Below are 53,065 nucleotides of genomic sequence, written 5' to 3' on the forward strand. Positions count from 1 at the left end.
GCCAGATCCAGTACCGGCCCACCATCATCACCGGCTGCCTCATCGGCACCGGCCTCGCCACAAGCCCCGGCGACATCACGCATTAATCCTCAGTATTGCGGCGGCCCGCGGAGCGGCAGGCGCACCGCGCGGTCAAAGCAGACAGTCCTCGCCGCCTCGCGGATGGGTCCACTGCCAGGCGGGGGCGCGCGAGGAGCTCAAGCCGTGAGGTCTGACGGGGGCTCCGACGCCCCAGCTTCCGTCGAGGGCCGGGTGTGCGCTCGGCCCCCCGGGGCCGGTCACGGCCGGTTGTCTGACGTCCGGATGCCATCGGGCGGCACCAGGTCCGGTCGGGCGGCCACCGTGTCGCGCAGGAAGCTGCGCTTGGAGTAGAAAGTGTGATACGTCGCCCAGCCGCGGGAGGCGAGGTAGTCGCGGAGCCACACGTTGATGCGTGCCATCTCGCTGAGGACCCCGTCCTGTCCGTGGTCGAGGACACTGCGCGAGCGGAGGTACTCCAGTTCGCACTGGGAGAGCGCCACTTCGGGTGCTGCCAGGAGTGAGCAGCGGTCAAGGAAAATGCCGTAGACGTGACCGGTGCGCATCGACTCGCACTGGATGTCGTAGCGGACGCGTTGGAAGGGCGGCATGGCCTGGACCTGCAGGCCCAGTTCATCGGTCAGGTAGGCCTCGAAGCGGTCGGGGGCGATGTCGAGACCCGGCGTGATTGCCTCACGGCGGGCGAAGGCATCCTCGGTGAACCACTTCCGCTTGAGTACGTGCCCGGCGGTGACGGTGGGGATGAAGGAGACGTAGCCGATCTCGGGCTCGGGACCGATGACGTCGAACAGGTGGTTCTCGGTGTGGTGGATCTGGAACTCTTCCCGGTACTCAGGCTGGCAGTATTCCAGTCCGCCGTCGCGCAGCACCTTGAGGAGTTCCATGGACGCTGACCAGACGTCCGGTGCCGGGTCGAGGGTGTACTTGTACTCGAGTTCGGTGCCTGAGAAGTGCTTGCGGAAGTACCGGAGGTGGTTGTTGAGCGCGGTGCTGGACTCGGCATGAGCCGTCAGCACCGGGTCGAGCCAGCGCAGTTCCCCGATCGGGCCGTGGCCGACAGGTTCACGAGTGGTCCGTACGAAGCAGGCGTCTTCGGGGTGGAAGCGGATCTGCGCGTACGCGTGGTACCCACCGCCTGTGTGTTCGGCGAGGTAACACAGTGGCACCAGACCGGGGGCGGCCTCGGCGCCTGCCAGTTCGCGAAGTGCGGGACCGGCGATGGAATGGTGGAACATCTGGCGGCCGTCGATCCGGGCGGCCCCGAGTATGCCTCCGTCTGCGCGCAGGGCATCGGCTGGACAAAGGCCGAGCGTGTCCCAACGAACGACGACGGTGGTGGCCGGCCCGCACACCTCCTGCGGGGGCACACGGACAAGCACGATCGGTTCGTCGGGGCGCCGCGGTGCAGTGCGGTTGAGAAGGTGGACGCCGCCGAGGACGACCCACGTACCTCGGTCCGAGGTTGCGTCATCGGGCACATTGAGCTCCTTCATGGGATGCAGGCACCAGAGGGTTCCCGCCGTGGCATCCCGTGCGTGGGAGAGACGCGGCCGGCACGTCGGCAGGTCTTAGCGACGCCCGGACGGTCCGTCGGCCTAGGGTGGTGCGGGTGAGTCATGGTGATGTCGGTCAGATGACCCTGGATGAGGCGGTTGCGGATGCCCGCCTCGCCGTGTGCGAGTTCGACGGTGCCCGGGCTTGGCTGGAGGAGGCCCGTCGGCGTCCTATGGAGCCGCTGGCGGCTGAGGTGTGGGTCATCGACTCCTCCTTCGAGTACGTCTTGTTGGTCAGGCACCGCTTGCGCGGATGGGTGCCGCCGGGCGGCAAGGTGGAGCCGGGCGAGGGACCGCGAGCGGCGGCGAAGCGTGAGTTGCTGGAGGAGACCGGTCTGCACGCGGAGTTGCTGCCCCGGCCCGCGGCCGTGGCGGTGCGCTCCTATCGGGCTGACTGGTCCCCGACGCTGGGCCTGTCCTACGCCGCGGTCGTCGACCGCGACGTGCCGCTCGGCGGAGAGGAGAACCAGCCGGCCGTATGGTTCCGACTGGATGCCGGCTGGGACAGTGTCTTTCCTGAGGACCGTGACAGGATCCGTGCGCACGCCGACCGCCTGGCGGCTGACCGCTCGGTCGGCCGCCGCTGAGCGACACCCCGGATCGCCGTTCACATGACTGCGTCGACGCGGTCAAGGTCGGCTGAGGACAAAGTGTTCAGCTCAAGAGCATGGAGGAAGCGGCGCCGCACCGCCTCCGGGTAGGGCTTGGGCTTGAACCCCGCCCAGCTTACGTGCCTGTGCACGTTCGCGGTTCTTCGCACCGCGGGAAGGGGCACGGCGTTCCAGACACCTCGGCCTGGAAGGTCCACCAGTAGTGGGCGGCGTGGCCCGCAGTAGCTGTTCTGCCTGCCGAGCGCGGGGACTGGCGCGGTCATTCGGTGGCCTCAGGCCGCTGGGCGACGACAACGAGCCAGCTCGTGACTGTCGGGGAGTCTGGGGTGGTCCGAGCGTAGGCGGCATCCAAGATGCGCATCCGCTGGGCGTGAGTGAGGTCGCCTTCCGGCAGCGCGAAGACGGGTATGGACAGCCACGCCTTCTTCTCTGCCATGGTGCTGTGCTGAGCGATGACCTCTGTGTCGACAACCGCCAGCCCGGTTGCGGCAAGCTGCTCGGTGACCGTTTCCAGCGGCAGCTTGAACGGTGACTCCCCCGCCGTGGATAGCGAGATGCGGCCATAGATCCGAGCTGCGGCATGGCGGATGAGGGCGTTCAGTGACGGCCCGGTGCGGACAGCCTCTTCATCAGGATGCCGTACACCGGCGAAGCCGCCGCCGATGTTGAAGGCGAACCGGCCGCCCGGGCGCAGGACGCGAGAGACGGCTGCGAACACCGCAGCGGTGTCGGTCTTCCAGATCGCCGAGTTGCACACCACGGCGTCGACGCCGCTGGCAGGAACATGTTCGGCCAGGTGCTCAGCTGGCGCGGTGACCCAGGTCAGGCGGGCGTCCGTCAAGGTGCGTCGGCCCGCGCGCTGCATCGCCGCTGCGTTGTCCACGGACACGACACGGGCTCGGTCCGGGACCAGGTCGAGGATCGCTCGGGCAGTCGCGCCGGCACCGCCGCACAGGTCGACCACCAGGTCGGCGTAGGAAAGTTGGGCTCGGCCGGCGAGGTCGCGGCTGGTGGCTTCGTACATGGGATGGGCTCGGGTGAAGGCTTCGTACGCCTCAGCGTTGGCGTCCTCGTCCCAACCTTGGACGGCGTCCTGGGGTGCCATGGTGTGCGGGATCCCTTCGCGGCAGAGAGCCCGGCTGCTCGGGCCGGGCGTTCAACGAGGGTCAGAAGAGAGCGGGTTGCACGGCGGCGGGCGGTGAGGAGAACTGTGCGCCGAAGGTGATCAGGCGGCCGCTGAGGGCGCCGAGGTCGAGCAGGTAGGGCAGATCGTTGTCGCCGACGACGGCGCCGAGGATCTGGGAGCCGATGCAGGAGAGCACCGTCAACCCGTGTTCGCCTTCGCGCGGGTCGTGCGGGTACCGGGCGCGACGGAGCTCCGGGGTGCGGAGAAGGCTCCCTTCACCGGGCGGTGTCCACGGCTCCAGCACGATCTGGACGTTCAGGTCGGAGAGGACTTGGGCGGCCTGGCTGAGGTGCTGCTGATGGGCGTCCTGGGCCGGGACGATGTCGCGCAGTTCTGCAAGGGCCGCCAGCTTGGCCGCGGCTCGCGCGGTCTGCGTCAGGCCGAGGCGGCGGGTGAGGGCGTCCTCCAGGAACCGTACGGCGCGCCCGTCGGGGCTCTGGGCGAGGTAGGTCCCGAACAGTGCTCCCTGCTCGTCGAGGCGGGAGCGCTTGCGGGGGGCGGCCGCGGTGCCGACCTTCGTCGTACCGTCAGCGAAAGTCGCCAGGTACAGCCAGTGCGGCTGGGCCATGTACGCGGCAAGGGTGTCGGGGATGTGGCCGCCGGCGTGGAACTGGTGGGCGAAGCGGAACTCGTCACGGCTGGTGCAGGAGGCGCACTGGCCGCCGGCCTCGGCCCGGGCCCGGTCGGGGCAGGCGACGGCTTCGACGCGGACGCGTTCGGCGAACCGGTACCGGCCGGTGCACCACCGGCCGATACTGCTCGCCTTGTAGCCCAGGCGCTGGCCCATGATTGCGGCGTAGACGAGCGGGCCGCCGGGCAACGGGGCGAGCAGCAGGCTGGGGTCTCCGCCTGCCCAGGTGATGCCGTGGCAGACGTACGCCCCGGTGGCTGGCAGGACCTGGTCCATGGTGCGTTCCTTGTCGGTCGGGGAGGCGGTCAAACGGTCAGGTGCAGCCGGTCGGCGAGCGCGGCGGATGCGGCCTTGAAAACCTGCTCTCGGTCCATTTCGGCAGCGTTCACCGGCAGCCAGGCTCCGTGCTCCGCCTGCTGGCGCAGCTGGTCGAGGACGGTGTCCTGGTAGCGGATGAAGTCCTCGTCGCCGCCACCGGAGTGGCCGGTCTCCAGGGAGGTGAACGAGCCCTTGCGGGCGAGGGCTTCGCGGGCACCGAGGTTCAGGAAGAGCACCAGGTCCGGCTCGGTCAGATGCGCGAAAACCTGTACAGCGAGGCGGGTCGCGACGTCGGGATTGACGGCGTAGCGGGCGAGGATCTTGTGGTGCGCGTTGTCGAGGACCACGTGGGTGCCCGCGGCGAGCGCGGGCCGGACCATGAGCCGGTCCTGCAAGCTGTACCAGGACGCCAGAGCCAGCAGCCAGTAGTGGTCGCCGCACGCCTTCGCGACGCGTGGGTCCCGTCGGTAGACCAGCTGGTTGAGGTGGTCGAGGTAGGAGGCCAGCTCGGGGTCCCAAGGCACCTCGGTACTGTGTTTGCCAACGAGGACCGCCGTGTGGCCGGCGTCGTTGAGGGCCTGGTGCAGGCGGGCAGCCAAGGTGGACTTGCCGGCCCCGTCGCCGCCGGCGAACGTGATCAGTCGTCCGATCGCGCGGGTGCTGGTCGCGTTCGCCGTCATCTGGTTCCTCCCGTGGCGTGGACCGGGCTGGTCGTCAGTCGGCCGCTGATGATGGTGCGGATTTGGTCGACCAGGACGGCGCGCTGGCGCAGGACGTCGCTGCGACGCTCATTGGACAGGTCGGCTGCGTAGTGGGCGGCGAGGTTGTTGGAGATGACGTGGAGATAGCCGAACCTGATCCCCGCGTGGCGCGCAGCCGCCCCCATGGGCCCGATCTCCGGGTCTACGAAGGCGTACGAGGCGGTGTGCTGGGCCAACCAGTCGCGGTTCTCCAGCAGGACCGACGGGGAGGAGACGTGCAGTCCCGACCGCACCCCGCTCCGGTTGGCGGCGTAGTCGCTGAAGAAGTCGTCCCAGCTCACCAGTGTCCCGCGGACCAGGCTGGTGTTGCCGGTCGCCAGCCAGGCGTTCGGTTCGATGCCGGGGGTCAGCGAGCCCACTTTGCCGACGTAGACGACGTCGCCGGCTCCGAGTTCGGCCAGACGTGAGACGACCCGTCCGGCGACGTCCCCCCAGACGCTGTGGAGGAATCCGAGGTAGACCAGGCGCCGGCCGGCGATCTCAGCACGTTGCCAGGCGTAGCCGGGCCCGTGGTTCCACACGCCGTTCCCGGGGGCGAGGTGCTGAAGGCCCCAGCCCACAATGACGAGGTCGCCTTCCATCTTCACATCGAGCGCGTCGAGCGCCGTGCGGCACTCTTCCTGCGCAGGCGGCTGGTACGCGACCGAGTCGGCCGGGCGGCCGGTCATGGCCAGGTATGTGGCGATGATCAGCGCGTAGTGCTGGACGTAGTCGGCGCCGGGGAACGCCTTGACGACCAGGTCGCGGCCGTGGACCTCGGCGGTGGGCCGCTCGGTGTTGAACGGTTTCCCGCTCTTCTCTAGGCGGGAGACCACCGCGGTGCGGTCGTAACTGCCGATGACGCGGATGCTGTCCCACTCCCGGTCCTGGATGAGGTGGTGGACCTTGATCTCCAGGTAGCGCAGCAGCCTCTCACGGCTCATGGTGTGCCCTGAAGGGTCGATCGGGGCGGCGCGCAGCAGCCCGGGGGGCGGGGCAGCCAGCATGGCGGTCATCTGCGGTCCTCGGCGATCGCCACGGTGCTGCCGGCCGCTGCGCGGACGACGGCGATGTTCTTGCGGATCAGGTCGAACCGTTCCTCGGCGATCGGGCCGAGCCGCTCGATCCGAGGCGTCGAGGGCTTCTCGTACGGCCCATCGGGCAGCAGAGCGATGCCCATCGCGCCGAGGATGACGGGAGCGGCTCCGTCCACGGAGGAGATCCATTCGTGCTCGCGCTGCTCGATCAGTTCCAGGTGCCCCGTGCGGCCCAGGCCGAGCAACCGGTAGACGATCAGGTCGTCGACCAGGCCACGGCCCTCCAGGTAAGCGGTCGCCGCCCAGCGGGTGCGGCACAGTTGCCCCTCGGGACCTGGGCGACGCGAGGCCGGCAGGGCGATGGCGCCCGCCCAGCCGCTGGTCATGAAGGAGTCGTAGGTGCGCAGCCACTCCTCGTCGTCCGCAGCATGCAGGACCGCGCAGAGCCGGAACGCGTCTCCGGACAACTCCCGGATCTCCCGCGCGGCCTGCTCGCTCGCCGCCAGGGTCGCGGGCCCGTCCCACATGACGTCCGGCAGAATGATCTCCCTCGCGGACACAGCCATTGCGGCCTCGACGAGTCTCGCCGCGGGCAGGGCGCGGCCCAGGTCGAAGAGCCCGTTGTCGACGATGATCTCGGCGCCGCGCTCAGCCTCGCGCGCGAAGAACGCCCGGTAGACCTCATCGGACAGCACCCTCTGGGCGGCCACATGGTGGACGCGGGCCGGCTCCTGGGCAACGAAGTCCTCGAGGTAGGCGGGCGGAGCGATGACGGAGAAGTCGATGGCTTCGGCCATTACGGCGCCCCCCACTGCGCGACGGTGACGGTGAGGAACTGCTGGGAGAGGACCGCGTTCGTACGGAAGCATCCGCCCGCGTGGACCGTGGTGGTGCGGGCCTCCTCCATCCGCACCCCGCGCATGCTCATGCACAGGTGCACACCGCGTACGGCGACAGCGACGTCCTCGCGTCCGATCACGTCGGTGAGGTACTCGGCGATCTGGCGGGTGAAGCGCTCCCGGACCTGGAGCCGGCTGGCGAAGTGCTGGGCGATCCGCGCGAACTTCGACAGGCCCACCACCTCTCCGTCCGGCATGTATGCGGCCGTGACCCGCAGGTGCATGGGCAGCAGGTGGTGCTCGCACAGCGACCACACACTCATGCCGCCCACGACGACCAGCTGGCCGCTCAGCCGGGCCTCGGTGAAGGGCGTGGCCGTCGCGGTGCCGTCCGGGGACAGGAAGGCGCTCCACCAGGCCGCGACGCGGTCCGGGGTGCCGATGAGCCCTTCGCGGGTGGGGTCCTCGCCGAGCTCGATCAGGAGCTGGGTGATGAGGCTGCCGACCCGGCCGGTGTCAATGCCCTTGGCAGATCGGCCGGACATGGGGGCGGTGGTGCACAGAGCCGCCGCAGGGTCGGCGACAGAGGTCGTCATGGGTTTCTCTCGCTTCTGGGGAATGGAGAACGGATGAGGATGGTGGGTGCCTTCAGCGACCTCGGATGTCTGCGAAGGCGAGCACGTGCAACCGCGTGGTGAAACACCAGTGGCGGGCCGCAACCTCACCTGCGAGTCTGCGAGTTGTCGCCGTGATCGCCTCGCTGGAGGTGCCCTCCGGCATCACCCACACCGGCGCCAATCGGTGGGCGTCAGCAAGCTCCGCGATCCGGTCTAGGTCAGCTGCCGAGGACGCGACGAACTTGAACACCGCCCGCCCGGATCCCGCGAAGGCTTCCAGCGCCGGGGGCACGATGCTCTTGGCCTCCTCCGTGCCGAAACCTGCGAGCTTGGGCGAGACGTTGAACCGGACCCCGTCGACCATCAGCTCGGCGGCGGGCACGATGGTGCCGTTCGTCTCGAACTCGACCCGCTTGCCGGCGGCAAGCAGCCCCTGGACGAGGGGCGGCAGGCGTGCCTACTGGATCAACGGCTCGCCACCGGTGATCACGACCAGCTCGACCGGCGAGGACGCGGCCCAGGCCACCAGGTCCGCCACCGCCCACTTCGTCGATTCCTCGTGCGGGTCGAACCGGGACCAGTCCCAGCTGTAGGGCGTGTCGCATTTCGTGCATGTGAGGTTGCACCGCGACAGGCGGATGAACAGGGCAGGGTGCCCGCAGCTCGGGCCCTCGCCCTGGAAGGTCGGTAGGTCGACACCGAAGCACTCCGCGACGATCAACCGGAATCTAGCGTCACCGCTGCCGGGTTCAACCATGGACGGCTGGGGAGCGGTCACTGCCCCTCCCCCACGTCGAACCGGGCCCAGCTGCTCTCTGTCTCGCGGACGAGAACGGCGACCAGGCGGCCGGAGATCGTCGGCTGCAGGTTCTCGGTGAACCAGCCGGCCAGGAACTGGGCCAGGTGTTCCGAGGTCGGTTCGACGGGGAGGATCTCGTGCAGGTTGCGGTGGTCCAGCTCCGTGTCCAGGAACTCCTTGAAGGGTGCGAGCGCGCCGAAGTCCGTGACGAAGCCGGGCCCCTCCAGCAAGGGGCCGGTCAGGACTACTTCGACCTGGTAGCTGTGGCCGTGCTGTCTGGAGCACTTGTGGTCAGGCGGCAGTGCGGCCAGCCGGTGGCCGGCCTCGAAGCCGAAGGTCTTGCCGATGGTGAACACGCCGGACGGCAGCGGAACGGTCGCGGTGTCCATGAACGTACCTCTCGAAGTTGACGGCGCCTACGGAAGGGGTGCTGTGCGACGACAGCCCCCGGTGATCACACCGCTGCATCCGCGGTGTGCGGGGCTCTGTCGGAGCGTGCCTCCCCGACCGCGTCGGCCAGTTCCTCGGACCACTGGGCTTTGCCAAGACCCAGAGCGGCTTCGCCGAGCCTGAGCAGTTGGATGTCCGAGGTGCCGGCCGGAGCGAGGAGGTGCAGCGCGTCGCGCAGAAAGCGCTCCAAAGGCCGGTTGATGAGCAGGCCGGCGGCGGCTTCGATCTCCATGGCTGCGCGGGCGGAGTCTATGGCGAGTTCGGTGTTGACGAGCTTGGCGTTCATCAGGTCGGCGTCGCAGGGCCGACCGGTGTCGAGCAGGTGGGCCGCGTGGTACGCGGTGAGGCGGGCGGTAATCAGCCGCGAGGCGATCTGCCCGACCTTCAGCTTGATGTTGGCCAGGTCGTGCAGGTGTCTGCCGTAGCGGTGGCGCTCGGAGGTGAAGGCCGTGACCTCCTCCATGACCGCCTGGTGGATGCCGAGGGCGACGGCTGTGAGGTTCGGCCGGCCGTACAGGACGCTTGAGGAGTAGGCCACGGCGAGTCCGTCGCCTTCCTGGCCGATCATGTTGGTGGCGGGGACCGGGCAGTTGTCGAGGATGACCTCGCCGAAAGAGAAGCCGTGCAGGCCCAGCGCGGGGACCTCCGGGGCGAGGGTCAGGCCCGGGCGGTCGGCTTCGACGAGGAACGCGGTCAGGCCGCGGCTGCCGGGGCGGGTGCGGACCACGATGCCGTGAAGATGGCCGATGTGGCTGTTGCCGACGTAGACCTTCCGGCCGGTCAGCACGTAGTTCCTTCCGCGGCGCCGGCCGGTGGCCTCCATGCCGAGGACGTGGCCGCCGGAGCCGGGCTCTGTGACCGCGATGGTGGGTAGGCAGTCACCGCTGGCGATCTGCGGAAGCCAGGTGCGCTTCTGCTCGTCGGTGCCGTAGTGGAGGATCTTCGCGGTGCCGAGCTGGGATGCCTGCACCATGGCGCCCATGGCGCCGCTGACGCGGGAGATCTCCTCGATGATGATCGTCTTGGCAAGGTGTCCGGCGCCCATGCCGCCGTAGGCGGGGTCGATGGTGGCGCCGATCCAGCCCTGCCGAGCAATCAGCGTTGCCAGTTCCCGATCGGCCGACCCTCGGGTGCCTTCCAAACCCGGGACGGCCGGGGCGATCTCCGCCTCAGCGAACTTCCGCACGTGTTCGCGCAGTCGTATGTGGGCGTCGGTCAGATGTGGATCGGACACCGTCGTACTCCCGTCTCCCGCTGGAACCGGGGCCTGTAGGCGCCGGTGTCCGGCGGCACCGGTCTGCGGCCTGCTGGATGTCGTGCAGCTCTTGCGTGCGAACAGGGACAGGGACACGGTCGTCTCCCTAGTTCCGCGGCGTGCGGCCGGCGCGTTCGTAGACGCGGGCCATGACGGCGTCGCGGTGTTCTTTGATCACGTCGAGGGTGCGGTTGCCGGTGGACAGGGGCTGAGGGGTGGGGCCGACAACGCAGACGGTGCCGAGGACCGTGCCGGTGGGCTGGTGGATCAGCGGGGCGCCGGCATAGGTGCGGATGCCGATCTGGTCGACGACCGCGTTGCCCGCGAAGCGCGGGTAGGCGAGGACGTCGGGCAGGACAAGGGGAGCGCGTCGGTCCAGGACGTCGGGGCAGTACCCGTGGTCGCGGGACATGGTCCGGCCCACTGGCGGCGCGTCCCCGCCGCTGTCCTCGGCCGGGCAGTGGAGGCCGACGAAGACCTGCTCGTCGGTGATGAGGTTGACCATCGCGTACGGGGTGCCCGCGGCGCGGGCGAGGTCGGCGGCGTACTGGTCGAACTCCGGGTCCGCTTCGCCCAGGCCGAGTTCGGCGAGCAGGCGCCGGCGCTGTTCGAGTTCGTCGTCGGGAGCCGGGGTGTAGAGGCCGGCGTCGGTGTCGAACTTCACGGGGAGACTCCAGAAGCGGAACGGGCCCGGGTGAGGGCGTAGCGGACGAGGGTGATGAGGACGCCGGCGGCCGAGGGGGTGCTGCGGGCGTCGCACAGGACGCCTGGGGCGGGGTCGGGCAGGTCGAGGGCTCGGCGGACTTCTTCGGCTGTGTAGCGGTGCTCGGCGGTGGCGAACTCGTTGACCGCGACGACGAACGGCAGACCGCGTGCCTCGAAGTAGCCCAGAGCGGGGAAGGAGTCCTGGAGTCGGCGGGTGTCGGCCAGTACGACGGCACCGACGGCACCGGCGACCAGGTCGTCCCAGGTGAACCAGAAGCGTTCCTGGCCGGGGGTGCCGAATAGCAGCAGCCGGATCGGTTCGGGAGCGGTGAGGGTGCGGCGGCCGAAGTCCACCGCCACAGTGGTGGTGGTCTTGGCCTCCACCCCGGTCAGGTGGTCGGTGTGGACGCTGGCGGTGGTCAGGTACTCCTCCGTGTTCAGCGGTTCGATCTCGCTGACCGCACCTACCAGCGTGGTCTTCCCTGAGCCGAAGCCTCCGGCCACGACGATCTTCAGGACGATCGGGGCGGCTGCGGACACCGCTGCGGGGTCAGGCGGCATCGGGGAAGGACTTGCGTAGACCGACAAGGAGTCTCTCCAGAATGTGCACATCGGGCTCGCAGGCCGCGGACGCGGCGAGCGTGAGCGCACCGGAGTCCAGGAGGTCGGACAGCAGCACTTTGGCGACCTGGACCGGCTGCCGAAGGTGGGCGGCGATCTCGGCGACCGACTGCGGCTCCCGCGCGCACAGGTTGAGAGCCCGCTCGGCCTCCGGTCCCAGCCGTCCTGGCGGGGAGACCGAACCCAAGGCGACGAGGGAGACCAGGCGCAGGGCGTGGCGGGGACGTGTACGGCCGCCGGTGATCGCGTAGGGACGTACGTCCTGGGCGTCGTGTTCGGCCCAGACCGGGCCGCGTCGGCGGTTCACCGGCCCTGGTCGGAGCCGCGGCGGGTGTCGGTGACCAGATGCTCGGCCACGCTCCGGATCATGGTGGCCATCTCGTGTCCGATCAGGCCGACGTTCGCCTCCGGGCCGGCCATCACGCCCAGCACGCTGCTGGCCTTGCGCGGGTCGGCGCCGTACTGCACCGACACCCCCTGCGGCAGTCCGTCGCCCGCCACCGTCAGGAACAGGGTGGCTGAGTCGAGTTCGATGACCACCTGCCGTACCTTCACGTCCGTGCTCGGGCGCGGCGTCAGCCGACCTGCACCCCGGGCCAGGGAGTACAAGGACGCCACCACCGCTGCCGCGGTCTCGGGCTGCTGGCCGGACAGGCCGCTCGTGGCCAGCTCGATCCCGTCGCTGGACGCGAGGAAGGCGCTCTGCACGCCGGGCACACGCCGGACGAAATCGTTCAGGAGCCAGTAGGCAGGGCATGGTCGAGGGCGCGTCAGTCGTCATGGTGAAGTCTCCGTAGGTGTGGGGAAGTACAGGGGGCGGGGAGCCGGACCGTCCGGAGCGCCGCGCTCCGGGGTTTCGGCGGCACGCGCCCCGCGCTGACCTTCCGCGAAGGCAGCCATCAGCCCCGTTGTCGGCGGTGCGGACGGCCGGTCGGCAACGGCATCAGGCAGCGGCGCGGGCGCGGCAAAGGGAGCGACGCTGCGCCGCGGGAGGTCCGGTCGGCCGGCCCCGGATCCCGGGGGCCGTTGCCCCGTGGTCGCCGAGGAGGCGGCCGCACGGGACCGGCGGGGCGAGGCGACTCTTTGGGAGGCAGGCAGGCCCGTAGGCGGTACCGGCGCCTCGGTGGGGCGCGCCCCCGCGGTCCGGGGCTCCTCCGGCGCGACCAGGAGTGCGTGGGGCAGGACCACGACTGCTTGGGTGCCCCCGAGCAGGCTGGTGCGCAGTTCGACCCGGATGCCGTGCTGCTGCGCCAGTCGCGCGGTGACCAACAGACCGGTCTGACCGGCCTCCAGCTGGGACCGCATGTCCACCGCGTCAGGCATGGTGAGCAACTGGTTCATCGCGGCCAGCCTCTGCGGCGACATGGCCAGGCCCCGATCCTCCACCTCGACCACGACGCCCGCGAGCACCTGCTCGGCGCGCAGGATGACCTGGGTCTCCGGCGGGGAGAAGCGGGCGGCGTTCTCCACCAGCTCGGCAAGCAAGTGGATGACGTCCGGGCCGACGTACCCGGGCAGCGCCAGTTCCGTGCCAGGCAAGACCGCCCTCACCCGTGGATACTGTTCGATCTCCGCGACCGCCTGCCGCAGTACTGTCGACAGGAGCAGCGGCTTGCGCACTCGGCGCGGCGTTTCGCCGCCCAGCACGGCCAGGCTCTCCACGGCCCGCCGCGTCCGCGTCACCAGGTGGTCGATCGTGAAGAGCCGGTGCAGCAGCTCCGGGTCCTCCACATCCCGCTCCGCCTCCGACAGAGCCTCCAGCGCCCTGCTCACCAGCACGTGCAGCCGCCGCGCGATGTAGACGAACACCTCGGCCTGCTCAGCCTGCGCGAGCCTCGCCGTGTGCTCGGCCCCGGCAGCTGCGAACGCCTCCGCGATGTCTGAGCGCAGCCTGCTCAGCGCCGCAGCCAGCGGGTCGTCGCCCGGAGCGGCCGGCGGGTGAACGACCGCCACGGGGCGTTCCCGCCGCCGGAGTTGTTCCAGGGCCCCGGCAAGGTAGGTGCGTGTGTCGGCCACCAGAGCGTCGTAGCGTGCAAACCGCTCGGTCGCGCGGCGCTGCCCCTCGGCCCGCTCGCGGTCGACTAAATCCGACAGCGCGGATGCTCTGCGGTCGAATATCCAGGCCAGATAGCAGCAGCCGACCGCCATGCAGCCAACCGCCCATGAAGCCGGCACGCCTGCAAACGAGTGGGCTGCCCACGCAGTACCAGACAGCACCAGGGCCGATGCGGCCGAGAGCACTGGTAGTGCCCGCAGGCGTGACCGCAGGTGTCTGCGTCCGACGCCAAGTTCGGCAGATCCACCGCGCCGTGCTGCACGTCGGCGCCGGCCGCGGGCCGGACGCGGCCGAGAAGCCTCAGACATGGGCCACCCCAGGCGAGACCTGCACGCGGTGGCCGCCGCACAGCCGCGCCGGCTCCGACCGCAGCCGGGACCGCGTCAGGCTCAGGCTGTGGTGCAGCGCCGCCGCCTCGGTGATCGCCGCTCCGCCGGAGATCCAGAGCCGTCCGGAGCAGGAGGGATAGCCCGGTTCCGTGCAGTGCCACTGCGCCCCCGGGCGACACAGCGAGTGCGGCGCCGCCCAGACGTCTGCCGTGCCCGCGGCAACCGGGACGATGACGACCTGCTGGGACGGGCAGCACAGGATCGGTCCCACGGCCTCCCTCCGCTCCAGCATCGCCTCAAGCGCGGGCAGGCCCAGCCCCATTCCGGTTCGGACGACGTCATGGCGGTCAGGAAGCCCGACCGGATGCGGCAGTTCGGTGAACGCCACCTGCCACAGCCGGCTCGTGTACGAAGTGGGCGTCAAGGTCATCAGTGCTCCGGGAGGGAGGCCCTCGGGTGTGGAAGGGGGCGAGGGCAGTTCGCTGGTCAGTGCCCAAGCCGGGCGGTGGCCAGGATGATCGTGGCGAGGGCGAGCATGAAGGTGAGGATCCGCAGGGCGGTCTTTCCCGGCACGGAGGGACTCCTGGGCTGAAGCGGATCGGGCTGGCTTGGAGCCTGCCCGCGGGTTCGCGGGGCCCGTGGGGGCCGGCCCGCGTCGGCGGCCGGAGCATGGCGCGGTCAGCATGCCGGGCGGTCCAGTCGCAGTGCCGCGTAGACCGCCGTCCGCCGGATGTGCGGGTACGGGGCCCACTCGTCGGCAAGGGCGGCGACCAACGGCAGCCCGCGTCCCCTCTCGTCCCCTGGGCCTGCTGCCCTGAGGCTGACGGCCTCTCGCCAGGGCCCGGGGTCAATCACGGTGATCACCGCGCGGCCTCTGGCGAGTGTCACCAGCACGACGATCCCCCCGCTGCGCGGGCAATGCAGGACCGCGTTTGTGGCCAGCTCGGACGTGATCAGCCGTGCATTCTCGATCAGGGGCCCGTCCACCCCCCAGCTCCGCAGCACCCGTGCGGAGAACTCACGAGCCTCGCGAGGAGCCCTGAGGTCCGGACGAGGCAGCCGGAGGGCCTGGCGGTGGCCGCCCTCGCCGGCCCGGTCGACCGAACGCGCGAGCCGCTCTGCGGCAACGGCCGGTTGACCGGACGCGGGAAGGTGCGGCCGTACGGCTCTCGTCGTCATCACGTCCTCTGTGGGGTAGCGGGTCCGCCGACGCAGCGGGCCGGCGTCCTGAGCGTCGGATTGGACACGCTCAGCTGGGGCGTTGACCAGCGTGGCCCCGCATGCGGTGCCACCGCCATGTCAGGGAGCGGCCGTTCCCGTGCCGTCGAGGACCGCGCCCGACACCCGTGTGTCAACCGACTGCCACATGGCGGGAATGAGTGGCGCGGTGCACGAGTGCGGTATCCCCTTCGTGCAAAGGGATCGATCCGCAGGGGACCGCCGATGGGCCGAAGCCCGATGAACGGGGCCGATGTGACTGACCAACCCGAGACGCTGCTCAAGCTCCTCTGCGACAAGGGCAACCTGGGCGCTGAGGATTTCGTGGAGCTGTTCGACAAGACCGCTGAGGAGGTCGTGGGGAAGGGAAACAGGAACCCGACCTGCAGCGTCCGGACCGCGTTCCGCTGGAAGTCCGGGAAAACCCGCCCGGAGGCGTTGTCCGCCGACACCCGTCGCGTGCTGCAGGCCATGTTCGCCCGCGACGCCGCGGCACTGCTGGCTCCCCCGCCACTCGCCGAAGATCCCTCGGCACCCGCGTTCAACCTGGAGCACGAGATCGACATGACCGCACGCGAAGCCCACGACGACGCCAGCGGGACAGCCGCCGCGTCCGTATCCGACACCAGCCTCGACCAACTCACCGACGACGTGGCGTCGCTCGCACGCGCTTACGCAGCCCTCCCCGCGATAGAGGTCTTCCGGCGGGGCCGCACGCTCCAAGAGGAGCTGCACAACCAGCGGGACCGCACGCAAATCCCCGCCCAGCAGCAGCGACTCCTGGTACTCACCGGTCAGACGATGGCCCTGCTCGCCGCTGCGGCCTTCAATCTGGGCTCCTTCGACAACGCCCGTCGCCTGGCCCGAGCCGCCGACCTCTACGGGGAGAGTTCCCGCTTCGAGCCGCTGCGGGCGTACGCGGACGGCATGCTCGCCTACATCGCCTACTTCACCGGCATGCCCGCTGAGGCCGTCAGCAAGGCCCGCCGCGCGCAGGCCTACGGCGGCCTGGGCGACACCGCCCGGCGCAGGCTCCGGGCCATCGAGGCGCGAGCACACGGCTACCTCGGCGACACGGACTCCGCCCGCCAGGCTCTCCGGCTCTCCCTCGATGCGGAGAGCGGAGCCCGCGACGACCTCCACGACGGCATCGGAGGCGAGTTCGGCTTCACACCCGAGCGGCTGGCCATGTCAAACAGCTCGACCGCACTGCTGATCCACGATGCGGGCCAGGCGGAGCACTCCGCACGCCGCGCGCTGGACCTCGTCAGCGGGAAACCGCAAGCCGCCCGGTCCGCACACGTGCTCGGCGGCGCGGCCGCCGACCTCGCCATGGCCCGACTCCTGGCAAACGACGTGGAGGGAGCCGTCGACGCGCTGACTCCTCTGTGGGACATTCCGCCGGAGCAGCGCGTGACAGGCATCCTGGTGCGCACGGGCCAGATCCAGCACTTCCTCGCACGGCCCGTCTACCGCACCTCGATTCTGCCTCGGCAGCTGCGCGACCGAGTCGAAGAATTCACCCGCACCGCGAGCACCCACCAGCTCGGCTCGGTCACCGCGTTGCTGAGCTTGGAGGCCTGAGTCAGACGAGAGAGGCGAGGATCTTCGCCTCCTTTTCCTGGGCGATCCCGTGTGCTGCCCACCTCGGGTGGTCCACGGGACGCCCGTCCGCGGCAAGCCATTCCCAGGTGTCCCGGATCGTCTCGGCGATGGGCCGGCAACGCAGACCGGCGGACTGCGCGCGGCTGGAGTCGACCGACCACACGCCCGGGTGCGTGCGCCACAGAGGGAGCTCGGTCCATTGCGCGACGCCGTGCTCTGCCAGAACGCCCGGATCCACCCACTCCGGCTTCCCGGCGCTGCCGGTGACGGCCAGACACTCACCCAGGAAGTCGGCGAAGGTGATCCCGTCAGGATGTGTGACGTTGAATCCGCCTGACGCGTCGCCAGCAGCCTGATCGAGAGCGAACTCCGCGACGTCGCGGACATCAACGGGTTGGATCGGCTGGCTGCTCGGGGCGGGTGCGAGGATCCTCCCGCCGCGTTTGGCCCGGCCGAGCCACCAGGGAAGGCGGCCGACGTATTCGCCGGGCCCCAGGATGACACCGGGGCGGAGGAATACCGCGGAGTCGCCGAAGACCTCGGTCACCGCGCGCTCCCCGCCGGCCTTCTGGAAGCCGTAGAGGGTGGGGCTGCCGTCCTCGCCGGTGTACCCGTACGACGCGTCCGCGTCAGCCGGGCAGTCCAGCAACGGCGAGGAGTCCGTGAGCGCCTGGTTCGGCCAGCCCTGATAGACGGACACGGTGGAAACGTGCACCCAGCGCCGGACCACAGTACGGAGGGATGTGGTCGCCTGCAGCACTTCACGAGGCGCGAAGTCGGAGCTGGACGTGTCGATGACGGCATCCCACGGTCCCTGCTGGGAAAGCCGCTGGAGGTCGTCCGGGTCCGTTCGGTCCCCGTGGACAGGCGTAACGCCTTCGACCTCGCGTCCCGAGCGGCCTCTGTTGAAGGTGGTCACCGACCACCCCCTCGCCAGCCCTCCTTCTGCGATGCGCTTTCCCAGGAACCAGGTACCGCCGATCACAAGAATCTTCATGAGCATGATCCTGCCGTCCGCTGGGGCCCCGCGGAAGGGTCGCACCGCGGCCAGCGGCCCGCCCACCCTGGCCGACAAGCGCTACATGTCCCCGTCCGGCGCCCGAAAGGCCGCTGGCGCACCCTGAAGCACGTCACCATCAGCCCCGCCCTATAGGAGACATCGCCCGCGCCGCCCTCGTCCTCAACGGGATCTGGAAATGATCACCGCTGAGAAAGCGTCAGCATCCAGAGACTCCTCATCCCGCCCCAAGCCATGGATCCAACCGCAGCTCTTCGAGAGTCTCCTCATTGTACGAGATCATCTCTTCAAAAAATTCACCGAACGAATCGAACCGCTCAACCTCCTGACCGGCAATCCAGCGAACAGAGGAGCTTTCGCCAGTGACCCCAATCAGGAAAACATCGATATCGACCGCCGCAACCCCGCATGGCACATAGAGGTCCCTGCTCACGCCCAGGGATCCACCACTTCCAGCATCCGCAGCCTCGACCAACATCCAAGCCCTATCAAACCTTTCACCCCCCAAGAGCTCGGATGCGGACAACAGGTCCACGTCATGATAGAAGCCTCTCCACCCATCCGAAATGGATAGGAATTTCCGGTAATCATCCCCTAGATCAAATGTCACATCCGCCTGCGACAAGAAAGCCTCAGTTGAGCCCACAGGAGTCCGCGGTCCCCCGTAGTTCCAAATAGAGTTCACGTCAGCTGAAGCAATGCTTCGATTCACCGCCGCAGCGCGAGCGATGAGCTGTTCCCAATCCGGCGAAGATGAATTCATGGCGAGTACTCGAATTTCGTTGGCTTGTATCCCACAGGATAACCATTGACCTGTCCACCAAGGCTTGAATTCACCCTGCCGGACAAATCAAGCCATTCCGGCGGGACTGGATTACCTGTCCAAGCAGTATCGGGACCATGGCCCGGCACTCCCGTGTACGGGGTTCCGGCAGCGGCTGCGCGGGCTCGCTCCGCAGCAGCAGCAGCCGTAGCCTGTCTCCGCAGCTTTCCTGCCGTCGCGACGCGCCCAGTGGGCGAGAGTTGGCCTGCGCACCTCGCACGTTCACATGACGCAACATACGCCTTCACCTCGTCAATCTCCGTCTGGGTTGCATTTGGAGGAGCCTTGAACTTCACCGGCCCCGTTCCAGGAGACGGTGGGCAATTATGCACCAGGATCGATGTCTGCCCAGCGACCACATAATACGTGTGAAGGTCAGCGACTGTGAGGTTGTAAGCGGCCTGAAGATGACGGAAGTGTTTGACACTGACAACGCGCAGATCACGACCCTTGTCACTACGGAGGGTCATGCCCGGGGCAAGGTTTCCGGCGTCGATCCAGTCGTGTTCGCTGGGTGACCACATGGGATGGTGGTCGGTTGCGGTGAGGGTGCTCCCGCCATCCCCCGTAGCATTGTTCAGGGTGATAGTGGTGAAGTCGGTGTCATCCGGGGTGAGGATCGTGGAGGTGACCGACTTAGAGCCCGTTTTGCCGGTTTCGGGATCTGTGGCGAGAACCTCATCACCGAGCTCAAGGTCCTCTATGGGCTTGGCGCTTCCGTCAGCGGCAAGTACTTCCGTGCCGGCAGGGAAGCTATTTTTGCATACACTGAGGAGTTTTGCGGCGAGTTTGGTAGCGCCCTTCTCCATGAGCTTTGCCGCGCCAAAGCCCATGACGCCTTCGGCCGCTCCGGTGGCGCCGCCGATTCCTTCTGCCTTGAGGTAGCCGAGGTTGCTGTGGTCGGCGTCGGGATCAAGGTAATTGTTGGTCCAGGCGCCGGCCATTCCGCCGAGGGCGCCGCAGCCCGCTGCCAGGCCGAGTGCGGCTCCGCCGGTGGCGGCTCCGGCGGCCCCGACGGCTACACCGCAGCCTGCGGTGACGACGACTTGGGTGACGAAGGTGACGACCTCGCGGTGGTCCTGCATCCAGCCCTTCGCCTTGCACAACAGGCCGCATTCGGGCTGGGGCTTCGTGACGGTGACAACCTTGGTAACGATGCCGACGCTGTCGAGGCCACCACCGGTTCCGGTCTGGCGCCCTTCGTGCTTGTCCTCGTCCTCGAGTCGTGCGCTCGATCCGTCGTTCATGTAGGCGCAGGCGCCGCCGCCGCAGCCGTAGTCGGTGCCGGTCGGGTCTGTGAGGGTGACGGGGTTGTTGGCGCTGTAGGCGTAGCCGTTGAGGCTGAGGGGCCTGGCGATGTCGAGGACGGGGTCGGCGGAGATGAAGCGGCCGGTGTCGGGGTCGTATTCGCGGGCGCCGAGGTGGGTGAGGCCAGTGGTGTTGTCGTCGGTTCCGCCGACGTAGCCGCGGTGGGATTGCCAGGTGCCGGGCTGGGTGCCGCGTTGGACGCCGAAGGGGTCGGTGCGCTGGCGTTCGATGGCCTGGGCGTCGTCGAGGCCGACGGTGCCGACGGCGGTGCCGTGGTTGTCGGTGACCATGGCGGTCAGGGTGCTGGTGGTGCTGCCGCGGGTGGAGTGGCGCAGCACGGCGGGGGCGCCGGCTTGGCCGTAGTAGCGCTGGCAGTAGGCGGTGTCTCCGGCGGCGTCGGTGGAGAGTTCGGTGTCGTCGAGGTAGAGGGTGTGGGAGGCGGCGGTGGCGGCGATGATTCGGTTGCCGTTGGCGTCGTAGAGGTAGGTGGTCTGGTCGGCGAAGGCCCACTTCTGACCGGCGTCGGTTGTGCAGGTGTTCAGTTGAAGGGCGGTGGCGTCGTCACCGCTGGGGGCGTTGAGGCACTTGCCCGACGTTTGGTGCTTGAGGGTGCCGCCGGTCAGGGTCCACTTCTGGTCGGTGGACCCTGTGCAGGCGGCCAGGGTGACGGGAGTGCCGTCGGTGGTGGCACCGCCAGTGGGTATGGCGCACTTTCCGAGGATCTTCAGCGCGTCGGTGGTGGGGTCGAGCTGGGCGTTCTGTGCCTTGGTGCCGTTGCAGGAGAAGAGCTGGAGGGGGGTGCCGACCGTGGTTCCGGAGTTCTTCAGGTCCAGGCACTTGTTTTCGAGGCCGAGGAGTTGCCCCTTGCCGTCGGCGCCGAAGCCGGAGGCGGTTTTGATCTTGCCGTCCCAGGTCCATTCCAGCGTCTGGGTGTCACCGCCGTAGGTGCGTGTGTGGGTGTTGCCGGTTGCGTCGTAGGTGAGCTCGGCGAGGGTGTCGACAGTGGCGGTGTCAGTGGTGATGTCGGTGAGGGTGTGGGGCTGCTGGAGGGTGCCGCCGCTGTCCTTGGTGCCGTAGCCGTAGCCGGTGGTGGTGTCGGTAGTGCTGTCGACCTGGCCGCCGGTGACGGTGACGGTGACGGTGGGGTTGTGCTCGATGAGTTGCTTGCGGTTGCCCAGTTCGTCATAGCTGTAGGTCTGCCAGTAGCCGTCGTTGGCGCTGGTGACGTTGGTCGCGGTGACCTTGCCGGTCGTGTCGTTGTAGACCGGTGCAATGTTCGTCTGGCCGGTGGCCTTGCAGCTGGGGTTGGGGGAGGTCCATGCCTCGTGGAGCTGCCCGAGCGCGTCGTAGGTGAAGCACTGGCGGTCGGTGTAGCTGACGTTGTCGGTGTCGCTGACCTGGGTGACGTTGCCGGCCGTGTCGTAGGTGTAGGTGCGGTCGTTGACGCGGGAGGCTCCGATGACCTCGCGGTCGGTTACGGCGCGGGTGAGCTGGCCGGTGTTCTCGTTGTACAGGTTGGTGGTCCACACCCGGTTCGGCATCTCGCCGGTGACGGCCCGTGTCACCTCGCCGTAGGGGCTGTAGGTGGTGTCCGCGGTGTACCAGTCCAGGCCGGAGGTGGAGGTGGGCAGGCCGTCGGCGTTGTAGCGGGTGATGACCTTTTCCTGGGCCAGACCTCCGACGGCCGGGACGGTAACGGACTGCAGCTGTCCGGTCTGGGTGTAGCTGTAGGCGTAGTTGTAGGTGCCGGCCAGGCCGTCGGTGAAGGTGTCGGTGAGGCTGTCGGGGATCCTGATGGTCTTGCCGGTGGGACGGTATTCGGCGTCGTATCCCGTGATGGTGGTGGTGATCTTGACGCCGTCGTTGTCGCGCATGGCGGAGACGAGCTGGCCCTTGGCGCCCAGGATGGTGTCGTAGTCGAACTTCGTCAGCAGCGTGCCGCTGGAATCGCCCAGGTGCTGCTCGGTGGCGCGGCCGAGGGCGTCGTACTTGGTCCATACCTTGATGCCGCTGGCGTTCAGGGTGGTTTCCGGCCGGTCGAGGTTGTCGTACCACGTCTGGGTCGTCCCGGTGTCGGGGTCGACCGCCTTGACGGCACGGCCGCGGGCGTCGTAGACCCAGGACCAGGTGTTGCCCTTGGTGTCCTTGGCCTCGGTGCGGTTGCCGCGCGTGTCGTAGGTGTAGGTGGTGGCGGTGTACGCCGCGCGCAGGGCGTCGGTGAAGGTGTCGATCTGTGTGGTCCGGCCGAGGGCGTCGGTGAAGCTGCGGGTGGCGGCAGCGCCGGTGGGCGGGATGACGGTGGTGGCGTCCCAGTTGTAGGTGTAGCGGGTGGTCTTGTCCGGCGACCTGGTGGTGCTGCCGTTCGGGATGGTTCCGTCCTGCGCGATGCCGCCCTCGACGGGTGTGACCGACAGGGGCCGTCCGAGGCCGTCGTAGCTGCTGAGGGTGGCGTTGGGGATGTTGAAGTCGGACTTCAGCTCGAACGGGGCGGTGGAGGGTGCGTCTTCGGCGTAGTAGCCGTTGTTGGTGCGCCGGACGGTGCCGTTGGCGTTGTAGAGGGTGTCGGTGACGATGCGTCCGCCGCCGACGGCGTCGGTCTGGGTCTGGCGGGTGCGTCCCAGGCCGTCGTAGAGGGCGATGGAGCGGGCGTAGGTGCCGTTGTCACGGAGGGTTTCGGTGGTCACTGCCGTGGGCTTGCCCACGGTGGTGTCGTAGGTGAACGTCGTGTCCGGGTCGTCGGTGGCCGGGTCCTGCGAGGGTGTCCATACGGCGGTGGTGCGGCCGAGGGCGTCGTAGGTGTAGTGCGTGGTGCGGCCGTTGACGTCGGATACGTCCACGGCGGTGCCGCGGCCGGGTTCCACCGTGGTGGTGGAGGTGTAGTGCAGGGCGTTCTCGGCGGTCGTGGAGAACACCTGACCGGTCGGCGGACTGTATGTCGTCGTGCCGGTCTGGTTGTTGGCGTCGGTGGCGGAGTCGAGGCGGCCGTAGTCGTCGTAGTGGGTCTTGCTGGTGCGGATCCAGCCGGTGCCGGCGCCGTCAGAACCCCAGACTTCGGTGGGTAGTCCCTTGGTGGGGGCGGCGCCGTAGTCCTGGTAGTCGTAGCGGGTGCGTGAGGCGGAGATGACCTCGTCGCCCGTCGCGGTGGCTGCCTGGTCGCACGTGCCGGCGGTGGTCTTGGTCTGCTGGACCAGACCGATCAGCCAGGCGGTGGTGTTGTGCAGGTAGGACGTGAGGGTGCACGTCTCGTCGCCGGGCTTGCCGGTGTCGCCGCGGGACTCGACCTGAGTGGGCAGCCCGTAGGTGTCCTCGTACTGGGTGGTCACCTGCACAGTGCGCGAGGTGCGGCTGTCGCCGGGCTTGGTGCCGCTGGTCGGGGTGACCGTGACGGTCTTGTCGACTTGGGTGCGGTAGGCCTGCAGGTCGGGACTGTCGTCGCGGGCGCGGGTGGCCAGCGCCTGCTCGGAGGGATAGGTGACGGTGCGAGAGGCGATCTCGCCGCCGCTGCCGTCGTCGTTGGCCTTGGTGTAGGTGATTGCCTCGGCCGTCATCCCTTGGAAGGCGGGTTCGTCGTCGGCGATGTCGGCGCCGGTGGAGTCCTTGACCTTCACCGAACGGGCGCTGTTGCCGGGAAGGGGGTCGCCGTCCATGCCGCGGAAGTAGCGGGTGACGCTCTTGCCGCGCACGATGCCGTTGGTGGGGTCGTTCTTGCCGGTGAGGACCGTGACCTGGGAGTAGCCGCGCCACTGGTCGTAGGTGCGGGTGGCCTTCTTGGAGAACTCGGCCTGGTTCTTCGCCCAGGCCGCTCCGTCATCCGGGTACTGGTATTCGGTGACCAGGTCGGGGACGCCGTCGAAGCGAGGCTTTTGGGTGATGGAGGTGACGACGTACTTGTTGAACCAGTCGATCGTCTCCTGATCGGGGTCCGGGCTCCAGTACACCGGGTAGCAGCGGGTCCCGTTGTCCTCCGGCTTGGGGTGCGCGGAGGTGGCCATGGCCGGGCACGGGTCGGAGTACTCGACGTCGATCTCGCCACCGGTTTCGGTGACGACCCGGCGGATGCGAAGCCGGTCGAACGACGGCCGCGGGTCCTTGTCCCCGGTGGTGACGCGGTTCGGCATCGCCTGGTTGTTGTGGGAGAACTCCACCGCGTTCATCTGCAGGGTGTCGCCGTTGACGGTGTAGCCGGTGCGCTGGATCGATTCCAGCCACAGCGGTGGGGCGGTGTCCGTCAGGGTGCGGGGGAAGGACTGGTTCAGGATGTATTTGTCGACGTTCGACGGTGTGGTCGAGCCCTGCTTGCGCTGGGCGAGTGTCGTGACGGACGACAGGCGCTTGCGGGACCAGAACGTCGGGGACGGCACTGGGCAGCGCTTGCCCGCCGTTCCGGCGCAGTACAGGTTGACCGGAGTGTCGTACCACAGCCGGTACTTGCCGTAGTCGCGCGAGGCGAAGGCCGCGTCGTTGCAGGTCAGACCGCTCTCGGCCTCGTCGAAGCAGCGTTCTCCGACGGTGAACTGCACCTGGGCGAGCGGGTTGGCGGTGAACAGTGTGTTCGAGCGCTGGCCGTAGTCGATGCGGGTGAGGTAGCCGCCTCGGGTGTAGGAGACCGGGGAGGTGTACTTCTCGTTCTTCGCGTAGTAGTTGGTCTCCTTGTTCCACCACAGCGACATGGCGTTGCCGTGTACGTCCACGACGTAGTCCAGGTTCCAGCGCCAGGCTTGGGTGCAGAACGAGGACGTGAAGCTGCTGTTGTAGCAGGGCTCACCGGATTGGTTGCCGGCGACCGGGACGGTGAAGACCGAGTCGGTGGTGTCCTTGCCGGTGGTCCAGCCGGGAAGCTTGTTCTTGCCGAAGTAGTACTGGGTGCCGTCCCTGGTGGTGACCTTCCAGTACTCCCCGTCCGCGTCACCGTTGTCGTTGCTGGTGTCCTTGAGTTTCTCGACCTTCGTGCCGTCTCCGTTGGCCGTCACCCACACGCAGCCCTCAGCGTCCAGGTTTCCGTCCGGGCAGTTCTTGGGGTCGACGACCAGTTCGGTCGTCGATCCTCCCAGGGACATCACGGCGTTGTAGGAGCCCCAGCACAGGTCCGAAGTCTTGTGGGACGCGTTGTTGGCGTTCCCGCTCGTGTCGTCCCGGCAGTTGCGGTAGGTCCGCTCGATCGAGCCGGGGTTGTAGTCCCAGCCGTCACCGATCCAGGAGGCCTGGTTGTTGGTGGCAGAGGTACGCCCGTCCACGACCTGCGAGTTGTAGTCGAAGGAGATCTTCGGCGAAGGGCCGACCGATACCGGAGGCACCTGGACGGCCTGGGACCACGTGAAGGCCCCGGCCGAACCGCCGGCCGACCACGTGCCAGCACTGGACAGCGGGGTTGCGGTGTAGTCGCCCTTGGCACCGGATCCGGAGTCCGTTGCCGCCAGCACCACCGACCCGCCACCGGCGGTCGCCCGGGGCAGCAGCGCCCGCAGGGTCTGGTTATGGCTGCTGGGGTGGTAGACCGCCGATGCGGCCGAACCGTTGTGGTCGGTGTTCAGTGATGCGGTCCGGGCCGCCGCGGAGGCCGCGGTCGCCGCGGCGACGTCAACCGTGGTCTTGATCTGCCCGGTGGTGCTGTCGTTCTGGGTGGCCAGGGAAGTGGCCTGGTTGCAGGCCTCGTCGTCCGGGTCGCTCAGGAAGCACTCGGGGTAGGCCACGAACTGCATGCGGTCTGCCCAGTCGGCACTGTAGAGCTTCTCGAAGTCCGAGTAGTCCAGCGCCACGTCCACCGCGGCATCGTCGGCCGTTGCCGGCGGGGTCACGGTCAGCAGGACACCACTGACCTCGGCTGCCGACGCGGGATCGGCTGCCACGCCGACCTGCCAGGTACCGGCCACCGCTGCGGCCTGTTCGGGAGTGGCGTCCTTGGGGGCTCCCAGCAACACCGGCAGGTTGTCGGCCTCGACCAGATCACCGGCCACCGGATTGGTCAGGTCGATGGCTTCCGGTTCACCGGACGGGACCACCGGGTCGGCCGGCTCGTACGGCTTCACCGGGACCGTCGCCTCGCCAGCCAGATCATCGAGCACGCCGGTGTCCGCGTCGGCGGCCTTCTCCTCGGGCGGCAGATCGATCAGGTTCACCCCTGCCCGGTCCCCGCCGGTCGGCGGAGCAGCGACCGCCTGCGCGGGTAGCAAGGTCACCAGCAACCCGGCCACGACCGCCGCTCCGGTCCCTAGGCGGACCCGGTGCACACGACGGCGAGCAGCGGCAGTGCGCGGCAATGAGCCGCGACCGGACCACGACAGCGAACGCCAACCAAACACCGAGCAGCCCCCCAAGGCGGCAGGCAGGAATACGACGGAAAACCGCAGAGCCTGCCCTGAAGATACGAAGAAAGATCCGCCGAATCCTCTGCCCGAAATAAGGTACCCGTCAATTGATTTCACGGCACATGTGACATCCGCCACGCACAATAGATGGAAAATTGACGCATCCAGGAAAGATTATTCAGAGATCCTTCGATCCGGCGCAAAGGGTTCCTCATTCACATGATCCACACATCGGGACACAAGCAGGCAAGCGTACTTCGGGATGTCCACTGCAGCGCACGTGGTCGGCAACGGCGGAGGGTTGACCTGTGGGGCGCGCCCGACCGGCTCGCACTCGCATTACAAGTCCCACACGTGAAGAACTTGCCGCATTCACACCTTTTCATCCGCCACGGAATCCCATAAAGGGTGGCGCGGGGTGCATCTGTAGGGCATGATCTGGTCGCGCATTCCTGCCCTCTGGGAAATTTCTGCACTGACTCCCAAGGGTTGAACATCAGGTTAACTCCAGCCAAAGATGACGCTGGGCTCGGTGGCGGATTCATTCGTCGCCGGGCATCGCGTGGCGTTGGCTGCGGGTCGGGGAGGGGAAGAGTTTCGTGGACGGACGTTGGCTGCGCCTGCCGCGCACCAGGCGGCGGGCCGGTGCCCTGCTGGCCACCGCAGTGGCCGCTGTCCTTGGCCTGACGCAGTTGCCGGCGCTGCACCACGCCGACGCCCCACAGCACCCGGGGGCCCCCTCCGCGCCGGTGCTGCTGGACGAGGACACCGCCGTCGCCAAGGCCCGCAGCTCCGGCGAGCGGGTGGAGGTCACCGCGCTGCGCGACGCGAACACCACCACCTACGCCCTGCCCAACGGCTCCTTCGAGCTGACCAGTCGTGCGATCGCGTTCCGCGCGAAGGTGGGCGGGGTGTGGAAGCCCATCGACACCGACCTGCGTCGCACCAAGGACGGAGGCTGGGCGCCCAAGGCCGTCAACAACCCGGCGGTCTTCTCCGCCGGCCGGCGCAGCGCCGATGCCCACGCTTCCCGGTCCCAGGCACGTACAGCGCTGACCACCGGAACGGCCGGGGAGGCGACTTCCAGCGACCTGGTCACCTGGAGCACCGACGGACACCAGCTCACGCTGACCTGGCCCGCCGCGCTGCCGGCGCCCGTCGTCGACGGCCCGCGCGCCCTGTACCAGGACGTGCTGCCCGGGGTCGATCTGCTGCTGACCGCCCGCGACGCGGGCTTCTCCCACGTCCTGATCGTCAAGGACGCAGACGCCGCGGCAAACCCGGAACTCGCCCATCTGTCGTACGGCCTGACCTCACCGGACCTGGCCTTCACCCTCGACCCGGTCACGCACGTCGTCCACGCCAAGGACAGCAGTGGGCGCGAGATCGCGGTCTCCCCCACGCCCTACATGTGGGACTCCGCAGGCAAACCCGCCGTCACCGAGGGCGACGACCCGCAGCCGCCCCGCCCGTCCGAGGAACCGCCCCCGTCGACCGGTCCGGACGTCGACCCGCCGGCGGACGATCCCGCGGACAGCCCCGATCCGAGCTCCCACACACCCTACGACGAGACCGATGCGGCCTTCCGCGACAGCACCCGCGGCGGCGCCGGGCCGGCCGTCCGGCCGGCGGCTTTCACCACCGGCTCCGACTCGGCTTCCGTGCTGGCCCTGCCCGGGCTTGCCGGGCCGCAGCCCGGCACCCACGACGCGCTGGCCCAGGTCACCCTCAGCGGCGGCACCGCACTGAGCCTGACACCCGACGCGAAGCTGCTGACCGACGACTCCACGGTGTACCCGGTGTTCATCGACCCCTCCTTCACCGGGCACACCAACAACTGGACCACCGCCTACCAGCCGCATCCGAGCTCCAGCTTCTGGAACGGCAACAACTTCAACGACGGCACCGATACCGCCCGTGTCGGCTACGAGTCCACCACCGCCGGGCTGTCCCGCTCCTTCTTCCAGCTGGCCCTGTCCACCAAGCTCAAAGGCGCGGCCGTCTCCTCCGCCTCCTTCTACGCCCTGGAGACCTACTCCTGGTCCTGCTCCGCGCGCGGTGTCCAGCTGTGGCGGACCAGCGGCATCTCCTCGGCGACGACCTGGAACAACCAGCCGTCGTGGACCGAGCAGATCAACGCCCAGAACGTCGCCCACGGCTACAACAGCAGCTGCCCCGACAACTGGGTGAACTTCCCCGCCACCTCCCTGGGCCAGGACGCCGCCAACAACGGCTGGAGCTCGGTCACCGTGGGACTGCGCGCGGCCGACGAGACCTCGTCGTACCCGTGGAAGAAGTTCGAGGCCAGCAGCAGCAACTCTCCGTACCTGAAGATCACCTACAACCACAAGCCTGTCGAGCCGACCAAGCTGGCCATGACGCCTGGCCCGGACTGCGAGGCCACCCCCAGCAGCAGCGTCGGCAACTCCGACCTGACCTTCGCCGCGACCTCCTCCGATCCCGACGGCGACCTGAAGTACCTCGACTTCGAGGTGTGGCAGGACGGCGCCACCACCAAGATCATCGACGGCAACTACACCGTCGATGCCAACGGCCACGCCAGCATCACCGTCGCCGCAGCCAAGTTCGCCAACGGCAAGGTCTACAGGTGGACCGTGCGGGCCATCGACTCCACCGGCACCGCCTCCTCCTACGCGCCGCCGGGCACCGGGAACTGCCTGTTCACCTACGACTCCAGCAAGCCCAACCCGCCCGGCATCGACTCCACCGACTTCCCCGAGGACGACGGAACCGGCACCGTCTGGAGCACCAAGACGTTCGGCAACGAGGGAACCTTCACCCTGTCGCCCGCCGGCAGCAAGGACACCACGACCTACCTGTACTCCGTCAACGGCGGGTTCTACGACCACAGCAAGACCGTCGCCAAGGGCGCCAGCACCACCGTCTCCGTCGCCCCCAAAGTCGCCGGCCCCAACGTGCTGTACGTCAAGGCCGTCGACGGCGCGGGCAACCAATCGGCGGCGGCGACCTACCTGTTCTACGTCTCGCCCAGCGACCACGAGGACGCGCCGGGCGACGTCACCGGCGACGCGCTCCCCGACCTGTACGTCATCGACCAGATCGGCAACCTGCGCCTGTACGCAGCGGACAAGACCGGCGACATCCAGGCCTCCATCCCCGCCGCCTACAAGCCCCGCTCCACTCTCGCGGACGGCTACTGGACCGACCCTGATGGAAACCCCGCCCTGATCACCCACAACGGCGACTTCCTCAAGGCCGACGGCATCACCGACCTGATCGCCCGCATGCCCGACAACGACAACAACCCCGACAACGGGGCCGACCCCGGCCTGTTCATCTACCCCGGCGACGGCTACGGCAGCTTCGACATCACCCAGCGCACCGAGGTCTTCCTCCCCGACAAGGCTGTCAATGGCGAGACCGTGCCCGCCCCCGGGGCCTACGACCAGATCCTCGCCGTCGGCGACATCGACAAGGACGGCCGGCCCGACATGTTCGCCACCTCCGGCAACCAGTACTGGGCCTTCCTCGGCTACACCGGCGGCGCCTTCAGCCAAGCCGTCCTCCAGAACACCGCCACCGCATGGCCCGATCGCGACCTGGTCTCCGTCGGCGACCACAACAACGACGGCGCCCTCGACCTCGTCTACCGCGTTCGTCAAGCCGGACAACTCCGCGTCCGCTACGGCATCAAGGACAGCCACGGCGGCACCACCCTGCTGTCCCTGTCCAACGGCACCCCCTCCCTCCTCGGCGTCGACACCAACTACCCCGGCATCGCCTGGAGCAAAGACAGCGTCCCCATGATCGCTGGCACACCCGATATCAACGGCGACGGCATCCCCGACATCTGGGCCGTCCTGGCAGACACCAGCGTCCACGTCTACATCGCCACACCCACCACACCCGGCTCCGACGCAATCGTCATCACCAGCGGCTGGGACGTCAAAAAAGCCCTCGGCTAACATGATCTCCCAGCGCGGTGGGTGCGAGAGTCGCCCTCGCACCCACCGTGGGGTCGCCAACGGCGACCATTGCCTGATGTCGATCACTGGTCCGCCAGGACAGGTTGGCCGAAGTCGCCGACCAAGCTGTTAATGGACTGCTTCAGGTCGGGAACTTACTGATGATTGCCGCCAGGCCCTGCGGACGGGTCTCTGGCTCGAGGATGCCGTCGGTCTTCGAGGCCGCTGGAGCGGTGATCCGGAGACCGTGGATCTGCAAGTGGGTTTGGTGCTATGGCGGTCCACCCCGAGCACATTGGCGCGGCTGCACCTGAGCCCGGTCTCTCACCGATCTCGTCCGACGGCACGTGGGCTGAGCGTCCCTCCGCTGGCAGTCCGCCGCCCTCGGCCCGGCGGCTGCACGACGAGGCGCCGGAGGGGACTGAGCTCCACATCGTCGGTGTTCACCTCTACCTCGACGACACCCACGGCCATTCCTCCTCGGCCTGCGGGTCGCGGCGCATCAACGCCGCTCCGGAGGGGCCTGCCGCTGCCTGCTACACCGACCCTCACCCGGCCTGAGCAGCCGAGCCCGCACCAACCGCCGACCTTAGGCCGGGCGCTGCCGGCCGCAGGCGAAGCAACTGCGGGACGAAGTGGTGGCGCTGGTAGTACGGCGACCGGTGCTGACGCTGCAGACCAAGCAGCCAACCGCCCTCCGTAATCCCGTAAACTCCCACCTTGCACAGACCTCTGACCAGGGCTAACGTGCTACTGGACCGCTACCGCTTTCCTCAGAACTTCGCAGGGGGGCGAGATTCGCCGTTCCCGCCTCGCTCAGGGTCGACACCCATGCGATGGGCTGCGGCACGACCACCGAGGTCAGCAGCTTGTAGAACGGGTTGCGGCCCATGGCCTCGGGATCGAAGTCGATTCGCATGGGCGCCAGTATCCCCCTCGGCGGGGCCGGATCCCAGCCGCCCTCATCGCCCTGGTCAGACGCGAGGTTCCGACAAAAGTGCCTGGTATCGGAAGGCACGAGTCACCGGAGTCGATCACCCCATGTCCACGCCGCACGAGAGACATAAACCCTGCATGCCGGGGCGGCCGAGAGCAACGAGGGCGGCCCCGCTCCGAGGGCTGAATCTCGTTCTGAGTGGGGCCGCACCACCAGCATGTGCCCGATGCCGTCATGCGGGCATCACGAGACGATAGCCGCAAGCGGCCCTGTCGCTGTGAGGCAACTGCGGCCTGTCTGCGGCCGGCGTTCGGAGGAATCCCAGCCTGCCGATCTCAGCCTGACCCGCCTCGACGGCGGGCGCGCTCTGGGATGACCACACAGGTGAGGTCGCATTTCCCATCCAGTCCTCGGTCGGGCGCAGGCGGTGCAGGCTCAGTCGGGCCGCCCGGTGGGCGGCGCTGCACGGCTGCTCCTACGGCAGGGGCGTGCCGCCGGTCGCGTTGACTACCTCGGCGGTGATGTAGCCGGCGCGTTGGGATGCGAGGAAGACGTACGCCGGAGCCATCTCGGCCGGTTGTGCGGGACGGCCGAGGGGCGACTGCTTGCCGAATTCGGTGGTGTCCGGGAGGGTCGCGGGGATGAGCGGTGTCCACACCGGACCTGGGGCCACGGCGTTCACGCGGATTCCTTGTGACGCGACCATCTGAGCCAGCGACTGGGTGAAATTGACGATCGCGGCCTTCGTCATCGCGTAGTCCAGCAGGTGCGGGCTCGGCTTGTAGGCCTGCACCGAGCTTGTGTTGATGATGGAGCCGCCCGCGGGCAGGTGCTCGAGTGCCATCTTCGACAACCAGAACATGCCGTACAGGTTGGTCTTGAGCACGTGGTCGAACTGCTCTGTGGTGATGGCGCCGATGCCGTCGGGCTGGGACATCTGGTATGCGGCATTGTTGACCAGGATGTCGAGCTGTCCGAACTGTGCGAGGGCGAGGTCGATCACCTTGCGGCACTGCTCTTCGTCACGGATGTCGCAGGTCAGGGCGACGCCCTTGCGCCCGGCTTCGACAACAAGTCCGACGGTGGTTTCGGCCTCGTCTTTCTCCTCCGGGAGGTGGGTGATGAGCACGTTCGCCCCTTCACGGGCGAAGGCGAGTGCCACGGCCCGTCCTATCCCGGAGTCGCCGCCGGTGATCACCGCGGCTTTGCCTTCGAGCTGGCCGCTGCCCTGGTACGAGGCTTCGCCGTGGTCGGGGGGCGGGTCCATCGGGCCGGTCCAGCCTGGGTGCGGCTGGTCCTGCGCAGGGAAGTCCGGCTGCGGGTGGCGGGAAACCGGATTCTCGTTGCGAGGCGTCATCAGGGGGTTCCTTCGTCACTTGTCGATTGCGACCCGGATGGAGTGCACCTGCTGGTCCGCGGCGTCGGGGACGACCATTCCGGCCTCCACGCCGCTGCGCAGGTAGTCCAGCACCTGCCGGTTGAGGCGTTCGCCGGGGAGCGCCGCGGGGATGCCGGGCGGGTAGGGGGTGAGCATTTCGGCGGTGATCCTTCCCTCGGCCCTCTCGATCGGGACCTGCTCGGTCGGGCCGAAGAACGCGTCCCGGGGTAGCAATGCCTGCTCGAGGGTGAGGTCTTTCGGGTCCGGGATGTCCACGGCAGCCGCGGGGCGCAGATCGGCCACGTGCTCCATGAGGTCGGCTAAGGCGGCGACGAGGACCTTGGCACTGTCGTCGCTGTCCGCGTGGGTCAGTTGAGCGCTGATCCTGCGGTGGTCGCTGACGTGCAGGTTCACCCCGTGATGGGCTCGCAGCCAGTCGGCGGCGCGGTATCCGGTGGTCCCCATGGCCGAGATATCGATGATCACCTGCAACGGGTCCATGTCCGCGGCGCGGTCGGGGCCGCAGAAATCCTCACGGCCGTGCACGTGGAAGCCGTCGAGGTGCTCGATTTGGCCCCGTAGGGCGTCGGCCAGGGCGAGAGCCCGGTCGTACAGGGCGTGGCCGTGCTCCACCATCTGGCGGCGCCATCCGTCCAGTGCCGCGTACAGCAGCACGGAGGGGCTGGTGGTCCCCAGCAGGTCCTCGCGGGCCTTGAGCACGGCGGGGTCGATCAGGTCGCCCTGCAGGTGGAAGACCGAACTCTGCTCCAGAGCCGATCCCATCTTGTGGACGGAGGTGACGCACACGTCCGCTCCGGCGTCCATGGCCCAGGTCGGCAGCTGCGGGTGGAAGGGAAGGTGCGCCCCCCATGCCTCGTCGACGATCAGGGGTTTCCCGAGCCGGTGGCATTCTTCGGCGATGGCGTGCAGGTCCGCACAGGTCCCGTAGGGGGTGGGGCTGGTGACCAGGGCGCCCTTGGCGTCAGGGTGCTCGCGCAGTGCGGCGGCGAACGCCTGGGGAGAGGGCGGATGAGCCAGGTGCAGGTCCGGGTCCCATTGCGGACGCACCCAGATGGGCTTCTGCCCGGACAGGATCAGTCCCGAGACGACGGACTTGTGTGCGTCCCGTCCGACGATGATCTGCTCACGGGGGCCTGCGACGGAGAGCATGGCCGACTTCACCGACAGCGAGCTGCCGCAGGTGGAGAAGAAGGTGTGAGCCGCCCCCACGGCGTCCGCCATGAGCTCCTGTGCCTCTTCCAGGACCCCGCCGGAGGACGTCCGGTCGTCCATGCCGCTGGTGGCCAGGATGTCGGAGCGGAACACGGCCTCGCCCAGTGCTTCCAGAACGCGGGCATCGGTGCCACGGCCTTGTTTGTGACCTGGTGGGGTGAACGGTGTCTGTCCGGTCGCGTGGTAGGCGTTCAGCGCCTCCAGGACCGGCGCGCGCGAATGGTCCATGAGCAGCGGCTGCCCCCGCCTCGGGGGAGGAAACGCCAAGGGGCGACGCCCGCATCCCCACGGTGGAGGTCAGCGTCGTTGGACCTCGCGAAGGGGGTGCCATTCGAAGAGCACGATGGTCGCGTCGTCGCTCAGGTGCCCGCTCTGCGAGCTGAGGATGGCGTGGGCCAGGCGCCTCAGGACTTCAGGGGCGGGCTCCCCGGCTGAGGCCGCGCGATTGATGTAGTCGATGAAGCGTTCCTCGCCGAAGGCGTTCCCAGTCAGCCGAGCCTCGGTCACGCCGTCGGTGTACAGCAGGACACGGTCGTCCGGCTCCAACCGCACCTCATGCACCCGCCGCTCTGATGCGGTGCCGAGGCCCATTCCCAAGGGCAGGTCCGCTTCACGGTCGAACGCGCCCGGCACGAGGGCTTGGTCGCGCAGCAGGTACGGCGCGGGATGACCGCAGTTGACCCACCGCAGGTGTCCCGTGGTCAGCTCCAGGTGGAGGAAGATGCCGGTAGCGAAACGGTCGGGGAACTGCTGCTGCAGGTGTTCGTCGATGGTGCTGACGATCTCCGGAAGGTCGGCGCCGGTGCGACGGGCGTTGCGGCAGATGGCCAGAACCACCGAGGACATCAGCCCGGCCGCCAGGTCGTGGCCCATGGCGTCCACGATCGCGGCGTGAAGAACGTCGCCCCCCATGGAATGGTCGAAGGCGTCGCCGCCTACTTCATAGGCCGGCTCCACTACAGCGGTGGAGGTGACCAGCGGGGTCCCGATGGTGCGTGGCGGCAGGAAAGCCCACACCATCTCCGCGGCGATCCGCATCGGCTCCACGCGCTGAGCGCAGGCCAGGCGGTCGCTGTAGGTGCCCTTGGTGACCAGCGCAAGCGCCAGCAGGGCGGCCAGGGACTGGCAGCGCCGGATCATTGCGGCATTCAACGCGCTGGTCTCCACACACAGGACTCCGAGCCGCTCGACCCCGTCGATGATCGGCACGAACAGCACTACGTTGTCCCGCTCGCCCGGCTGGATGCGCAGGGATTCCGACCGGTAGGCCCATCCGGCCAGGCTGGCATCGATCGGCAGTTGCTGCGGCTGGACGGTGGGTGCTTCGTCGGCCAGTTCCACGAGGACGTTCTGCTGCAGATCGGCCACGTAGATCGTGGCGTTGTCCACTCCCAGATTCGCGTAATGCTCCATAACTACGCGAACCAGCCGCTCCGGTTCCGTGCGGTGAAGTGCGTCCAGCAGCCTGTCCATGGCCGAATTGCTGTCCGAGACACCCATCCCGTCCTGCCGATCTGAGACACCGGCCCCCTCCCCTCCATCACACGCGAGACCGGTCAGCGCTGCATCTGCTCGCCGCTTTGCGTGTGGGAAGACGGTCGGGGCGTCGAGCGCGGCCCGCCGCCGCTGCTGCTTCGTTCGCCGGGGTGCCGTGCCAGTGCCCGGCACCTGGGGTGACATCCCGCCGCGAACGGCGGACATCGCCTGGGCCCCTGTTTGTGTGAAAGGGACACCGGTTACCCGGAGGCGGCGGAGTCGCACGAAGACGAAGCTGGAGACATGCCATGGCCAATGAGCCGGGCCCTGTGAAGAAGATCGTCGACAAGGTGACGGAGGTGGCCGCCGAGCTCACCCCTGCGGGGCGCGCGGAGATCCCGGGGGTTCCGGCGAGCATGCCCCCCACGGTGGAAGAACCGGTCACCCCTCACGATCCGCTGCCGGCCAAGCCCGACCAGGCCGTTCCGACACCGCTCAGCGCGACGGGGCGCCCGGACGGACCCTCCAGGACGGTGAGGGCCCAGGACGGGCCGTTCCTCACGAACGCGCAGGGCGCCCGTCTGCCGGACAGCGACCACTCGCTCAAGGCCGGACCGCGCGGCCCGGTGCTGCTCCAGGACCACCACCTGCGCGAGAAGGTCATGCACTTCGACCACGAGCGCATCCCGGAGCGGGTGGTGCACGCCCGGGGCGCCGCCGCGCACGGGGTCTTCCGCGGCTACGGCACGGCGGCCGAGGTGTGCAAGGCGGCCTTCCTCGCCAAGGATGTCGACACGCCCGTGTTCGTGCGGTTCTCCACCGTCCTGGGCTCGCGCGGCTCGGCCGACACCGTGCGCGACACCCGGGGATTCGCCACCAAGTTCTACACGTCGGAGGGCGTCTTCGACCTGGTCGGCAACAACATCCCGGTGTTCTTCATCCAGGACGCGATCAAGTTCCCCGACGTCATCCACGCCAGCAAACCGCATCCGGACCGGGAGATCCCGCAAGCCCAGAGCGCCCACGACACCTTCTGGGACTTCGTATCCCTGCACACCGAAGCCACTCACCACACCCTGTGGAACATGTCCGACCGCGGCATCCCGCGGTCGTTCCGCACCATGGAGGGCTTCGGCGTCCACACCTTCCGCCTGGTCAACGGCGCAGGCGGCACGACGCTGGTGAAATTCCACTGGAAGCCGAAGGCCGGCGTGCACTCCCTGGTCTGGGAGGAGGCACAGATGATCAGCGGCATGGACCCCGACTTCCACCGCCGCGACCTCGCCGACGCCATCGAGGCGGGTGCCTTCCCGCAGTGGGAGCTGGGCATCCAGACCTTCCCCGACACCCCGGAGCAGACCTTCCAGGCGATCGACCTGCTGGATCCGACGAAGATCGTCCCCGAGGAGCTGGCTCCGGTGCAGCCGGTCGGGCTGCTGACCCTGAACGCCAACCCCACGAACTTCTTCGCCGAGACCGAGCAGGTCGCCTTCCACGTCGGCCACTTGGTGCCCGGTGTCGACATCACCGACGACCCGCTGCTGGCCGGACGTCTCTTCTCCTACCTCGACACCCAGATCACCCGGCTCGGCGGGCCGAACTTCGCGCAGATCCCGGTCAACCGGCCGCACGCCCCGGTCAACGACATGCTGCGCGACGGCTTCCACCAGGATGCGGTGCACGTCGGTGCGGCTCCCTGCAAGCCCAACTCCCTCGACGGTGGCTGCCCGTTCTTCGCCGGAGCCGAGGACCGGGCCTACATCGAGCACCCCACGCCGATCGCGACGAGCGCAAAGGTGCGCGAGGCCCCGGCCTCGTTCGACGACCACTTCAGCCAACCCCGGTTGTTCTGGCGGAGCCTGAGCGCCGTCGAACGCGAGCACACCATCGCCGCCTACACCTTCGAACTCGGCAAGTGCTACGAGCAGGCCATCAGGGAGCGCACCTTGAAGGCACTCGCACACATCGATCCCTACCTGTGCCAGCAGGTCGCACAAGGTCTGGGTCTGCCCGCGCCGCAGGCCGGGGAACCGCTCGCCGACGTACAGCCCAGCCCCGCGCTGTCGCAGGTCGGCCGCACCTGGCCGACGGCCGGTCGCGTCATCGGGATCGTCGCCGATGGTGCGTCCGACCTGGGCGCGGTGGAAGCCGTCCGTCGCTCGGTGCTGGCCACCGACATGATCCCGTTGATCGTCGCGCCCACTGGTGGCGCCCTCACGCGCGAGGGCTCCGATCCCGTCACCGTGCAGCGCACCTTCGCCACGGCGCGTTCCGTGGAGTTCGACGCCCTGCTGCTGGCCGAAGCTCCCGGGCCGGCCGCCGACGCCCAAGGCGGCCGTGACGCCAAAGCCGGGGCTCCGTCCCCGGTCAGCGCCCCTGTCGACCCCCGCGTCGTGCTGATGCTGCAGGAGGCCTACCGGCACGCCAAGCCGATCGGCGGCTGGGGCAGCGCGGACGCCGCCCTGCAGGCCGCCGGGATCGCCGTCGGCTCGGTCGGCGTCGTCACCGGCTCCGACGGCGAGGCGGTGCTGCGCGAGATCACCGCGCTGCTGGGTGCCCACCGCGTCTGGGACCGGTTCCCGGCCCCATCGAACTCCGGTGCTGCCTGACCGCTGCGGCCGCTCCTGACAGCGGCGTCCTGCCACCCGGTTCCGGCCGGTGGCAGGACGCCGCTGTCCTCCTGCGTGCCCGCTACTTCAGGGGGTCGTGGCGCCAGTTCATCAAGGAGTGGCGCCACCGGGTCTCCGTCACGTCGCCGCTGGGCCGCTGCTTCGCGTGACGGTGGACGTAGCCGACGACCTTGCGCATGTGCGTCACGTCGTCCTCGCTAAGGTCGTCCTTCTTGGTGCGCAGAAGGTCGATGATGCGCCGCCCGGAGGCGTGACCGACGCTCTCATCGCCGCCGCTGCTCTGGCCGACGCCCCTCGACTCGTCGGTGGCCAGCCACTTCTCGAGCTCGGCCGGCGTCATGTTGACCGCCTCCTCGAACGCGTCCAAAGTGTCGTCGCGCTTCGCGCCCCCACGGGCCGATCCGGCCATCACCGGTCCTCCTTGCGCAGGGCACTCGGCTTGTGCACGGCGGAGCGCCCGGACTTCTCGCTCTCCACCTCGTACTGCGGTTCCTCGTCAGAGGCATCGACAGTCCGTCCGGCAGCGCGCGTGCGATCCGTGATCTTCTTCTCGACCTTTCCGGGCACCTTGTGCCCGTGGCTCTTCCACGACACTTTCTCGCCTTTGCGAAGGTCGTCTTCCGGCATGGTTCCTCCTCAGCACTGCGTTCTCCACGATGTCGCCGCGAGGCGGCCCAGGCCCTATTCCGACTGCACTCAAGTCAGGTAGGCACCGTGTGCACCCTGGGCGCCTGCCCGGGGCCCTGTGCTCCATGCGAAGCCCTGCCCGGGCCGCCGCCGACGCGCCGGGCCGCCGAGCGCGTCCTACTGTTGATGAGCTCGTCCGGCCGGTGTGACCACGTCGCCGCGTGCGGCATCGGCCGGACGGGCGTGCATGGCCGCACGCGCCTGGAAAGTGCCGCGCAACTGCCGCAGGGGAGGGCGGAACGCGCCGAGGTGCCGTTGGGGCTGCTACGCGTGCTGCTCCGGACGTGACGCGCCCGACGAGCTGATTCGGGATCCGACCAGCGCCACGGCGATGGCCGAGGCGACACCGGCCCAGGCCAGCGGCCCCAGCGGTGTGCAGCCGAAGAACTGGCTGACGCCCGGTGTCTGCACCAGGGCGACGAGTGCGGCCGCGGAGCCCACGACGGTGAGCATGACCAGGGGGCTGTGCAGTCGTCCTGTCGCGGTTTGCGTGAGCTGGGCGCCGACGACACCGCAGAGGGCCATCGTGCTGGTTCGGCGAGGGGAACCGGGTGTGACGGTGCCGGCCAGCCAGGCCGCGATGGCGCCGAGCGCGGTGACGATGCCTCGGCGCCGAATCTGGCGCAGCAACGGCGTGCCGAGGGTGGCCAGCCCCACCGGCGCCGTGCCGACGCGAGCCGCACCGGGTTCCCGGTCGCCTTCCTGAGGGGTGACCGCGACGGCCATGGCGGGGAACATGTCGGTCAGCAGGTTGACCAGCAGGAGCTGCCGGGTGGACAGGGGAGAGTCGCCGCCGAGCAGGGTGCCGAACAGGGAGAAGCCGATCTCCCCGGCGTTTCCGCCGATGAGCACGCTGATCGCGTCGGCGACGCTGTGCCACAGGGCGCGCCCTTCCGCAACGGCTTCGAGCAGCACAGCGAGCGCGTCGTCGACGATCACGAGATCGGCCGCGTTGCGTGCGGCGGCCGAGCCGTGCGCGCCGATACCGACTCCGATGTCGGCCGCCCGGATCGCGGCAGCGTCGTTCGAGCCGTCCCCGACCATGCCGACGACTCGCCCGGCTTCCCGGAGCGCCTCGATCACGTGCAGTTTCTGCTCCGGTGCGACGCGGGCCACCACGCCGCAGTCACGGACGTGTTCTGCGCGCTTGCCGCGGTCGAGTGACGCCAGGTCGTCGCCGGTCACCACGCTCACGTCCTCGGGCCAGCCGAGTTCCACGGCGACCGCGCGGGCGGTCTCGGGGTGGTCGCCGGTGAGCATTACCGGCCGTACGCCTGCCGATTGGAGGCCGCTGACGAGCGCGGCAGCGTCATCGCGCGGTGTGTCGGCGAGGGCGATGAAACCGACGACATCGAGCCCTGACTCGTCCAACGGCCGGTCCAGGACATCCGTCGGCACGTCGTCGTCGAGGCGGCGCACGGCGACGGCCAGGACGCGCAGGCCTTGCGAGGCCAGTGTCCGCGCCGTCTCGGTCGCTGCCGTCTCGTCGCCCCGGCATGCGGGCAGGACGACCTCAGGAGCGCCCTTGACGACCAGGAGCCGAGTGCCGTCGGATTCCTCGCCCGTCGCCGAGGCGTAGCCGCGGCTGGCCTCGAACGGCAAGGCATCCTCGGGTGACCACTGGGGGTCATCGGGTGCGGCCTCGATGATCGCCGCGTCGGTGGCGTGGGCGTGCCGTCCACGATCGTCCGTGTCGCGCGGGCAGGTACGCACGGCGGTTCGCAGGACTCCGGCGGCGTCAGCGGCGTCAGGGGGGTGGACGTCCCCGTCCGCCGCGACCCGTACGACGCGAAGCTTGTTCTCCGTCAAGGTGCCGGTCTTGTCGAAGCACAGGGTGTCCATGCGTCCCAGCGCTTCGAGGGTGCGCGGTGTACGGGCGAGCATGCCGTGGTCCGTGAGCCGGCGGGCGGCCGCGAGCTGGGCGACGGTGGCCGTCAGCGGCAGTCCCTCCGGCACGGCCGCCACCGCCACGGTCAGCCCGCCACGCACGGCCTCGCGTACGGGGGTGCCGCGGAGCAGGGACACCGCCGTGACCGCCGCGCCCCCTGCGAGCGTCAACGGCATGACGTGACCGGTCAGTTCGCGCAGCCTCGCCTGGACTCCGGCCGCGGGAGGGGTTCGTGAGGCGAGGTGTGCGGCTCGTCCGGCCTCGGTGTCCTCACCGGTGTTCACCACGACGGCACGTCCGTGCCCTGCCACAACGGTGGCTCCCTCGAAGACCATGGAGCGGCGGTCCGGCACTGGCGCGCCCGGGGTCGCGTCGACCTGCTTGAGCGTCGGCAGCGACTCGCCGGTGAGGGACGACTCATCGACTTCGAGGTCGTCCGTCTCCAGTACTCGCGCGTCGGCGGGCACCACGTCCCCGGTCTGCAGATCGACGACCTCACCGGGGTGGAGCCGGCCGGCTTCCACGGTGCTCGTCGCGTCGGTGCCCGCGTCGTCGACACGGCGGGCCTTTTGACGCTGGCTCATCGCCAGGTTCTCCAGGGCGAGTTCCGCGCGCAACCGCTGCACTCCTCCGGCGAGCGCGTTCATGCCTACAGCGCCGGTGACGAGCAGGGCGTCGACCGCGGAGCCCAGCAGGGCGGAGGCGGTCGCGCCGACGGCAAGCACGGGGGTCAGCGGGTCGTCGAGCTCTGCGCGTACGGCAAGGAGAAGCCGCAGTATCAGCCGCGCCGGTGCGAGCACCGGTACCTGGGCAGCGCCCTCCGCGACCCGGCGCGCGGCGGTGGTCGTGCGTTCCGCTTCTGCCGCCTCGCGGTGCCCGAACTCCTTGGCACGTGCGAGGACGTCCCGTGGATCGAGGGCGTGCCACGGCACGCGGGGCCGTGGATGAGGCACCGGAAGTCCGGTCGCCTTCACAGCGCTGTACCAGCCGAGCACCATCGCCGCCGCGGCCGCGACGTTGACGGGGCTGAGCCGCAGTCCGGCCCGCAGCCTGCCGCGCCGGCCCCGGGAGCCCCTGGTGATCACCAGTAGTTCGGAGAGCGCTGCGCCTGCCTCGGCCAGTGTTCTGGCGTGACGTGCCATTCTCCCGGCGGCAGGTACGGCGGCCAGCAGCCGCCAGAGTCCATCGAGGCCGTTCAGCACGAATACGTCCGCGTCCCATGCCACCGCGGAATCGTCGTCCGTGACGGCGACGGCAAGGTCGGCGGCAAGCAGGCCTCGCACCAGGGCGTCGTGGCTGCCGGCGGCGGGGACGCGCGCGACAGCGACGACGAGTCGTCCCGCCGCGTGGAGGTGATGGAGCGTCTCCTCCAACGGCTGCTCGTCGGACACCAGTTCATCGGCGAGGCTGCCGAACTCGTCGAGGGACCCGTCATTGGTGACCACCACGTGCAGGCCCGCACCGCGCGCTGCGTCCAGCACGGACTCCGCTCGCGGTTCGACTTCCCAGCCGACCAGGACCGTACCGACGTCTCTGCTGTCGACGGAGGCGATCATCATGTGGGTGGCGGAGTCGTCGTCCTTGCTGTCGGGCACGGGACGCAACCCGACGGCGCCGTCCCTGTCGGCCTCGCTGTCGCCGTCCTGCTGGGAAAGCGTGGCCGCGGCGGCTTGCCACAGTTGCGCTTCGCTCCAGTCGTCGGCGCTGGGGTGGACCTCCAGCACGGTCCTGCGGTCGCTGTTGAGGACCGAGGAGTGCAGGACGATCGCGTCGACCTCGTCGAGCTGACACACGCGTTCCATGTGCCGGATGAAGACGTCCTGGCGGGCGAGCCGGGTGCCAAGTGCCGCGATGAACGCGGTGGGGCCGTAACGGGCCGCTCGCGGTGAGCCGGCCAGGACCGCCTCGGCGGCCTCGCCGATGTCGCGGGTGAACACGAAAGTGCCCGCGGCGCCTGCGAGTGCGCCCGTCATGGCCCGGTCCGCGTATGCCTCGCCGGGCCGGACTCGCAGAGCCGGCCGGGTGCTTTCGGGTACGCGCACGCTGCTTCTGCCAGGGGCCAGAAGGCTGTCGTGGAGCGCGCCGAAGTGCGCGGCCCGGGCCGCCGCCTCGAGCAGTTGGCTACTGCGCAAGGCCGCATCCAGGCAGAGCGCGGTCGGGGACTGCCCGAAACCGTGAGCTGCTGCGTACGAGGCGGCGATGATCAGTTCGGTGGTCGTGTCACCCAGGCGTCGTTCCAACGTGGCTCGGATGCGGGGGTGTTCGCGGACTGCGGTCACAGCGGCCGTGATCAGCCGGGGGGAGCCGGGTATGCGCAGGGCCCGGCCGGTCACGGCAGTCGCGAGCCCCGCCACGTCGCAAGCGAGCGCGATGGCCTGCGTCCTCGGGCGACCGCTCCAGGCGGGATGCGGGTCGGGCATTGTGGATTCGGCGGCCGGCTCCAGACCGTGCCTCTCCGCCAGACCCGCGGCCCGTTCTTCCACGGTCTCCGTGACGGCGTCCTCGGTGAGGGTCACGACGAGCCGGCCGAATCCGCCGTCCCAGTACGCCGTCAGGACGTCTGCATGCTCCGCAAGAGCCTCGGCGACCCGGCTCGCGGCCGCTTCGAGATCTGTTCGCTCCGTCCCAGCCCCGGACGGCACCCGCAAGGCCAAGTGCAGATGGTGTCCGCTGCTCCAGCAGGACGGCCTGGGACGCAGCGCCCCCGCCACTGCCCGCCCTGCGCGTATCCCCGTTCCGGTTGCCGTCGCCGCTCGACCGGCCGCTGCCGTGACGAGCCGAATCGCGGTGCGGGGCAGCCCACCCACCAGGTCCCTCGCCATCGCCGGGCTCACATCGCCCGGTGCTTCTTGCCGGCGTCCTTGGCCTTGATCTTCGCCTTGCTGGCCCCGCCTATGGGCTCGGGCAACGGGTCCACGCCTTCGCCGTCCGCGGGCACGGGCCCGGCGCTTTCCCGGCTGATGCCCTTCGTCATCGCGCCCGGACGCGGCTGCGTCAGCCACACCGCGGCTGCTCCGGCGGCGGCCAGCGGCCACTCGACGATCCCGGCGGCGCCCAGGAGCCCAGCGCCGGTGTATGCCATAACGCGCCGTGTTCGTGGCGACACGGCCCCTACGGAGTCGAGCATTCCGTCAACGACGCCTTTGACGGCGGGGGCGCCGGGTACGTGCTGCGCCGTCGCCTTCATGGTGTCCAGCGGATGCGTCATAGCCTCGGCCACAGCTGTTCGCGAGGTCTCGTATCCATTTTCACCCATTTGTCTCATCTCCTCTCGGGGTCATGCCCATAAATCGGCCCCTTAAAGGCACTGCGAGAGACCAGACCACAGTGGTTGCAGCTGCCCTGCAACGTGGGCGGGACGCTGTCTCAGGACGCCCAGGTATGGGTACCGCGGGTCCGGGTAGCAGTGTGGACCGAGAGAGCCCGTCCGCGCTGCGGGCGTTGCTGGGCGTCGTGTCCGAGCGCTCACCTCCCGCCCACGGCGCGGCAGGCAAGAGATCCCATCCGCCTATGGCAAGAAGGTGATCACCGATGGCAGCCGGGACCACCCACCGCGACAAGGCGCAGGACCGCGCGACGGCCGAGGCTCTCCTCAAAGCCGAGGGCCGCACCTACGCCGAGGACGCCGGCATCACGATGAAGAACACGCCGCAACCGCTGTACCAGGCACTGGTCGCGGCCTGCCTGCTCAGCGCCAGGATCAAGGCGTCCGTCGCCACCGCCGCCGCGCACGAACTCTTCGCGGCCGGCATGCGGAACCCGCGCCGGATGTCGGAGGCGACCTGGCAGCAGCGCGTGGACGCCCTCGGCAAGGGCCACTACCGCCGCTATGACGAGCGCACCGCGACACAACTCGGCGACGGGGCGCGGCTCCTGCTCGACCGCTACGGCGGCGACCTGCGGCGTCTGCGCGACGAGGCGGCCGAGGACCCCGACGAACTGCGCAGGGCCCTGCGCCGGATCCCGGGGCTCGGCCCGGTCGGCGTGGACATCTTCCTCCGCGAGGTGCAGGCGGTCTGGCCCGAGGCAGGCCCCCTGTTCGACCGCAAGGCGGTCGAGGGCGCACGCCGACTCGGCCTGCCCGACCAGCCGAAGGAACTGGCCGCCCTGGTGCCGCGGAAGGCCCACGCGGCCTTCGCGGCCGCCCTGGTCCGTGCGGCACTCGACCGCCAGGTCGTCGACGAGGTCGCCCAGGCACAAGCCTGAGCCGGAGCGACGCCAACTCCTGACGGCAGGCTGCTCCCGGCCTCGGCCCCGCCCCTCATGCCACCGGGTGATCGCGCCGGCAGCCGGGTCGAGGGTGCCGTGGAAGAACAACTCCTCGATACGCACATGCCGCCGCGTGGGCGTGGAGGTGTGGGGCGCAGTGGCCGGACAGATCGATGCCGAAGGCGTGGGCCAGACCCGCCACGCTCAGCCAGGCCTGAGACCCACGCCACGCGGTGCGGGCATCTCACGGCCCCGCAGCGGCGGAAGGGGTCGTCATCCCTCCCGGTCCCCGGGCTCGTGCCGCTTCCGGTCGGGCAGCATCTCCTGCACCTTCGCCTTGAGGCCCTGCCGGACCATGGCGGCCCGGTCGGAGTCGCCCTTCAGCACGGACGCGGCCGCGGCCGCGATCTGGTCCAGCGTGGCGTGCGGCGGGATCGGGGGCACGGCGGGGTCGGTACGGAAGTCCAGGACGAACGGACGGTCCACGGCCAGCGCCCGCCGCCAGGCGTCCTCGACGTCCGCGGGCTTCTCCACCCGCAGTCCGTCCAGGCCGATGGAGCGCGCGAAGTCCGCGTACCGTACGTCGGGCAGTGACTGCGAGGGCAGGAACTGCGGTGCGCCGGTCATGGCGCGCATCTCCCACGTGACCTGGTTGAGGTCGCCGTTGTTCAGGACGGCCACGACCATGCGCGGGTCGGACCACCCCTCGTAGTACTTCGCTGCCGTGATCAGTTCGGCCATCCCGTTCATCTGCATCGCGCCGTCACCGACGAGGGCGACCGCGGGCCGTTCCGGGTGGGCGAACTTGGCGCCGATCACATAGGGGACTCCCGGCCCCATCGTGGCCAGGGCGCCCGACAGCGAGCCGCGCATGTCCGCGCGCATCCGCAGGTGGCGGGCGTACCAGTTGGCCGCGGAGCCGGAGTCGGCCGCCAGGATCACGTCGTCGGGCAGCACAGCGTCCAGGGCGTGCACGACGTGCTCGGGGTTGATCGGATCGGCCTCGACGGCCGCCCGCCGCTGCATGACCTCCCACCAGCGGGCCGTGTCCTTCTCGACCTTCCGGCGCCAACTGCCGTGCTCCTTGCGCTCCAGCATCGGGAGCAACCGCGCCAGGGTGCGCCGCGCGTCGCCCACGAGGTTGACCTCGAAGGGGTAGCGCAGCCCGACCATGAACGGGTCGATGTCGATCTGCACTGCGCGGGCCTTGCCGAACTCCGGCAGGAACTGGGTGTAGGGGAAGCTGGAGCCGATGACGAGCAGGGTGTCGCATCCCTGCATCAGCTCGTAGCTCGGCCGGGTCCCCAGCAGGCCGATGGCGCCGGTCACGTACGGCAGTTCGTCGGACAAGGCATCCTTGCCGAGCAGCGCCTTGGCCACGCCCGCGCCCAGGGTGTCGGCCAGCTGCTCCACCTCGGCCCGCGCGCCTCGCGCACCCTGGCCCACGAGGACGGCGACCTTCTCGCCCGCGTTGAGCACCTCCGCGGCCCGTGCCAGGTCCGCGTCGTCGGGCACGGGTGCCGAGGAGGACATGCCGAGGCTGGAGGGCACCATCTTGAAGGCGTGTTCGGGCTCGGAGTAGTCGAGTTCCTGGACGTCCGCCGGAATGATCACCGCGGTGACCGTTCGCTTGGCCTGGGCCGTGCGCATGGCCCGGTCGATGACATTGGGCAGTTGCTCGGGGACGGTCACCATCTCGACGTACTCGGACGCGACGTCCTTATAGAGGCTCAGCAGATCGACTTCCTGCTGGTACGAGCCGCCCATCGCGCTGCGGTTGGTCTGGCCCACGATCGCCACCACCGGCACATGGTCGAGCTTCGCGTCGTAGAGCCCGTTGAGCAGGTGGATGGCGCCGGGACCGGAGGTGGCAGCGCACACTCCCACCCGCCCGGAGAACTTGGCGTAGCCCACCGCCTGGAAGGCGGCCATCTCCTCGTGCCGCGCCTGCACGAAGACCGGCTTGTTGTCCGCCCGTCCCCAGGCGGCGAGCAGCCCGTTGATGCCGTCGCCGGGATAGGCGAAGACGTGCTCCACATCCCATTCCCGCAGGCGCCGCAGGACGAAGTCCGAGACCTTGATCGACACGGGGTTTCCCTTCCTCTGTCGTGTGTTGTTCGCTGTCAGCGGCGCCTTAGGCCTCGCGGAACCGCCAGGCCCTCCACGCCCACCGCGTGGCACTCGCCGCGGCCGCCGACAGCACTCGCTGCAGTGCCCTGTGAAGGTTCGGGCCGCTCGGCCTGCGCGTCCGCCAGGTGCAGGGCGCGCACGCCTGCTCGCCGACGTGCCACCCCAGAAAGCGGCTGCCCGAATGCGGCGTTCCCTAACGTCCCCAGTGCGACGGCCGGTACGAGGTTCGGGCGCCGTCCCTCGGGTACGCGATCCTCCTGCCCCGACGGACGTCCACGTCCGAGAGGAGTGATCGACCATGCGCGCGACCGTGTGGCAGGGAAAGCGTGACGTGAGGGTCGAAACGGTGCCCGACCCGCGGATCGAGAAGCCGACGGATGCCGTCATCCGGATCACCTCGACCGGACTGTGCGGCTCCGACCTGCACCTGTACGAAGTCCTGGCGCCCTACATGACACCCGGGGACATCCTCGGCCACGAGCCCATGGGCATCGTGGAGGAGGTGGGCGCCGACCTCACCAATGTCGCTCCCGGTGACCGGGTCGTGGTGCCGTTCCAGATCTCGTGCGGCACCTGCTACATGTGCCGGGAAGGGCTGCCCACCCAGTGCGAGACCACGCAGGTCACCGAGTTCGGCTCCGGAGCGGCGCTGTTCGGCTACACCAAGCTGTACGGCAGGGTCCCCGGCGCCCAGGCCGAGTACCTGCGGGTGCCGCAGGCCCAGTTCGGGCCGATCAAGGTCCCCGAGGGGCCGCCCGACGACCGCTTCGTCTACCTCTCGGACGTCCTGCCCACGGCCTGGCAGGCGGTGAAGTACGCCGCGGTGCCGTCCGGCGGGTCCGTCGCCGTGCTCGGTCTCGGGCCGATCGGCGCGATGAGCTGCCGGGTGGCACGCCACCTGGGAGCAGGCCGCGTGATCGGCATCGACCACGTGCCCGAGCGGCTGGCACGGGCACGGCAATACGGGACCGACACGTACGACCTGGACGCCTTCGACGACGCGGAGGAGCTGGTCAGCGCCGTCAAGGACGCCACGGACGGCCGCGGCCCGGACGCCGTGATCGACGCCGTCGGCACCGAGGCCCACGGCAGCCCCCTCGGCAAGGCGGCCCAGCAGGCGGCCGGCCTCCTGCCGCGGCCATGGGCCGCCAAGCTGATGGAGTACGCGGGCGTCGACCGCCTCGGCGCGCTCCACCTGGCCATCGACATGGTCCGACGCGGCGGCACCATATCGGTGAGCGGCGTGTACGGCGGCATGAGCGACCCCATGCCGATGATGACCATGTTCGACAAGCAGATCCAGCTGCGGATGGGACAGGCCAACGTCCACCGCTGGAGCGACGAGATCCTGCCGCTGCTCAACGACGACGACCCCCTGGGCGTAGATTCCTTCGCCACCCACCACATGCCACTGGAGCAGGCGGCACAGGCCTACGAGATGTTCCAGAAGAAGGCCGACGGCGCCATCAAGGTGCTGATGCGTCCCTGAGACGCAAAGCCGCTGGCCACTCGATGGGGCGGTCCGTCGTCCGCCCCATCGGTTGGCGCGCACAGTCGGATAGGGCCGACACGGCCCAGGGCAGTGTGACGTTCTCCTGGAGCCCCCCTCCCCGCACGCATCGGCACGTCTCACGATCGGTTGACGTGCCGATGCGTGGGGGCGGGCCGAGGTCTCCCCGCCTGACTGCTTTTCGAGGAGAGGCGGCCCGCCTCAGATGGGGACCGTCAGCCGCAACTCGTCCCACATCTCGCCCACCCGAGGGGTAGCGGCGTGGCCTGCTCAGGCTCGGGCGATGCGGACCTCGACGTGGCCTTCAGGGGAGATACGGCAGTCGAAGCGCGGCTGTGGCGCGATGGCGGGACCCGTGACGTTCTCCCCGTCCGAGATCCGGAACTGGCTGCCGTGCCAAGGGCACTCGATGCAGCCTTCGAGGACCTTGCCTTCGTGCAGGGGGCCGTCCATGTGGCTGCAGCGGTCGGCCAAGGCGTAGAGGCGCCCGTCGTCATCGTGGATCACGACGACCGCTACCTCGTCGGCCATGCGGCGTACCGGCTCGCCGACCGGGAAATCTTGCGGTATCCCGATGCGGTGCCAGCCGGGTTCGACCAGCACGGGGACTGCCTCCGCGTGATTGACCCCCGCGCCCTGCCGGTACGCGAGGTGGCCGCCGAGCAAACCGCCCACCGTGGCGACGGTCATGCCACCGAAGCCCAGAGCTCTGCCCAGCACGGGTCGGCCCCTGAACCTTGCCGCCAGTGAACCGGCGTACGCCGTGACGGCTGTGATGTTGGCTGCCGCGTGGATCAGACCGACGCGGGCTTGCCGCGGGCGCTGCTCCGACCAGTCCACCCAACCGGCTACGGCCGCGGGCACCGCCGAGGCGAGGCCGACCGACACGAGCAGACGGGCGGGCCTTCCCTGTCCGGGGATCAGATCGAGAATGCCGGCGCAGGTCCAGGCGCCCATGGGCAGTTGCACCAGCACCGGGTGGAGCGGGTGTCCGAGCCACACACCGTGCAGCGCGTCTCTTGCTCTCCCCAGCGGCAGGGCCCGCACGGCCTTACGGACCGCTGCGGCCGGACCATCCAGCCAGTCCTGCCCTTCAAGGGCCTCCAGAGCGTTCGTCAGCACGTTGCCCTTGGTCTTGCTTTGCGGCGTAGCGGCCAGTGTCGTCAGTCTCATGGCAGGACGTCTTTCTCTGCAGTCCGGGACGGACCGGACAGGGGTAGGCGCAGCGACGAACGTCCGCTGCGCCATGCGTCGAGCAAGTGGGTCTCAAGGCGTTCCTCCAGCAGCGAGGCGGCGCGCACCCCGAACACGACATCAGGTGCGAGCGCAGGTTCACGTGCGACGAGGTCACCCAAGACGTCGCGCCGCATGACCTGCTCGTGGACCGCGTCCGCATCGATGTGCTCGGCGTAGAAGTGCCGGCACGCCGCGCCACCGCCCAAGCGGTCGATGGCCTGCACCAAGCGGCGTGCGCTGGGAGCGGTGGTGATCTCTCCCGCGGCAAAGTGGCCGACGAGCGCGCCGCGCAGGCGGCGGTGCAGGCCCAGATGCGATATCACGTTCACGGTGGCCAACGTGACTGCGGGCACGCTGTCCACATAGCGCCCGTAGACCGGATCGAGCCCCGCGTCCCGCATCAGGTCCGCGAACAGCTGTGCGTGCACACATTCGGCACGTCCCGCTCCGAACTCGTCGAACTCGACGGCGACCAGCGCGGCCTTGGCGCGGCCGGCCAGTCGCGGGATCACCCAGGCCTGCGGGTCCGCCTCTTTGAGCTGGTACACCGAGCGATGGACGAAATACTCGCGCAGCTGGCCCCAATCCGCATGGTCACGCAGGTAGTGCCCGACGCTGGTGTCGACGAGGGGTTCAACGAGCATGGTGTCCAGTTCCGCTTCGAGGTCCGCGGCACGGCCGGCTCCCCTGGTATCGGCGCGAAGGGCGCTCTCGAAGGCCGCCTCCAGGACCGCGCGAAACCGCAGGAGGTCCGGATCCCACTCCCAGAGGGGGTCGACTCCGGCGAGCCCCCTGTAGTGCAGCTCGTAGCACACATGCAAGGCCAGTTGCAGATCGTCGCCGTATGGATCGGCCTGTTCGCATTCTGTGTCCGGGGCGGGGAGCGGGCGCGGGGGCGGTCCGCTGGTCAGCGCGTCCGTGACCAGTGCGGAAAGCGGTCCGCGCGCCGATGGGACCGCGGATTCACCCCTGATGCCGGAGACCGTGGCCATCTTGCGCCTCCCCTCCAGGCTTGGGTACACGTCTATCCGAATGGGCGGAGGGTAGTCGCCGTGCGTGAACCTTTCATCCAGCGGGAGGGAGCCCCGCATGAGCGACCAGGCTGAGCGTGCCGCCCTGTTCGACATGGACGGCACTTTGGTGGACACGAATTACCTTCACGCCGTGTCGTGGTGGGAGGCGTTCCGGCAAGCCGGACACGTCGTGTCGATGGCTGACATCCACCACGCCATCGGCATGGGCTCCGACCATCTGCTGGATCGGCTGCTGGGAGAGGCATGCGACCGCCGGGGCGACGACGCGATCAGCGGCGCCCACAAGGCCCTGTACGGCGCCTACGGTCCGTCGCTCGCTCCGCTGGACGGCGCAGCGGACCTGCTGCGCGCGGTCGCGGCCAGGGGCTTCCGGGTCGTGCTGGCCACATCGGCCGACAGCAACGAGCTCGCGGTCATGCGGACCGCGCTCGACGCCGATGACGTCATCGCCGACGCGACCAGCAAGGACGACGTTGCCGCGAGCAAACCGGCTCCCGACCTGGTGACGCAGGCACTGGAGCGGGCGGGTGTCCCGGCCGGCCGGGCGGTGTTCGTGGGCGACACGGTCTGGGACATCGAAGCAGCCGGCAAGGCGGGGGTGCCCTGTGTCGCGCTGCTCTCCGGCGGCATCGGACGGGCGGAACTCGAGGAGGCGGGAGCGGCTGCCGTGTACCAGGACCCCCGAAACATGCTGGCTTCCCTCGACAGCAGTCCGGTGTGGCGCTGACCGCGCCCGAGCCGAGCGCACGTTTGACCGGCGACGTCCGGGTATCGATCCACACATGCGGCTTTTGCGCCTGCCAGGGGTCTACCGACCTCAGGACGACACTTTTCTCCTGAGGGGCGCTGTGGAGCGCGAACCGCTACCGGACTGTGCCAACGTCCTCGATCTCGGGACCGGTTCCGGTGCGCTCGCCATGACGGCGGCGGAGCGCAGAGGTACGCACGTGACGGCGGTCGACGCCGCTCTGCGCGCGGTCTGCACGACGTGGTTCAACGCCAGAATCAACGGCGTGCGCGTCCGGGTCCTGCGGGGCGACCTCACCAGGCCGGTCATCGGCTGCAGCTTCGATCTGATCATGGCCAACCCGCCGTACGTTCCGTCGCCGCTGGCCTGCCTGCCACGACGTGGTCGCGCCGTTGCCTGGGACGCCGGCCGTGACGGTCGTGCGCTGCTCGACCGGATCTGCGTCGACGCCCCGTCCCTGCTGGCCCCGGGCGGCGTCTTGCTCCTGGTGCATTCGGGGCTGTGCGGCGTCGAGGACACCCTGAGCCGGTTGCGCCGTGCCGGGCTCCGTGCGGCCGTCTCCGAACGGCGGTGCATCCCATTCGGGCCGGTACTGCGGCGCCGTGCCCGCTGGCTGGAGGAGCAGGGGCTGATAGCGCCCGGCGCGCAAAAGGAGGAACTGGTGGTGATCCGTGGTGAACACCAGGGGTGAGTCCGGCTCAACTCGTGTGACGATCACTGAGGATGGCCCGATCCTCATTGAGGGCCCCGTCGAGGTCGTGCTCAGTGACGGCCGGATCGTGCAATCCGACCGCTTCGTCGTCGCGGTCTGCGCATGCCGCCGCAGCCGGAATTTTCCCTGGTGCGACACCAGCCACCGTCGACGCACACGGCATTCGCCGGCTTCGAAGGACCGATCGTCAGCAGATTCATGCTGACTTTCTGCGCGGCGGACGCATCGGGCCGGAGCCCCGCCGGTAAGGCGCCGACGGCTTCTGGGCAGTCAAAGGGAAGAGCCTGGCGCACCGCGCGCATCACATGAGGCTGCCCGCCACGATCCGCAAGTCGGCCACCAGCCCTTCGAACATCGCCTCCCGGTCCTCGCCGGCGCGCAGCACCGCCGACGGGTGCACGGTGGCGAGGACGTGCGCGCCGTCGAGCGGCGCTCCGGGCGTCAGCAGCTTCCCGTGCTGCCGGGTGACCCGGAACTCCGGTCCCATCAGGGCCTTGGGGCGGTGGCGCCGAGGGCCACCACGATGTCCGGGGAGAGCAGTTCGAGCTCGGCGGTCAGCCAGGGTCGGCATGCGGAGACCTCGCGCAGGGTCGGCTGCTTGTGGATGCGCCGCTTGCCGCGCTCGGGCACGGTGAACTTGAAGTGCTTGACGGCGTTGGTCACGTAGACCTCGTCGGGATCGATCCCGGCCTCCGCCAGCGCACGGTTCAGGACCTTCCCGGCGGGACCGACGAAGGGCCGCCCCTGACGGTCCTCCTGGTCTCCCAGCTGCTCCCCCACCAGCACGGCACGCGCCGACGGCTCACCCCAACCGAAGACGGTCTGCGTGGCGTCGGCGTACAGCGGGCAGCCACGGCACCCGGCCGCCGCGCGCCGCAGTCCCGCCACGTCCGCGCCGCCGGGAACGTAGGGGCCGGCATCGTATTCGGCCATGGAGGGCGCGTACCCGGCGCCAACCGCGCGAAGCGCCCATACGGGTCCCTGTCGTGCCGGGGGCACGAGCGCAGCCCCAGGGATGGGCGTCCCGGCATCACGGAACCGCCAGTGCCGCAGCCGCCGCCACGGCCACCGCTGCGCCGTCGCCTTGGCATGGACCGCGGCGCGCGGGGCGTGAGGCGGTGAGTCGGCCGCCAGGAGATCGCCGCCCACCGCTACTGAGGATTAATGCGTGATGTCGCCGGGGCTTGTGGCGAGGCCGGTGCCGATGAGGCAGCCGGTGATGATGGTGGGCCGGTACTGGATCTGGC

At 69.2% G+C, this 53,065-nt stretch carries 40 protein-coding genes and 2 pseudogenes; 9 read left to right on the forward strand and 33 right to left on the reverse strand.

Annotation, left to right across the window (positions count from 1 at the left end; all coding sequences use genetic code 11):
* Positions 1-278: 278 nt before the first annotated feature.
* The gene (locus tag ABZ883_RS38700) at positions 279-1,517 is read right to left on the reverse strand and encodes a hypothetical protein (RefSeq protein ID WP_360915398.1); all 1,239 of its coding nucleotides are present in this window, start codon (positions 1,515-1,517) and stop codon (positions 279-281) included.
* Positions 1,518-1,678: 161 nt separating this feature from the next.
* On the opposite strand from ABZ883_RS38700, the gene ABZ883_RS38705 reads away from it, so the two are divergent.
* Positions 1,679-2,179 carry an NUDIX hydrolase gene (locus tag ABZ883_RS38705; protein ID WP_360915507.1) on the forward strand — a complete coding sequence of 167 codons (501 nt, stop codon included), beginning with the start codon at positions 1,679-1,681 and terminating at the stop codon, positions 2,177-2,179.
* A gap of 283 nt (positions 2,180-2,462) precedes the next feature.
* On the opposite strand, the gene ABZ883_RS38710 is transcribed toward ABZ883_RS38705, so the two are convergent.
* The 17 genes from ABZ883_RS38710 to ABZ883_RS38790 form a co-directional block, all read right to left on the reverse strand.
* The gene (locus ABZ883_RS38710; RefSeq protein ID WP_360915401.1) at positions 2,463-3,308 is read right to left on the reverse strand and encodes a class I SAM-dependent methyltransferase; all 846 of its coding nucleotides are present in this window, start codon (positions 3,306-3,308) and stop codon (positions 2,463-2,465) included.
* Positions 3,309-3,369: 61 nt separating this feature from the next.
* Positions 3,370-4,296 carry a DUF2797 domain-containing protein gene (locus tag ABZ883_RS38715; RefSeq protein ID WP_360915404.1) on the reverse strand — a complete coding sequence of 309 codons (927 nt, stop codon included), beginning with the start codon at positions 4,294-4,296 and terminating at the stop codon, positions 3,370-3,372.
* 29 nt (positions 4,297-4,325) lie between these two features.
* The gene (locus ABZ883_RS38720) at positions 4,326-5,018 is read right to left on the reverse strand and encodes a thymidylate kinase (protein ID WP_360915407.1); all 693 of its coding nucleotides are present in this window, start codon (positions 5,016-5,018) and stop codon (positions 4,326-4,328) included.
* Positions 5,015-6,094, reverse strand: a complete 1,080-nt coding sequence (locus ABZ883_RS38725) for a hypothetical protein (RefSeq protein WP_360915410.1) — start codon at positions 6,092-6,094, stop codon at positions 5,015-5,017. The genes ABZ883_RS38720 and ABZ883_RS38725 overlap by 4 nt, the downstream gene beginning before the upstream one ends.
* Positions 6,091-6,912 (reverse strand): hypothetical protein, encoded by an 822-nt coding sequence (locus ABZ883_RS38730; protein WP_360915413.1) that lies wholly within the window; start codon positions 6,910-6,912, stop codon positions 6,091-6,093. Before ABZ883_RS38730 ends, ABZ883_RS38725 begins: the two co-directional genes overlap by 4 nt.
* The gene (folE, locus tag ABZ883_RS38735) at positions 6,912-7,499 is read right to left on the reverse strand and encodes a GTP cyclohydrolase I (protein WP_360915416.1); all 588 of its coding nucleotides are present in this window, start codon (positions 7,497-7,499) and stop codon (positions 6,912-6,914) included. The genes ABZ883_RS38730 and folE overlap by 1 nt, the downstream gene beginning before the upstream one ends.
* 103 nt (positions 7,500-7,602) lie before the next feature.
* Complete coding sequence (locus tag ABZ883_RS38740) at positions 7,603-7,953, reverse strand: hypothetical protein (RefSeq protein WP_360915419.1); 351 nt, start codon at positions 7,951-7,953, stop codon at positions 7,603-7,605.
* Positions 7,954-8,028: 75 nt separating this feature from the next.
* Positions 8,029-8,292, reverse strand: coding sequence for a 7-carboxy-7-deazaguanine synthase QueE (locus ABZ883_RS38745; RefSeq protein WP_360915422.1), 264 nt, complete (start codon positions 8,290-8,292; stop codon positions 8,029-8,031).
* 53 nt (positions 8,293-8,345) lie between these two features.
* A complete protein-coding gene (locus tag ABZ883_RS38750; protein WP_360915425.1) occupies positions 8,346-8,759 on the reverse strand; it encodes a 6-carboxytetrahydropterin synthase in 414 nt (137 codons plus the stop codon).
* A gap of 65 nt (positions 8,760-8,824) precedes the next feature.
* Complete coding sequence (locus tag ABZ883_RS38755; protein ID WP_360915428.1) at positions 8,825-10,054, reverse strand: acyl-CoA dehydrogenase family protein; 1,230 nt, start codon at positions 10,052-10,054, stop codon at positions 8,825-8,827.
* A 127-nt stretch (positions 10,055-10,181) separates the two neighbouring features.
* Positions 10,182-10,739, reverse strand: coding sequence for a GAF domain-containing protein (locus ABZ883_RS38760; protein WP_360915431.1), 558 nt, complete (start codon positions 10,737-10,739; stop codon positions 10,182-10,184).
* Positions 10,736-11,320 (reverse strand): ATP/GTP-binding protein, encoded by a 585-nt coding sequence (locus ABZ883_RS38765; RefSeq protein WP_360915434.1) that lies wholly within the window; start codon positions 11,318-11,320, stop codon positions 10,736-10,738. The genes ABZ883_RS38760 and ABZ883_RS38765 overlap by 4 nt, the downstream gene beginning before the upstream one ends.
* 10 nt (positions 11,321-11,330) lie before the next feature.
* Positions 11,331-11,708 (reverse strand): DUF742 domain-containing protein, encoded by a 378-nt coding sequence (locus tag ABZ883_RS38770; protein WP_360915436.1) that lies wholly within the window; start codon positions 11,706-11,708, stop codon positions 11,331-11,333.
* Positions 11,705-12,175, reverse strand: a complete 471-nt coding sequence (locus ABZ883_RS38775; protein ID WP_360915510.1) for a roadblock/LC7 domain-containing protein — start codon at positions 12,173-12,175, stop codon at positions 11,705-11,707. The genes ABZ883_RS38770 and ABZ883_RS38775 overlap by 4 nt, the downstream gene beginning before the upstream one ends.
* A 3-nt stretch (positions 12,176-12,178) precedes the next feature.
* A complete protein-coding gene (locus ABZ883_RS38780; protein ID WP_360915439.1) occupies positions 12,179-13,549 on the reverse strand; it encodes an ATP-binding protein in 1,371 nt (456 codons plus the stop codon).
* Positions 13,550-13,757: 208 nt separating this feature from the next.
* Positions 13,758-14,216: a hypothetical protein gene (locus ABZ883_RS38785; RefSeq protein ID WP_360915442.1), complete on the reverse strand. Its 459-nt coding sequence runs from the start codon at positions 14,214-14,216 to the stop codon at positions 13,758-13,760.
* 248 nt (positions 14,217-14,464) lie between these two features.
* Positions 14,465-14,965 (reverse strand): ATP-binding protein, encoded by a 501-nt coding sequence (locus ABZ883_RS38790; RefSeq protein ID WP_360915445.1) that lies wholly within the window; start codon positions 14,963-14,965, stop codon positions 14,465-14,467.
* A gap of 294 nt (positions 14,966-15,259) precedes the next feature.
* On the opposite strand from ABZ883_RS38790, the gene ABZ883_RS38795 reads away from it, so the two are divergent.
* Positions 15,260-16,588, forward strand: coding sequence for a DNA-binding protein (locus ABZ883_RS38795; protein WP_360915448.1), 1,329 nt, complete (start codon positions 15,260-15,262; stop codon positions 16,586-16,588).
* Between the two features lies 1 nt (position 16,589).
* Here the strand turns inward: ABZ883_RS38795 and ABZ883_RS38800 are convergent, their stop codons facing one another.
* The 3 genes from ABZ883_RS38800 to ABZ883_RS38810 all read right to left on the reverse strand — a co-directional run bounded on the left by ABZ883_RS38800 (position 16,590) and on the right by ABZ883_RS38810 (position 25,874).
* Positions 16,590-17,606, reverse strand: coding sequence for an NAD-dependent epimerase/dehydratase family protein (locus ABZ883_RS38800; RefSeq protein ID WP_360915451.1), 1,017 nt, complete (start codon positions 17,604-17,606; stop codon positions 16,590-16,592).
* A 238-nt stretch (positions 17,607-17,844) separates the two neighbouring features.
* Complete coding sequence (locus tag ABZ883_RS38805) at positions 17,845-18,162, reverse strand: hypothetical protein (protein WP_360915454.1); 318 nt, start codon at positions 18,160-18,162, stop codon at positions 17,845-17,847.
* Between the two features lie 224 nt (positions 18,163-18,386).
* Positions 18,387-25,874, reverse strand: coding sequence for a polymorphic toxin-type HINT domain-containing protein (locus ABZ883_RS38810; protein ID WP_360915457.1), 7,488 nt, complete (start codon positions 25,872-25,874; stop codon positions 18,387-18,389).
* A gap of 788 nt (positions 25,875-26,662) precedes the next feature.
* On the opposite strand from ABZ883_RS38810, the gene ABZ883_RS38815 reads away from it, so the two are divergent.
* Positions 26,663-30,010, forward strand: a complete 3,348-nt coding sequence (locus ABZ883_RS38815; protein ID WP_360915460.1) for a DNRLRE domain-containing protein — start codon at positions 26,663-26,665, stop codon at positions 30,008-30,010.
* Positions 30,011-30,797: 787 nt separating this feature from the next.
* On the opposite strand, the pseudogene ABZ883_RS38820 reads toward ABZ883_RS38815, so the two are convergent.
* The 4 genes and pseudogenes from ABZ883_RS38820 to ABZ883_RS38835 all read right to left on the reverse strand — a co-directional run.
* Positions 30,798-30,929 (reverse strand): annotated as a pseudogene (locus tag ABZ883_RS38820) (flavin reductase family protein); the annotation flags it as partial.
* Positions 30,930-31,422: 493 nt separating this feature from the next.
* The gene (locus ABZ883_RS38825) at positions 31,423-32,304 is read right to left on the reverse strand and encodes an SDR family oxidoreductase (RefSeq protein ID WP_360915463.1); all 882 of its coding nucleotides are present in this window, start codon (positions 32,302-32,304) and stop codon (positions 31,423-31,425) included.
* A 15-nt stretch (positions 32,305-32,319) separates the two neighbouring features.
* Entirely contained in the window at positions 32,320-33,786 is a 1,467-nt protein-coding gene (locus ABZ883_RS38830) for an ornithine decarboxylase (RefSeq protein ID WP_360915466.1), read from the reverse strand.
* A 69-nt stretch (positions 33,787-33,855) separates the two neighbouring features.
* Entirely contained in the window at positions 33,856-35,031 is a 1,176-nt protein-coding gene (locus ABZ883_RS38835; RefSeq protein ID WP_360915469.1) for a PP2C family protein-serine/threonine phosphatase, read from the reverse strand.
* A 311-nt stretch (positions 35,032-35,342) separates the two neighbouring features.
* On the opposite strand from ABZ883_RS38835, the gene ABZ883_RS38840 reads away from it, so the two are divergent.
* Entirely contained in the window at positions 35,343-37,643 is a 2,301-nt protein-coding gene (locus ABZ883_RS38840; RefSeq protein ID WP_360915472.1) for a catalase, read from the forward strand.
* A gap of 82 nt (positions 37,644-37,725) precedes the next feature.
* Here the strand turns inward: ABZ883_RS38840 and ABZ883_RS38845 are convergent, their stop codons facing one another.
* The 4 genes from ABZ883_RS38845 to ABZ883_RS38860 all read right to left on the reverse strand — a co-directional run bounded on the left by ABZ883_RS38845 (position 37,726) and on the right by ABZ883_RS38860 (position 43,321).
* The gene (locus ABZ883_RS38845; RefSeq protein WP_360915474.1) at positions 37,726-38,073 is read right to left on the reverse strand and encodes a DUF3140 domain-containing protein; all 348 of its coding nucleotides are present in this window, start codon (positions 38,071-38,073) and stop codon (positions 37,726-37,728) included.
* The gene (locus tag ABZ883_RS38850; RefSeq protein ID WP_360915477.1) at positions 38,073-38,291 is read right to left on the reverse strand and encodes a DUF2945 domain-containing protein; all 219 of its coding nucleotides are present in this window, start codon (positions 38,289-38,291) and stop codon (positions 38,073-38,075) included. Before ABZ883_RS38850 ends, ABZ883_RS38845 begins: the two co-directional genes overlap by 1 nt.
* Before the next feature lie 324 nt (positions 38,292-38,615).
* Positions 38,616-42,893, reverse strand: a complete 4,278-nt coding sequence (locus ABZ883_RS38855) for a cation-translocating P-type ATPase (protein WP_360915480.1) — start codon at positions 42,891-42,893, stop codon at positions 38,616-38,618.
* Between the two features lie 176 nt (positions 42,894-43,069).
* Complete coding sequence (locus ABZ883_RS38860; RefSeq protein WP_360915483.1) at positions 43,070-43,321, reverse strand: hypothetical protein; 252 nt, start codon at positions 43,319-43,321, stop codon at positions 43,070-43,072.
* 449 nt (positions 43,322-43,770) lie between these two features.
* Here ABZ883_RS38860 and ABZ883_RS38865 point away from each other — a divergent pair, with 449 nt between their 5' ends.
* Positions 43,771-44,445, forward strand: a complete 675-nt coding sequence (locus ABZ883_RS38865) for an endonuclease (protein ID WP_360915486.1) — start codon at positions 43,771-43,773, stop codon at positions 44,443-44,445.
* Positions 44,446-44,721: 276 nt separating this feature from the next.
* On the opposite strand, the gene ABZ883_RS38870 is transcribed toward ABZ883_RS38865, so the two are convergent.
* The gene (locus tag ABZ883_RS38870) at positions 44,722-46,536 is read right to left on the reverse strand and encodes a thiamine pyrophosphate-requiring protein (protein WP_360915489.1); all 1,815 of its coding nucleotides are present in this window, start codon (positions 46,534-46,536) and stop codon (positions 44,722-44,724) included.
* A gap of 340 nt (positions 46,537-46,876) precedes the next feature.
* On the opposite strand from ABZ883_RS38870, the gene ABZ883_RS38875 reads away from it, so the two are divergent.
* Entirely contained in the window at positions 46,877-48,067 is a 1,191-nt protein-coding gene (locus tag ABZ883_RS38875) for a zinc-dependent alcohol dehydrogenase (protein WP_360915492.1), read from the forward strand.
* A 291-nt stretch (positions 48,068-48,358) separates the two neighbouring features.
* On the opposite strand, the gene ABZ883_RS38880 is transcribed toward ABZ883_RS38875, so the two are convergent.
* Together ABZ883_RS38880 and ABZ883_RS38885 are read right to left on the reverse strand one after the other, a co-directional pair.
* Positions 48,359-49,261 (reverse strand): Rieske 2Fe-2S domain-containing protein, encoded by a 903-nt coding sequence (locus ABZ883_RS38880; RefSeq protein ID WP_360915495.1) that lies wholly within the window; start codon positions 49,259-49,261, stop codon positions 48,359-48,361.
* On the reverse strand, positions 49,258-50,316 hold the full coding sequence (locus ABZ883_RS38885) for an iron-containing redox enzyme family protein (RefSeq protein WP_360915498.1): 1,059 nt from the start codon (positions 50,314-50,316) through the stop codon (positions 49,258-49,260). Before ABZ883_RS38885 ends, ABZ883_RS38880 begins: the two co-directional genes overlap by 4 nt.
* Before the next feature lie 97 nt (positions 50,317-50,413).
* On the opposite strand from ABZ883_RS38885, the gene ABZ883_RS38890 reads away from it, so the two are divergent.
* The 3 genes from ABZ883_RS38890 to ABZ883_RS38900 are packed head-to-tail and all read left to right on the forward strand — an operon-like array spanning position 50,414 to position 52,023.
* Positions 50,414-51,085: an HAD family hydrolase gene (locus ABZ883_RS38890; protein ID WP_360915501.1), complete on the forward strand. Its 672-nt coding sequence runs from the start codon at positions 50,414-50,416 to the stop codon at positions 51,083-51,085.
* Between the two features lie 55 nt (positions 51,086-51,140).
* The gene (locus ABZ883_RS38895; protein ID WP_360915504.1) at positions 51,141-51,797 is read left to right on the forward strand and encodes a HemK2/MTQ2 family protein methyltransferase; all 657 of its coding nucleotides are present in this window, start codon (positions 51,141-51,143) and stop codon (positions 51,795-51,797) included.
* Entirely contained in the window at positions 51,781-52,023 is a 243-nt protein-coding gene (locus ABZ883_RS38900) for a CDGSH iron-sulfur domain-containing protein (protein WP_360915513.1), read from the forward strand. The genes ABZ883_RS38895 and ABZ883_RS38900 overlap by 17 nt, the downstream gene beginning before the upstream one ends.
* Positions 52,024-52,119: 96 nt before the next feature.
* Here ABZ883_RS38900 and ABZ883_RS38905 read toward each other — a convergent pair.
* A pseudogene (locus ABZ883_RS38905) lies at positions 52,120-52,751 on the reverse strand (UdgX family uracil-DNA binding protein).
* Positions 52,752-53,065: the final 314 nt, after the last annotated feature.

Origin of the sequence: Streptomyces sp. NPDC046977, from assembly GCF_040644455.1 — a bacterium.
Lineage (GTDB): Bacteria > Actinomycetota > Actinomycetes > Streptomycetales > Streptomycetaceae > Actinacidiphila.

Bases quoted from the DNA above. Each gene is read 5' to 3' on its own strand.
- ABZ883_RS38710 (WP_360915401.1), bottom strand. From the start codon at position 3,308: ATGGCACCCCAGGACGCCGTCCAAGGTTGGGACGAGGACGCCAACGCT.
- ABZ883_RS38715 (WP_360915404.1), bottom strand. From the start codon at position 4,296: ATGGACCAGGTCCTGCCAGCCACCGGGGCGTACGTCTGCCACGGCATC.
- ABZ883_RS38720 (WP_360915407.1), bottom strand. From the start codon at position 5,018: ATGACGGCGAACGCGACCAGCACCCGCGCGATCGGACGACTGATCACG.
- ABZ883_RS38725 (WP_360915410.1), bottom strand. From the start codon at position 6,094: ATGACCGCCATGCTGGCTGCCCCGCCCCCCGGGCTGCTGCGCGCCGCC.
- ABZ883_RS38730 (WP_360915413.1), bottom strand. From the start codon at position 6,912: ATGGCCGAAGCCATCGACTTCTCCGTCATCGCTCCGCCCGCCTACCTC.
- folE (WP_360915416.1), bottom strand. From the start codon at position 7,499: ATGTCCGGCCGATCTGCCAAGGGCATTGACACCGGCCGGGTCGGCAGC.
- ABZ883_RS38750 (WP_360915425.1), bottom strand. From the start codon at position 8,759: ATGGACACCGCGACCGTTCCGCTGCCGTCCGGCGTGTTCACCATCGGC.
- ABZ883_RS38780 (WP_360915439.1), bottom strand. From the start codon at position 13,549: ATGGCGGTCGGCTGCTGCTATCTGGCCTGGATATTCGACCGCAGAGCA.
- ABZ883_RS38785 (WP_360915442.1), bottom strand. From the start codon at position 14,216: ATGACCTTGACGCCCACTTCGTACACGAGCCGGCTGTGGCAGGTGGCG.
- ABZ883_RS38790 (WP_360915445.1), bottom strand. From the start codon at position 14,965: ATGACGACGAGAGCCGTACGGCCGCACCTTCCCGCGTCCGGTCAACCG.
- ABZ883_RS38800 (WP_360915451.1), bottom strand. From the start codon at position 17,606: ATGAAGATTCTTGTGATCGGCGGTACCTGGTTCCTGGGAAAGCGCATC.
- ABZ883_RS38825 (WP_360915463.1), bottom strand. From the start codon at position 32,304: ATGACGCCTCGCAACGAGAATCCGGTTTCCCGCCACCCGCAGCCGGAC.
- ABZ883_RS38830 (WP_360915466.1), bottom strand. From the start codon at position 33,786: ATGGACCATTCGCGCGCGCCGGTCCTGGAGGCGCTGAACGCCTACCAC.
- ABZ883_RS38835 (WP_360915469.1), bottom strand. From the start codon at position 35,031: ATGGACAGGCTGCTGGACGCACTTCACCGCACGGAACCGGAGCGGCTG.
- ABZ883_RS38840 (WP_360915472.1), top strand. From the start codon at position 35,343: ATGGCCAATGAGCCGGGCCCTGTGAAGAAGATCGTCGACAAGGTGACG.
- ABZ883_RS38845 (WP_360915474.1), bottom strand. From the start codon at position 38,073: ATGGCCGGATCGGCCCGTGGGGGCGCGAAGCGCGACGACACTTTGGAC.
- ABZ883_RS38850 (WP_360915477.1), bottom strand. From the start codon at position 38,291: ATGCCGGAAGACGACCTTCGCAAAGGCGAGAAAGTGTCGTGGAAGAGC.
- ABZ883_RS38860 (WP_360915483.1), bottom strand. From the start codon at position 43,321: ATGGCATACACCGGCGCTGGGCTCCTGGGCGCCGCCGGGATCGTCGAG.
- ABZ883_RS38865 (WP_360915486.1), top strand. From the start codon at position 43,771: ATGGCAGCCGGGACCACCCACCGCGACAAGGCGCAGGACCGCGCGACG.
- ABZ883_RS38875 (WP_360915492.1), top strand. From the start codon at position 46,877: ATGCGCGCGACCGTGTGGCAGGGAAAGCGTGACGTGAGGGTCGAAACG.
- ABZ883_RS38880 (WP_360915495.1), bottom strand. From the start codon at position 49,261: ATGAGACTGACGACACTGGCCGCTACGCCGCAAAGCAAGACCAAGGGC.
- ABZ883_RS38885 (WP_360915498.1), bottom strand. From the start codon at position 50,316: ATGGCCACGGTCTCCGGCATCAGGGGTGAATCCGCGGTCCCATCGGCG.
- ABZ883_RS38890 (WP_360915501.1), top strand. From the start codon at position 50,414: ATGAGCGACCAGGCTGAGCGTGCCGCCCTGTTCGACATGGACGGCACT.
- ABZ883_RS38895 (WP_360915504.1), top strand. From the start codon at position 51,141: ATGCGGCTTTTGCGCCTGCCAGGGGTCTACCGACCTCAGGACGACACT.